Here is a 57,671-nt window from a genome sequence, read left to right on the forward strand (position 1 = left end):
GAAATCGCCGGACTGCTGCTGGGCTTCGAACGTGTCTCACTGCAAGCGGAAGTTGGCGAGGTGCTCGGCTACGGACTCGCCAAGGAGCACTCGAACTCCGACTGGTCCGAACGTCCGCTGACGCCCGAGCTTCTGGCCTATGCCGCACTGGACGTGGAATTACTACTCGAACTGCGCGACCGTCTTATCGAAATGCTGCGGCGGGCCGGGCGCTTGGAATGGCTACATGAAGAATGCGAAGAGGTTCGGTTGCGCGAACCGAAACAGCCCGCCACTCAGCCTTGGCGTCGTGCTGCACGCCAAGAAGGTGTGAAGGATCGCCGCGCCCTTGGCATGTTGGCCGCCCTGTGGGAGGAGCGTGACCGGCTCGCACGCCGTCGAGACCTTGCTCCCGAACGGGTGATTCCCGGCAAAGTGCTCGCCGAACTAGCCCGCCGAAAGCCGCGTTCTCGCGCGGACGTTGTCAACTCTCCGCTTCTGCGCAAGCGCTCGCGTCAGCGCGACGCGGCACGTTACTGGGAAGCAATCGCACCGGTGTGGACACTTTCTGACGAGGAGTTGCCGTTACGCCGTTTCCGTGAACATCCAGCTCCTCATCCGCCGGTGCGGCAGTGGGAAAAGAACCATCCTGAGGCGGCGGCACGATGGTTGATCGTGCGTACATCGGTGCTGGCCACCGCCGACGATCTCGGTATACGTCAGGACATTCTGCTCAAGCCCGCTTACCAGAAACAACTCGCTTGGGATGGTTGGGATACGCCCGATGAGATTCCGATTCTCCTGGCTGCTCTCGGTGCCCGTCCGTGGCAGGTGGAGAATGCCGCCCCCGGCATTGTGAGCGCTGCGTACCGCTCTTAGGCACCCGTGGCCTGCGACGTGCCTTCGGAACCGGAACGACCATCCTCTCCTCCGGTGTGAGCCAGTCGTCTGATCGCCCGTGCGATGGCTTCAGGCGTCAGTCCCTGCTCCGTCAAGATCGCAGATCGTGGCGCGTGGGGAATAAACTCCCTGCTCACGCCGACGTGTTCCACGGGGATATTCGCCTCTAGCCCGGCTAAGGCCACCGCGATTTCACTGCCGACACCGCCGTCAACTACGCCATCTTCGACGGTAACAACACCGTCATAACTCGCCAGCAATACCGCGAGGTCCTTACTCACCGGCAAGACCCAACGCGGATCAAACACCGTAACCACGCAGCCCGACTGCCGTGCTCCTACTATGGCCTCATGTGCCAGCGCACCAACCGAAACCACGGCGATGCGGGGAGACTGTCTCCCATCCGACTTCCCCCCGGCGCCTTCCCCACGCCCTCCGACCGCATCTGAATCGGGCACCCCTCGCACGGGAGCCGACGGGAACGTCTCGTGAATAATATCCACCTGGGGTAACCGATGCAGTGCAGGGATCTCTTCCGGCACCTCCCCTTTCGGATAGCGCAACAACGTCGGACCTTCTACCTGCGTCGCCTCACCGAGCAGTTCTCGCAGGCGTTCTCCGTCACGCGGAGCAGCAACCCGCAGCCCCGGGATCATCGCCCCCAAAGAGAGATCCCACATTCCATTGTGCGAGGCGCCGTCGTTGCCGGTAATCCCCGCCCGGTCGAGGCAGATAGTAATCGGCGCCTTATGCAGAGCGACATCCATCAGCATCTGGTCAAAACCACGGTTGAGAAAAGTGGCGTAGAGCGCAACAACCGGGTGGAAGCCCGAAAAAGCCAGACCCGCCGCCATCGTCAACGCATGTTGTTCGGCGATTCCCACATCAATGACGCGTGAGGGGAACTCATCCTTAAACAGTCCTAGGCCCACCGGACGCAACATTGCGGCGGTAATGCCCACCAAAGAGGCATTCTGCCGCGCCAGCTTCCTGATTTCTCGGGCGAACACGCTGGTCCATCCGAAGCGCTCCGGTACAATCGGCAGCCCCGTCTCTGGATGAATGGCACCGATGGCGTGGAAACGATCCGCCTCGTCTTCCTCGGCGGGTTTGTAACCGCGTCCCTTCTCGGTAATCGCGTGCACAACCACTGGCCCGCCGTAATCACGCGCCAGTGTCAGAGCCTCTTCGAGTTCAGGCATATCATGACCGTCAACCGGACCGATGTATTTCAGACCGAGTGAATCGAATACACCGGCATCGATAAAGATATCCTTGACGCCCTTCTTCAAAGAATGCAATGCGCCATATGCCATCTTGCCGGGGGTACCAGCATCCTGCAGCGCACGCTTGGTCCGATCCATCAGCTGCTCATAGTTGCGATTGATACGCAAGGTATCGAGTCGTCGAACCGGATCGAAGCGCCGGACCATACCGCCAATAGTGGGAGCATATGAACGGCCATTATCGTTGAGGACGATCACCACGGGACGCTCCGGGTCTTCAGCGATATTGTTCAGCGCCTCCCATGCCATACCACCGGTCATCGCACCGTCGCCGATAACCGCGACCACCCTCCGGTCCTCGATCCCACGCAGTTGCAAGCCACGAGCAATACCATCTGCCCAGGACAGCGCCGTCGTGGCATGTGAGTTCTCAACAACATCGTGCCCCGACTCTGCTCGTGAGGGATATCCGGATAGGCCCCCTGCCTGACGCAACGCGGCGAAGTTCGTGCGGCCAGTGAGAATCTTGTGCACATACGACTGGTGCCCAGTGTCGAATATGATCGTGTCACGCGGCGAATCGAACACACGATGCAACGCGATTGTCAGCTCGACCACGCCCAGATTCGGGCCGAGATGACCTCCGGTACGCGAAACACTCTCCACCAGAAAACTTCGGATCTCCTCGGCAAGCGTCGTGAGCTGATGTTGCGACAGCACCTTGAGATCGCGTGGCCCATTCACCTTGGATAGAATCGTCACCCTGTGTACCTCCCGCTCCTTATGCTAGCGCGTCAGACATGACCGCAGCACGGGTACCGGTCAGCTTATGCCACCGGTGAGAGGTGCCGTCTCCCCGCGGCATACCGCCAGCCCAAGGCGTCGCACATCCCAGCCCGAGGCGTTCTCGGACAGCTTGCGCGAAACGCGCGGCCTTAGAAGCTGCACACTCAGTCATCCTCTGGGTTCGCAACGGCTCCGTAATAAAGTACCCATCCGGTCTTCTCATCGATCACTCGGAAAACAAACGGGTGATCGAAGACGACCGGCGGCTGCGCCGTCGTCGCCACACCCGGAGCCGCCCCAGCCTCCAGTGGAACCTGCGTGACGGACGCTGCTTCGATTCCTTCATCGTCCAGGTCGAAAACCGTGCGCTGTTCGATTATCTGGGGCTTGATCGGGTCACCGGTTGTCGTGAAGCCTGTTATGCCATCACCGGAAGTCAACGATCCCAAGCCCAGCGTATCGAGTTCTTCTTCCAGGGAATCTGTCGAGTCAAGTGAAAACTCCGGCACTTTGACGGTGCGAGATAGATCCGCGTCCTGATCCAGAAGCTCCCACGGTACCGACTCCGTCTCCCCCAGTGAACCGTCCGTCGGCATGTACACCTGGAACACCAGATCTCCAGACAGGCTCAGAGCGGCCACTGTGCCTTCTTCCCCTTCATAAGCCTGTCCCTGCAAAACAATGGCGTCAGCGTCTTCCGTGCTGCCGTCTGCACGGGTGAATGCGATTGTTGCCTCCCCGGCATCGTTGGACCAGATTGCTTCCGTGTACAGTGCCGATACGAGAACGAGGGAAGCCTCCGGGTCTATCTGAGTCGGCAGTTTTGGCACGAGATCCTTTGTGGCATCCGAAACCCATGCATCCAGAGCCGTCTGAAGCGCATCCGGAGTACCCTGGGCCACGTAGCTATCGAGTGTCTGCGCGGCAGTGCCGACGACGTCGATATCGATAGGGACGCTACTCCCCTCGACGACGCCCCAAGCCGTTTCAATCCGGACCTCCGTGTCCTCGTCGGATTTAGCTTCCTGATTGTCGATGAGCATGCGGTAACCGGCCGTAGTGTCAGCGATGGGTGTGCCGAGAAATGCCTCCAGCTCCGCGGCTTCGGGGCTTCCCTCTTCCACACCCGGGGCTACCATCGCCATCGTGGTTTGCAGGCCGACCGGGGAGAGAACCACATTGGCATTGGGATTCTCTGCCAACCGTTGAAGAACCACCTGTTGCGTCGCATCGGTGGTAGCGGCGCTGACGGCGTCGGTATCCACGGACGGAGAGGCCGTTGCCCTGCGCCGGTCGTCGCCCGGAGAAGTGCTTGGATCCCTCGCAGGCGTTGAGGCACATGCCGCTAGTAGCATCGAAAGCGCTGCTAGGACTGCGGTCCCGGTACGTTTGGCCATAAGTCATATTCCTTCACCACGCCACGGATGAGTACCTGGCGGGGAACCGCCAGGCATGTGTAGTTACGACCGTCGCACGGCGAGGTGCATCGGTCATCCAGCTAGCATGGCGGGACGCCTCGTTCACACGCCAGCATAACCAGATTACGCGCCCATCATAACGCGAGCCGCACCGCATATGCACGGTTACCGCAAATAATCCGCGAGCACGCCGCCACCAACACCGGCCACCGCCGCAAACCTGAAACAGGCCGCGGCCGGTGGCCAGCAGGTCAGCGTGAGCCTCAGGCGCCGCTATCCCCGCGCCAGATTACGCAGGACGTATTGGAGAATTCCGCCATTGCGGAAGTAATCGGCCTCTCCGGGAGTGTCGATACGCACGACGGCGTCGAAGGTCACGCTGTCACTGCCATCGGGCCGTTCGGCGGTGACACGAACGGTGGACGGAGTTGCCCCCTGGTTCAGTACTGTCATGCCGCTGATAGAAAACACCTCTTCGCCGGTCAGCCCCAGCGCATCAGCGTTCTCCCCCGGTGGGAACTGCAGTGGTAACACGCCCATACCGATCAGATTTGAACGATGGATGCGCTCGAATGACTCCGCGATAACGGCACGCACTCCCAGCAAACGGGTGCCCTTCGCCGCCCAATCGCGCGAGGAGCCGGATCCGTACTCCTTTCCGCCCAGCACAACGAGCGGAATCTGCGCCTGCCGGTAGGCCTGGGCGGCGTCATAAATCGCCTCCGTCTGCCCGGTAAGCAGGTTCTTGGTATATCCGCCTTCCAAGCCGTCCAATAGCTGGTTGCGTAGCCGGATGTTGGCGAAGGTACCGCGAACCATCACTTCGTGATTACCTCGCCGCGAGCCGTAGGAGTTGAAGTCGCGGCGGGCAACACCGTGCTCGGCCAAGTAACGCCCCGCCGGAGAATCCGGCTTGATGGCACCGGCCGGTGAAATGTGGTCGGTTGTCACAGAGTCGCCCAGTTTCGCGAGTACCCGCGCCCCGGTGATATCGGTAATCGGTTCGGGATCGCCTCCCATCCCGTCGAAGAAGGGAGCCTTGCGTACGTAAGTCGAATCAGCATCCCAGTCAAACAGATCACCGCTCGGGGTGGGTAGGCTGGCCCACCGCTGATCGCCTTGGAACACGTCGGCGTAACTGGCCTGGAACATCTCCCGCGTGATGCAGTCCGCGATGACGGCGTCGACCTCTTCCTGGCTGGGCCAGATATCACGCAGGTAGATATCGCCATCTGCGTCTTCGCCAAGTTTCTCGTTCTCGAAGTCGAAATCCATCGTGCCCGCCAGGGCATAGGCAATCACCAGTGGCGGCGAGGCCAGGTAGTTCATCTTCACATCGGGGTTGATGCGTCCCTCGAAGTTGCGGTTGCCGGATAGTACGGACACCACTGCCAGGTCATTCTCGTTAATTGCCTCAGATACGGCCGGGGGCAGTGGGCCAGAGTTGCCGATACATGTGGCGCAACCGTATCCCACCAGGTTGAAGCCCAACGCCTCGAGATCCGGCCACAGGCCTGCCCTCTCGTAGTACTCCGTGACAACCTTCGAACCCGGTGCCATCGATGTCTTCACCCACGGCTTCGAAGTCAGGCCACGCCGCACTGCATTGCGAGCAAGAAGACCCGCCGCAAGCATCACCGATGGGTTGGAGGTGTTTGTGCATGAGGTAATGGAGGCGATAACGACGTCGCCGTCCTTGACCTGCGTTTTCGTTCCGTCTTCGAGTGTCAGAGCAGCCGCATCGCGCCCCGCCGGGGCGTATGCGGGCAATGTGGAGGCGAAGGACTCACGCGCCTGCGACAGCAGAATGCGGTCCTGCGGGCGCTTTGGCCCGGCAATGGAGGGAACAACCGTGGAAAGATCCAGCTCAAGGTACTCCGAATAGGTGGCTTCCCGCTGCGGATCGTGCCAAAGTCCCTGCGCTTTGGTGTAGGACTCCACAAGGGCTATCTGCTCCTCGGAACGCCCGGTCAGTCGCAGATAGTCGAGAGTGACCTGGTCGATGGGGAAGATCGCCGCCGTCGAGCCGAACTCCGGACTCATGTTGCCAATTGTCGCCCGGTTGGCCAGCGGCACATGCGCAACACCAGCACCGTAGAACTCGACGAATTTGCCAACCACTCCGTGCGCACGCAACATTTCCGTGATGGTAAGAACGACGTCGGTGGCTGTGGCGCCAGTAGCAATCTCACCGGTGAGTTTGAAACCAACGACACGCGGAATCAGCATGGAAACCGGCTGGCCGAGCATCGCGGCCTCCGCCTCGATGCCGCCCACGCCCCAACCGAGCACACCGAGTCCACCGACCATCGTCGTGTGTGAATCGGTACCGACGCAGGTATCCGGATAGGCGACGCCGTCCTTCGTCATCACCGTTCGTGTGAGGTACTCGATATTGACCTGGTGCACAATTCCCGTGCCCGGGGGAACCACCTTGAAGTTCTGGAAGGCACCCTGACCCCAGCGCAGGAATTGATAACGCTCGCCGTTTCGCTCATACTCGCGATCCATGTTGCGCGCCAGCGCGTCATTACTGCCGAACACATCAATCTGCACCGAGTGGTCGATCACCATCTCTGCCGGATTCAGCGGGTTGATGAGTTCCGGATCACCTCCCAGTTCGGCAACGGCTTCACGCATGGTGGCCAGATCGACGACGCACGGCACACCCGTGAAATCCTGCATCACCACACGAGCAGGCGTGAACTGAATCTCATCATGAGGCTGCGCTTGCGGATCCCATGTGGCCAGAGCACGGATTTGCTCCGCCGTGACATTCGCTCCGTCCTCGGTGCGCAGCAGATTCTCTGCAAGAACCTTTAAAGAGTACGGCAACTTATCCAGTCCCGGCACGGCGCCGAGCGAGTAGATGTCGTAGCTGCGCTCCCCCACCTGAAGCGCGGTGCGCGCATGGAAGGTATCGAGGCTCATGGCTCTCCTGTTCGCCTGACAACAGAAACTATCTCGGCGTCAAGATACCACGGTCTTGCTCAGGCAGGGTGCCGAGAGCGAGGCGGGTACGTGCCGTTTGCGCCACATTGCCTCGTCTGCGACACCGTTCTCTTGCGGCACGGCTGTGCGAGGACCGCTGTCCGTAACTCACCCGCATGCTCACAGCTACCGCAGCGTCGTCACCACTTCGAAATGGTGAGTGTTGGGGAACATGTCCACGCTTTCCATACCGATCACCTGCCGCCCGGCCGAAACCATCGCAGCAAGATCACGAGCCATTGACGCCGGATCGCAAGAGACCAGCACGATCCTTCGCGCCTTGGAGGAGGCAAGCGCCTGGGCGACGCCGAGGCCTAGACCGTTGCGAGGAGGATCGGCCACCACGACGTCGCCGGTAAAACGCTCGACCAGCGCGGGGGTGACCTTGGCGGTACGCGCCTTCGCCCACTGCATATCCCGCAAGTTGGAGCGTGCATCCTCAACTGCGAGGGCGTTGCCTTCCACCGCTTCGACCGTGCCCGTTGCCCCAGTCGCCACCGCCAGTGGCTGCGTCAGCATTCCCGCCCCCGCATAGAGTTCCAAGACCTCCTGCCCCGGTTCCACGGCAGCGCCCACCAGCACCAGGCGAATCAGCTCGGCAGCAGCCTGCCGATGTGCCTGCCAAAAGCCTGTTGCCCGCACTCGGTAGGAGTACAACTCGCGGTCCACCAACACGTCTTCGCGTACGAATGGCGAAGCAGTGAAACCGGGCGCCCAGAACACCTGCCCACCAATGGCCACCACCGGATCCGAACCCGCCGAAATGACGGCCCGGATTCTCTGGCCAGGCATCCACATGCCGCGCCATGCCCCCGAGAAGAGATCGAGTTCCGCGATCTCCTCGACGGCCAGTGGGACCTCGCCGACCGCGATCAGTTCCCGCGTGCCCTCACGGAACATTGCCGGAGCACCGGCGCTATCAACCGTCATATCCACCCGGGTACGCGTATGCCAGCCGTCGGTGGCGCGATCTTCCGCAAATGAACGCACGCATGGTTCAACTCCCGCTGCTGCCAGATGGGCTTGTAGAGCCTCACCGCCCACTCGGCGAATGGTCGAGGCAAGCACCTGCGTCTTCCACGTCTCTTGATAACCGAAGGTCACATGCCCGAGATCGGCGCCTCCCACGCCGAGAGGCCCGGCCACCGGCCAGCGGTGCGGTACCCGATGCGGAGACGGGTTCGTCAAGACTTCGATGACATCGCCTCGGGCATGCCTAGCCCGCTCATCTGTCAGAGCAACTCGCACCCGTTCGCCCGGCAACCCGAAACGGGCAAAAACCACCCGGCCTGAATCATCGCGCCCCACACATACCCCGCCATGCGTCACATCAGTGAGTTCGATATCCACGGTAGGAGCATCCCAGTTCCCGTCGGATGGCCAACGTGATGATCGTGCCCACTCGCCCCCCATGCCCACCTGCTTATGCTCCGTGGTCACTCCAACTCCTCACCATCTGCGTCATCTTCTACCAACTGGAACGGAACCTCAGCGATTACCACGCCACATTCGAGGCGTAAATCCTTTATGACCTGCGGCGTGGAATGGCTGAGGAAGAAACGCCGCCACAGCCCGGTTGAAACAATCCGCGGTATGTATACCACGACGATATCCGCTGGGTGAAGCGCTCGTTGTGCGCGGATGTAGTCGACGATCGGGCTGACGGCAGCTCCCTGCGGCTGGCCGAGCACGGTCAGCGACACCGGCAGAGATGCGGCCGCCCAGTCGCGCTGCAGGGCACGGGTGGCTTGCGGATCGTAATCGACCGTCAACGCGGTTAGCGTTGTCGGCCGCAACGCGCGCGCAAATGCAACTGCGCGCAATGACGCACGATCTAGCGCACCGATGAGGATCACGCCGTGTACGCGCGTCGGCAATGAGCGTCCGGCCGTGATGTCTGTGGGGGTCAGCCGGGCAACGATTCGGACACGTCCCCGGCGGAAGAACACCAGGATCGACGCCGGCACCGCCAGCGCCACCACCCCTGCTACCAGCCATTTGAGATCCGCTACTGCTATTGCCACAACTCCGGCCATACACACCAGAAAGAGCAGGAAGAACACCAGCCGACTGGCACGAGCCGCATTTCGCGTCTGCCGATCCATCGACTCTTTGAGGATCGACGCCCCGCGCGCCGACATAGCCAAAGCACCGATGGCGGCAATCACCAGTGCCGCAAAAATAAACACCATGGCCCCCGCTTGAGTGGTGGTCAGGAAGCTGGAGAGGCCGGCGGCGAGCACTGCGGCTGCGCCCACAATCGCTAGGCGCGGCGACACCGCGTCCGCCGCCGCTAGCTTACGCGGCAGGACGTGGTCGATGGCGAGTTCCCGCAATAGCCGCGGAAGCTGCATGTAGGCACCCAGCACTGCCACCACACCCGTAATGATGTAACAGACCGCGACGATACGCTGCCCGGTTGTGCCGAGAAACGCGAGCGCCATGGAGAGCGAGGGCACGCCCAAACGCCGTCCCGGCATGTGCAGAGCGACGACGAAGTACATGGTGACGAGAATCGGACCGGCGGTGAACACGGCGAAGAGCCAGCCCAGCGAGCGGGGATTGACACGCCGTTCCTCCGGTCGCTCGGAAACCCTTTCCGAGGTGAGGATGAGGAGGCATGCCGGGAAAGTTGCTCCCAGACAAGCCTCCAGCAACGGATGGAGGTGACCGGTGGTGTAACCGGTGGAGAGCGCGTCGCGTCGGGCAACGATCGCCTGGGCGGCATCAATGCCTCCGGTCGCCTCGACGACCATCCCCACGAGGAGCGTCACCCCCAGTGCTATTGCCCCTGCCAAGGCTCCCGCCACGAGCAGACTCTTGTTCACCGTCCGTCCAAAGAGCACAGGTAGGGCCAGCACAAGAATGGTGGCGACAAGCACAAGCCGCTGCTGAGCGCTGAAATCAACCAGTGCGCCACCCCCCGACACGGCAAGTCCAGCACCTAACACGACGAACAGCGTGTGGCATACGAATCGCGCCGACGCGACGACGATAGCCGCTCCCCCGCCCAGATACACCGATGCAAGTTGGTGAATGGCACGGCGCGGCGCAAGCCGATATATCCAGATATCCGTAAGAAATGCGACGGCCAGTCCCGCCGCCCCCACCAGCGCCGACACCACGATCTCTGTACGCCCACTTCCGGTGGACGCGGCGCGCAGTATGATCTGCGGCACAATAATAGTAGTGACAACCACGGCCGCGAAGACCGGCGCGTTCCTTGTCAACCGCGCGAGGCGGTAGTGCTTGTCGGTTACCATCATGAATTAGGCTACGCCACTGACGCAGGTGCGGTAGCGTCTAGAACGTGCACTTTGTCATCATGGGCTGCGGGCGCGTGGGCGCTGCGCTCGCCATCAATCTTTCGGATATGGGCCACTCCGTGGCCATCATCGATAGCAATCTCGACGCCTTCCGGCGGCTTCCCGAGGATTTTCCCGGCCAGCAAGTCAACGGGATAGGTTTTGATCGCGAGGCGCTTGTACAGGCGGGAATCGAAGACGCGGACGGGTTTGCGGCGGTGTCGTCAGGGGATAACTCCAATATCATCGCCGCCCGTGTGGTGAGAGAAACATACGGCATCACCAATGTTGTTACCCGTATCTATGACCCAACACGGGCGGATGTCTACGAGCGGCTGGGAATAGCTACCGTTCCGACCGTGCGGTGGACGGCGGATCAGGTGCTCCGGCGCCTTATCCCGCTTGGCCCGCATTATGAATTCTCGGATCCGCTCGCCGGTATGAGTCTGGTCTCTGTGGATCTAGACGAGTCGTGGTTTGGGCGCAACGTGTCGCAGATCGAACTCGCAACCGGCGCACGTGTAGCATACATCACCCGCCTAGGGCGTGGTCTCGTGCCGCAACATGATCTGGTCATCCAAGACGGCGATATGCTGCACCTGGCAGTTCCCACCAACGAGGCGGGTGCTGCGCAGCATATTCTGGTTCACGAAGTACGGGAGGAGACGCTGTGAAGGTTGTCATTATTGGCGCCGGATCTGTTGGCCGGACCATTGCGCGCGAGCTCGCCTCCTCCCGGCATGACGTCACCATTATCGATAAGGAACCGGCGGCCATGCGGGTCGCATCAGTCGCCGATGCCGAATGGGAACTGGGCGATGCGTGCGAGATCGGAACATTGGAGGAGGCCGGCGTGGGCGGGGCCGACGTCGTCGTCGCCACAACCGGTGACGATAAGGCGAACCTCGTGGTCTCGTTGCTTTCCAAAACCGAGTTCGGCGTGGAGCGTGTGATCGCTCGTGTGAACAATCCGAAGAACGAGTGGCTCTTCAACGACGCCTGGGGTGTTGATGTCGCAGTTTCCACACCACGGATCATGACCACACTGGTGGAGGACGCCGTCGCCGACGGCGAACTCGTTGCCGTGCTGCGTTTCCAGCGCTCGGGTGCTTCGCTGATGGAAGCAACGCTTCCGGAGGATGCTCCTATCGTGGGTGCCGTAGTCTCTGAGGTCCTATTGCCGCCCAGCATTACCCTGGTGGCGATAGTCCGCGACGGCATGCCTTTTCCCGCTGATCCCGATCTGACCATCGATGCCGGCGACCAGGTGATCCTGCTCTGTGCGGAGACTGACAACGGCGATCTGGCGCTGGTGGAGGAGCTTGTCTCCTCCATTCAAGATGAGGATGGCACGGAAGAGTCCACCGACTGACCTTGTGGTGCGCAATCACCGCCGACGCCCGGATCAGCAACCGGTGGAAGTCCGCGTACCAGCATCCAGGTCAGCCACGCCACCAGAGCGAATAAGAACGGTCCCATAATCAGCCGGGTTACGGCCAATGCCGTTGTTGCGCGGGCGAGGAGGAGGGGCGCCTGAACAAGTAGACGCGCAGCGAAAAGTCCCACCCATAGCCACGTCACCTGCCAGTAGCGTCGCCGTGTTGCACGTTGGTCGGGTTCGTTGCGCCGTGGCCCGTTGCGCCACGCCGTTGCATCGCCTCGAAGAAAACCGATGAGGAGCCCCAGTGCAGGCCAGCGCAGTGCCATTGACAGCAGCAAACCGCCAAGATAGGCACCGTTGGTGACGAGGCCCCACGTGAAATAGTTCGATGCCTCACCACTACGCCATGCCCACACGGCCGAGATAAGGATCCCAAGCAGTCCTCCCAGCGCCGGCATCACGTCGATGCGCTGAACTGCGCGCAGCCCGATAGCAAGAATAGCGACGATCACCGGCGCAACAATGGATGGCACCAGCTGATGCGTCACCAAGAAGACGATGATGAAGATAAGCCCTGGAGCTACAGTCTCCACTAGTCCTCGTATGCCACCAACGGCCTGCCAAACGTCGAAGTCCTCTCCCAGAACGGCTGCCAGACCCGAGGAGGCAACCCGGGATGATGATCCCGGCATGGGAGGTGACTTCCTCGCCGCATCCGCATCGGAGGTCTCGACCGGCACGGACGAGGCCAGAGACTGCCCGCGGCGCGTTGATGCCGCGATCTCGTTGCCTTCGTCTGCTCCTCGCGGTGTCATCATGAATTCATCCAATCAGGTGTAGGTCAAGCCGACGGCTCATTAGCGCAGGGCATCGATATGCGCCGGTAGTACGGTGAACCACGGGTTGAAAACTGTGGGCACTCCGTTGTGACTGGTGAGGGTGCCCTTAACATGCAGGCGACTCCCGATGTCCACGCAGTGTAAATCCGTTCGCCCCAGGAAGGCGAGCAGCAGTGAATTATCCCCCACTTGCAACATGACCTCAAGAGTTGGCGGGGTCACGGAGCCCGGATAGCTGATAGCGCTGACCACGCCTCGCAGGTTGACCCGGCGCGAGGGCGAACCAGTCATCGGATCTCCGTAATCTCCGGACCCCGTTGCGGAAGGGACAGCCGCGGGCGCCCGTCATCCGCCGTAGGACCATCGTCTTTCTTGGTACGCGGAACATGCAACGGGAGGATTTCGCGCGGAGGATGCGGAGTTTGGCCACGCGAAACTACCGTACGATCAAGCACCTCGTGTATCAGTGAGCTTGCCGCTTTGTCGTCCACCGCCCCGCGTCCCGTGACCGTCACGCGCAGAAGCCAACGCGGACCATCGATGCCGAGATAACGCACCGGATTTGCCGAACGCTTTCCGTTCGCGGGCATCTGAGCACGAATCTCCGTTCCGTACTCGCCCTTGGCTTCGCGCGAGGAACCACCCTGCGAAGCAATCGAGGAGATCATTTCCGAGCGAACGTCGTCCCAAATATTCGCCGACTTCGGCGCGGCGAATACCTGCAGTTGCACGGCGGTCTGTGCCTTAACATACACCACGCCCAGAACAACATCGCGACGGCGGTCCACGGAGAATTGGATGGTGGCCCCTTTGACGGCAGGAATCCACAGAGAACCGGCGTCAAGGAGATCTCCGCGTTCCGGATGATCTGCCTCATCAAACGGGCCGACCCTCTCCCCCGCTTCCTCTTCCGATTCTTCGGGCGCTAATTCTTCCACGGCACTCTCAGAGTTCGGGTCCTCCTGCGGATCCCGTGCCTTGCGCCTACGCGAGAATAACCCCACGCTAGCCTCACTTCCCACGGCCAGCGGCCGCCCGCTCGTTCCCGGTCCCTGATTCTCAGGCGCCGGTCATCAGTACCACCTTAGCCCGCGCATTCGGTACACACCGGCAAACCGTCCTCTTCATACGCAAGCTGCGAACGGTGATGTACAAGGAAACACTGCGAACAGGTGAATTCGTCATCCTGCGCCGGAACCACATTGACGGAGAGCTCAACATTTGACAGGTCGGCTCCGGGGAGCTCGAAGCCCTCTGCCGCCTCGACTTCATCCTCATCAACGGATCCTGACTGCTGCTCCGAGCGGCGCGCTTTGAGCTGCTCCAGGGAATCCTCCCGCAACTCCTCATCTTGCTTACGCGGTGCATCGTAGTCGGTCGCCATCGTTCCTCACGTTCAGTAGTCTCATGGCTCTTTCGCCCGTTGCCGGGCCGCCACGTCCGAAACCGGACTGCATAGCATTCCTAACGCCAGCAAACCCGAGATATTCCCCACGGGCTTCGAACGCGTGCGCCCATAATTTACCAGAGATTCGCACAATGTCCATTCGTCTGGCCACACTGCTCGCTCCTGGTGGACAGTGACGAACACACCCGCCCAGAATCCGCCACGTCGTCGTCCACAGATGGCACCCTAGAACACGAGCATATGTAGAAGGGAAGCCATGATTAGACTCGAGCTTCTTGGGCTGCAGCCCGACGGCGAGAACCTCACCCTGAACGACGCCGATGGCAACCGCTATCTTCTGCCCGTTACCGAGCAGTTGCGTGCCGAACTGCGGCGTGACCGGGCCGCTCAGCAGCAGGATTCCGACGGCGAAACGCGGCAAATGGGGCCGCGCGAGATCCAAGCGCGTATTCGTGAGGGCAAAAGCATTGACGAAGTCTCCGACGAGTCGGCGCTTCCCGCCTCACGTGTTTCCGCCCTGGCATATCCCATTCTCGCCGAGCGAGAATACAACGCGCGTTTGGCCCGTTCCTTCTCTCTTGGGCATGAGGTCGGAGCCCTGACTGTTGAAGAGTTGGTCGCCTCACGTCTCGTTGCGCGCGGCGTTGATCCAAGTCAAATTCGATGGGACTCCATTCGTCTTTCCGGTGAGCCGTGGACCTTGGTTGCCAAGTTCTTGTCCGGCGAACGCGAACACCGCGCCTCGTGGCATATTGATTTGGAACGCCGCACGCTAGAGGCCCTGGACGATGAGGCCATCTGGCTTTCTGAAACGCAGATTCCCGCGTCCTCCACTCCCTGGCGGCCCGCCAACACGCCCCCGGCAGACGCCTCCGCGATTGCGGAACTGCCGGTGAACAAACCCTCTGTCCCTTCACCTTACAAGGCAGCGGAGGCGCCGACGGCACCGGCCTCGCGCATTGATGAGGTACTGGCATCCCTGGATTCTCAGCGCGGCAAGTCGCGCCCGATGCCCGACGAGAACAACGATGTCGACACTGAGTTCGCCGGTGCGCATCCCGCCCTGTCACAACCGGAGGAGGTACAGGACGCGACTGTTCTGAGTTTGCGGCCCCGCCCCGTGGAGTCCACCTTGTTCTCCACACCGAGCCCGACTACGCAGACACCGCAGTCCCCAGGGGAGAAAACTCCAGCGGCAGCGGAGGACGTGCAACTTCCCGGCAGCACCTCCTCGCCCCAGAATTCCGCCTCAGGTGATCATGCCGTCGTAACCGAGGACGCACAGGACTCCCCCGCTCCAAAATCCAAAGCGAAAGCGCGTAAACGCAACGCACGCCCGGCCATGCCGAGTTGGGATGAGATCGTCTTCGGTAAGAAAGACTGACCCGAGTTTCGTTCAGGCCCGGCCGAAGTCCAGGACTGGCAGCACAACCGCGCTGGGCAACAGCAATACGGTGCGTCGTGTTGCCGACGTGTCTGGGTCACACCTCGTTCAGCGTGTCCTCCCCCAGGGTCTCGGCGGCCTGTGCCGCCTTTACGCTGGCCGCCGTCATATGCCGCATATGGTGGTATCGGCACAGCACTTCGTACCCTACATCTTGTGCCCCGGTGTCGCCAACCACGACCTGCTCTCCTTCGGTGACCATCATGCCGCCGACGGTACGCGCGTTATGTGTGGCTCGTTTGCCGCACCAGCACAGGGCCTCCACTTGCAGCACCTCGACGCGATCGGCCAGCTCGATCATCCGTGCCGAACCGGGAAACAGCCGGGTACGGAAATCAGATGTGATGCCGAAGCCGTACACCGTAATGCCGATTTCATCCACAACGCGCGCTAGCTGTTCCACCTGCACCGCCGTGTAGAACTGCACTTCGTCGCAGATGACGAAATCAACTCGTCCCGCTGTCCGCTCCCGCGCTATCGCTTGCCACAAGTCGGTGGTTTCTAATACCTCGTATGCCCGTGCTTCCAGGCCCAGCCGAGAGGAGAGCCGCCCGGCTCCCGCTCGGTCATTCCGCGTGAAAATCAGCCCGCGTAAGCCGCGCTGCTCATGGTTGTACGCGGTCTGCAACGCCAACGTGGACTTGCCGCAGTCCATGGTGCCGGAGAAGAAAATAAGTTCGGCCATCACACCACCTCGGTAATCAGCGGCACGAGCATCTCCTCGGCCGTCAGTGAACCGTGAACGCCCCGCATCAAGGAGCGATGCGGATCTCGCCCACGCGAATCCATAATGGAGAAGTCTCCGTGCTGAATGACGAGCACATCACCCATCACCGCGCGTGCCTCGGCGTGTACCTCGCCGAAGATACCCGTGGCGATTGCATCATCACGCAGCAACACCATTGAGCGTTGCCCCAATGCCTCGCGCCAGCGTGCGGCGACGGCGCCCGGTTCTCGGGTGTAGAGATGCAGCAGGCGTTCCTCGCCCGATACCAGGTCGACGTCGCGCTGCAGCTCTGGATAATCGGCAACATCCATACGCTCCGCGACATCAACCATGCCGTGATCGGCGGTCAGCACGATCAGCGTACCGGAAGGCAGACGACGGGCAAGAGCGGCCATGGCGGAGTCAAGTGCCTCTAGCTGGATCGTCCATTGTTCACTTGTCCAGCCGTGGCGATGTCCAGCGTGGTCGAGTTCCTCCCAGTACAGGTAGACGGCACGGCACTGCGTTCGCAGGGCTGCGGCGGCGGCATCTATGCGTTCGTCGATACTGTCGGCAACCAGTGCTTTCGCGCCGCGCAGCGCGCAGAGTGTGAGCCCGGAGTTCACGAACGATGCGGGCTGGATGAGCCGGCACGCATCGGCCGTGCTACCCAGTTGTTCGAAGAGAGTTGGCATTCTCTGCCATGACACGGGATCTAACCCCGGATCATTCCACGAGATAAGCGAGAAACTTCGCCCGCTGGCGGGAGATCGCAGCGCATAACTCATCATCGCGGTGGCACCCGGCGCCTCTCCGGTTCCAACCGCGGTAATGGCCGCCGCCGTCGTCGATGGCGCAACGGTTGTCAGCGGCTCGGTCTGCGTCCACGCGCGAAGTGTTGGCACGTGGCCGGACCGGGCCGCCAGATTGTGAGCACCTAGTCCGTCCACCAGGACGAAACAGACTCTTTCGGCTTTCGGCAATCCCAGTAAGGCGCGGTCGGCTGCGGATATTGTCCCCGCGGATGACGTAGCAAGCCCGACGGCGTCCAGCGCGGCGGAGAGCGTTGCGCGGACGTTACGTGAGATCGGGGGCGTTAGTCCGGCCCCCTCCAGGCCTGCAGCTGCGTTGTTGTTCATCGCTGTGCCAGAATGCCGCTCAGTTCGTTGATGAACTGCAGACCGCGGGCAAAGATATCGTCCGCCAGTGAAGAATCGAGCAGGATCTCGGCGTCGTCACCCCCGCCGACGCTCACCGTCCCGTGGTCGGCATCGCAGGTGGGATCGTCACAAGAGGCCGGGAAGGTGTCGAAGGCCCATCCGCCACCCCAGCGCAAGCGCATGCTCACCATGCTCAGTGCACCCGATTGCGGCCCATCAAGGACGCGCCTGCGCGTCACCTGAAAGTCACGGATCTGGCCCAAGCCCACCGATTGCACCGTTGTGACCAGCTCACCGGCGGGAGATAGCTCGTAGGTGACGCCGGAAACGAGGATGAGCAGCCGCGAGTCCGTGACGCAGAAAATAGAGACCGAATCAAAGACGGAATCCTGGTCGAACACGGTCTCCGGGCGTAGGAAATACGCTTGAACCGGCGCATCACCAAGCGCCGCAAGAACGTCCTGCGCCGCAGATGACTGCTCGGATACGAGCGTGTAGAGGTCAGCCAGGAACTGGTCACGGCGGTTGATCTTCACTCGCTGATTCTCTCACCTCAATGCCGGGTGTGCACGTTTCGGGCATACCCGCGCGTGCGCGATTCCCGCAAGACGCCGAATAGACCGTCAATGCTCGCAGCTTCCGTGCCACCACGCGATCATCCAAGCAAGCATGTGAACTGGAGCCTTGCTGCCCAACACCACTCGCTGCAATTGCGATGTACCGGAGCAACGGCGGGCAAACAAGGCAACCCAGCGTTCAGTCCGCAGCAGCTTCGATACTGACGATATCGCCGCGCCGGGGATCGCCGTTGTCGGTCAGATCGAGTACCACATTGACTGACCCTACGTACCCGCCATTTTCTTTGTCCAATCCTAGCGACTCCGCAGTAACGTCCTGCGGTAGTTCCACTGAGATTGGGAAAGTGCATTGCGGAAGCACTCCGGCCGCCTCTGTGACGGCGAAGCAGACTTCGGCCGATCCCTCAGTCGGCACGATCAATGCTGCTCCTTGCAGTTCGTAGCGTTGCCCGACCGTGAGTTCTCCCTCAAATACGTCATAAGACTCCGAAGTCAACGTAACGACTTCTTTTGGCTCGGCTTGATCGGACGAACATGCAGCCCCACCTGCAACTAACAGCACCGCCGAGAATACGGCTACTATCGAACGTCTCATGCGCACATCTACCTCATATCAATGCCGAACTTTTGTCCGGCTAACCGGTTGCGATAATCGTGAGTCCTCGCCAGGGGCACGGGTAGGTACCGACCGCCCGGGGCGCTCCCCGACTTTCCCATTTCTCGCGTTACCGGGCGCCCGTTACTCCGCTACGTTCTCGTCAGTTCTCACAACCACCACCTTTACGTTGTTCAGACGGGAATCGCTGGTGACGCTAGCGGCAAGTAACGGATCAGGCTCCGTATCCTCCGAGAACGCGGGTATGGAGTCATCCTCCAGATTCAGAACAACCGCATTTCGCTCATCATCGACGGATGCAAAGGCCAACTCCGGCAGATCGGCAGGAGGATGGCTGTTGAGATCATCCGCTACTGCTTGCAGGTCGTCGATTGACTGCTCCGTTCGCTCCATCGTCACGCCGAAGGGCATATCGTCAGCGCGAGCCATCAGTTCGGCATCACATTGCTCATTGAGCGAATAGACCGTCATGGTGGACGTATAGGGGTCGTAGTCAAATCCACCTACACAGTCTGGGATCTCCTCATAAGCAGCCTCGCGGTAGTCCAACCGTTCTAGGGTCCCATCCACATGGGCGATGGCATCCTCTTCGGATAGACCGAGATCGCGCATGATGACATGAACCTGCTCTGCAAACTGCGGATCGGCGTCTGGCATGGAAGCCAGTGTCGGAACCTCGATCTCCTCAAATTGCGTTTCGGCGGCATCGTCACTATCGACATCAAACCCCGCAAGATGAGCAGACTCATTAGTTACATATGGACTTGCATTGAAGTCCCGTGAACCTGTAGCATCCACAGTGACGCTCGTACATAGGATCAGTGCCGCCACACCGCCTAGGGCCGCACCGATCATTCTATGACTTCGCACTATCATTGCACCTTCTCCTTCGCGTGCTTGATGGCGCATCAACTCTCGCAAGTAAGACTATCGTTAGTAGGTACTAGTTACCCGATTTCTCTAGAGTTGCACTGTTTTTCGATTCTAAGACGGGAAAATTCCCGCGCCAGAGTTCGCCCGACGCGGTGTATCGGTACCTCGCAAGGCACTCCTACTGACAAGCGCACGCACTGTCCTCGCACCCTCCCCTCCCAGCAAACAGGACCGCCCTTCCTCCCGTGCTATACCGCGTCGGATATCTCACGGAACACTGCCCGCCACGTTCACCATATTCCCAGCCATGACGCGGAATACTTGAGATCATGCAAAAGACTGCGACACCGCCGACCGATGAGAACATCGTCGATATTGATGTCTCGAAGGAGATGCGCACTTCCTTCCTCGAATACTCATATTCGGTGATCTACTCGCGTGCGCTCCCCGATGCCCGCGATGGCTTCAAGCCCGTGCAGCGTCGCATTCTTTTCCAGATGGATCAGATGGGCCTGCGCCCGGACCGTGGGCATGTGAAGTCCTCCCGCGTGGTCGGCGACGTGATGGGTCGGCTCCACCCGCACGGCGATGTCGCCATCTACGACGCCATGGTGCGCCTCGCCCAACCCTTCACCATGCGTCTGCCGCTTGTCGACGGCCACGGCAATTTCGGTTCCCTGGACGACGGCCCGGCCGCTCCCCGCTACACGGAGGTGCGTCTGGCACCAGCAGCCCTTGCCATGACAGCCTCATTGGATGAGGACGTGGTAGACATGGTGCCGAATTATGACAACACCCTTATGCAGCCCGAGGTGCTTCCCGCCGCCATTCCGAACCTGCTGGTCAACGGTTCCTCCGGGATCGCTGTTGGCATGGCGACGAATATGCCACCGCATAACCTCATCGAGGTCGTCAATGGCGCACGGCACCTGCTCACTCATCCGGATGCCAGCCTTGAGGATCTTATGCGCTTCATCCCCGGGCCGGATCTGCCCGAAGGCGGAAAGATCGTTGGGCTGGACGGTGTGCGGGAGGCCTACGCCACTGGCCGCGGTGTTTTCCGTACCCGGGCCACGGCGCGAATCGAGAACATCACCGCCCGCCGCAAGGGCATCGTGTTCACCGAACTACCCTACCTCGTAGGCCCGGAGAAGGTCATCGACCGGCTGAAAGATGCGATCAGCGCAAAGAAGGTACAGGGCGTCTCCGGCGTACAAAACCTCACCGATCGTCATCACGGCATGCGACTGGTCGTCGAGCTGAAATCTGGTTTCAATCCCGATGTAGTGTTGGGCCAGCTGTACCGGCACACCCCGTTGGAGGATTCCTTCGGCATTAACAATGTCGCCCTGGTCGACGGCCAACCGCGGCTGCTGGGATTGAAGGAGCTATTGCGGGTCTTCCTCGATCATCGCATCTCCGTGACGCGGCGTCGTTCATCTTTCCGCCTTAACAAGGCCCAGCACGACCTGCACCTTGTTGACGGTCTTCTCATCGCGGTTCTCAATATTGACGAAGTCATCGCCGTGATCCGCTCTTCCGATGACACGGCGTCCGCCCGCACTCGCCTCATGCAAGTGTTCGACCTATCCGAACAACAGGCTGAGTACATCCTTGAACTGCGTCTGCGGCGCCTCACGAAGTATTCGCAGATAGAACTGGAACAGCGGCGCGAGGAGCTTCTGGTGCAAATCGCCGAACTAGAAGAAATCCTCGGGTCCGAGGAGCGGCTGCGCGACGTCGTCTCCGGGGAGCTGGCCGATGTCGCCCGCGAGTACGGAACACCGCGCCGCACGGTTCTTCTCGAATCGGATGGGGCGGCGGATCCCGTCGCAGCGGCGAAGAACCAGTCGGCGGAGTTGGCCGACGATCCCTGCTGGGTTATGCTCTCGGGCACCGGTCTTCTCGCCCGAAGCGGTGATGCGGTTCGTCCCAGCCGCGAAGGCGCCCGGGTGGCGCACGATGCCGTGGTTTCCCTCGTTCCCTCCACCGTGCGCGGGCAGGTCGGAGTCGTCACCAGCGCGGGCCGGATCTGCCGGTTGGACGTGGTGGACGCACCGGCGATTCCTCCGACGACGACGGCACCCTCGCTCGCGGGCGGCACCCCGCTGTCGGAACTCCTTACCCTGGGAAGCGACGAGCGCCCACTGGCGCTGGTAGACCTGAGTTCAGATGCTCCACCCCTCGCAATGGCTACCGCTCACGGGCGTATCAAACGGCTCAATGGCGGACACCCCGCCAAGGACGCGTGGGATGTCATTACATTGGGCGACGGCGATTCCGTCGTCGCCGCCGCACACTGCGCTGATTCCGAACAGATCGTCCTGGTGACAACCGATGCGCAACTACTGCGTTTCTCCGCCGAGACCGTTCGCCCGCAAGGTCGCAACGGGCAGGGCATTGCCGGTATTCGTCTTTCCGACGGGGCGCGGGTACTCGCACTCGGCGTAGTGCCCGGCAATGACATTGCCGGTTCGCTTGTGGTCACGGTGGCGGGTGCCTCGGATGCACTTCCGGGAACGGTTGCCGGCAGTGCAAAAGTCACGCCTCTTGACCGCTTCCCCGCCAAGGGCCGTGCAACCGGTGGAGTACGTGCTCAGCGCTTCCTGCGCGGGGAGGATTGCCTGCAGTTGGCATACGTGGGCCCGGCCCCGCTGCGAGCCGTGGGCAGCGGAGGGCAGGCGTTGGAGTTGCCGAAAATCGACGAGCGGCGCGACGCCTCCGGCACAGCGCTTGTCGCGCCCGTTGCCGCCATCGGCTGAATGCTTCAGATGTGGCGGCTGGCACAGAGCAGCCGGGCATAGCACACTACCCGCAGGCCACCCACCGGCTAGGCGTCGATGCGCTCGCGATCGATATCCGCAGCACCGGCAACGATGAAGTCGCGCCGTGGCATGACATCACTGCCCATCAACAGCTCAAAAATCGTCTCGGCCTCCCGCAGAGCATGTTCATCCTCCATGCGAATACGCCGGAGGGTCCGCCGGGCCGGATCCATCGTGGTTTCCGCCAGCTGGTGGGCATCCATCTCCCCCAAGCCCTTGTAGCGTTGGATCGGCTCCTTGTATCGCCGCCCGCTGCGTTCCAAGCGCTTGAGTACCCGGTGAAGCTCGGGTTCGGAATAGGTGTAGATGTACTCACCCTTCTTCCCACCAGAACCTGCCACCTCGACGCGATGCAGCGGCGGCACGGCCGCGAAAACTCGCCCGGCTTCCACCATTGGACGCATATAGCGGAAGAAAAGCGTCAGGAGCAGGGTGCGGATGTGGGCGCCGTCGACGTCGGCGTCAGTCATCATAATGATCTTGCCGTAACGTGCGGCGTTAAGATCGAAGGTGCGGCCGGATCCGGCGCCAACCACCTGGATGATCGATGCCACTTCTGCGTTGCGAAGGATATCGGCCGGAGACGCTTTCTGAACGTTGAGAATCTTTCCGCGGATGGGCAAGAGCGCCTGAAAATCCGAGGAACGCGCCAGCTTGGCCGTTCCGAGGGCGGAGTCGCCCTCAACGATGAACAACTCGGTATGTTCAACGTCCTCGCTGCGGCAGTCCGCGAGTTTGGCGGGCAATGCCGCAGCTTCCAGGGCGTTCTTGCGCCGGGAGATCTCTTTGTGCATGCGCGCCGCAACACGTGCGCGCATCTCGGCGACCACCTTTTCCAACAGGCGAGAGGTCTCCGTTTTCTGGTCGCGTTTTGAGGAAGTGAGGACACGTGTCAGCTCGGTTTCCACCACGTTGGCCACGATTCCCCGCACCGGGGCCGTGCCGAGGATCTCCTTGGTCTGGCCTTCGAACTGTGGCTCGGGTAGCCGCACCGTGACGACGGCGGTCAGCCCAGCAAGCACGTCGTCCTTCTCAATCTTCGGATCACGCGCGGTGATGTGAAGGCGACGTGAATTGGAGTCGATCAGGGCTCGCATCACTTTCATGACGCCCTGCTCGAAGCCGGTCTGATGTGTGCCGCCTCCCGGAGTGCGGATGATATTGACGAAGGATTCCTCCGTGGTGTCGTACCCGGTTCCCCAGCGCAACGCAATATCTACCTGACAGGTGCGTTCCATCTCTTTCGTTTTCAGATGGCCCGTCTTCTTGTCGAACACCTGCACGTTCTCGGTGAAGGCGCCCTCACCGGTCAGATGCATGGTGGCGGTCACCGCCGGATCGGTGGCGAGGAAGTCGACGAAATCGCACGTGCCGCCATGAAAGCAGAAGGTCTCTTCGCTGGTCTCCTCCGCTCCGGGTGTGCCGGCCAGACGACGCTCGTCGATAATCGTGATCGACAGGCCCGGAATGAGGAAGGCCGTCTGCCGCACTCGTTCCACCAGCTCGTCGTAGGAGAATTGAGCCGAGGCGAGGAAGATCTCGGGATCGGCCCAGTACCGCACCCGGGTTCCCGTGCGTTTCTTAGCCACTTTGCCCACCACATCAAGCTCGGAGGCACTGGTAAAAGGTGTGAAATCCGAGTCTGGGGAGGGGCCGCGCCGCGAGTCAGAATATCGGCCCGGTTCGCCACGGCGAAATTGCATCTGGTAGGTCTTCCCCGCCCTATCAACCTGTACGTCCATACGAGCTGATAGTGCATTGACCACCGAGGCTCCGACCCCGTGTAGGCCGCCGGAAGATGTGTAGGAGCTACCACCGAACTTCCCGCCGGCGTGCAGCTTTGTGTACACCACTTCGACGCCGCTCAGCCCAATGCCGGGTACGGTATCAACTGGTACACCGCGTCCGTCGTCGCTCACTTCAACGGAACCATCGGCAAATAGGCGTACGGTGATGTTCTTCGCAACGCCTTCGAGCGCCTCGTCCACCGCATTGTCGATGATCTCCCACAGGCAGTGCATTAAGCCCCTCGAGTCGGTGGAGCCGATATACATTCCGGGGCGTTTCCGAACAGCCTCCAGGCCTTCTAGGACTTGGAGGTGACGTGCGGTATAGGTCTCGACATTCTGTGCCACGATGGCAATGCTACGTTCCGTGTGCACCAAATCGCGTCATTGGCGCACACAGGCGGGAAAAGTCACGTTCTCCGCCAATTCGTTCGCGGGTGCGGGTCTGTGCGGCGAGCCCCCAGGACGGTTGGGTCAAAACCCTGAGGTCCAAGGCCGGGTGTATCTATACGCCTGGCTGGCTGCGCCGGGCAAATCCATACCGGAAGGACCGATGTCGAGCGGGTTTGTGCGCCGAACGCCAAGCTGGAGCGGCTCCACACGCCCAGGGCTACGATCTCCTTTTGGTGCCTCAGGCGGCGGCGCTCACAAGCTGGCGATACGCTCACGCTCATCCTGGATGGAGACGGCGGCTTCGCGTAGCGTGTCCAGATGCTCATTGGCGTGATGCCCGCAGAAGAACAATTCACCGTACGGCAAAACAACGCGCACATACGCTTGCGCCCCGCAGGCGTCGCAACGGTCGTCGGCGGTTAGCGTGACTTCATCAGGCAGTGTTGTACTCACACTGATATCAAAGCACCTTTGGGGCAGAAGATTCCCATCCGTCCATGGCGTTCACCCGTGGCGTACTTCGGTGTTGCGCGACTGCGCGGTAGAGTACCGCCTGTGCCGACAGGACATCGAAAGAAGAGGACCGGGAGGGCGGGTTTCGCCGTCGTCGACTGCGAAACGACCGGCTTGAGTCCAACTCGGGATCGCATCATCGAGATAGGCGTTGTTCTACTCGACGATTCGGGCGCTGCCGAGGGCGAGTGGTCATCGCTTGTAAACCCGGGCCGTCCGGTATCTGCGCAGTTCATTCACGGTCTGAGAGACGACGACGTGGCCGATGCTCCTTCCTTCGCGGAGATTCTCTCAACCCTGGTTCCCCTATTGCGGGGGCGTTCCATTACCGCTCATAACGCGCGCTTTGACATTGCGTTTCTCAATGCCGCCTTCCACCGCTCCTCCTATCCACTCACCTTCCCGCTGGATGCGGCTGTGTGCACGATGGAACTGTCAAAGATCTACTTGCCAGCGGGTCGTCATTCGCTGTTGGAAGCGGCGCAACGAGCCGGGATACGCGCCCACCAGCACCATCGGGCCTTGGCGGACGCCTGGACAGCAGCCGAGCTGTTGCGCGCCTATCTGGCGGCGGAAGAGAACGGAGTGCGTTACCTTCCGCAAGCCGTATCACGCGATGGCCAGGTCATGTTGCCGGCTGCATGGGTCGACGCACAGGAACGGGCGGCACGGGTTGCCTGGCCTGACTCGCTGCTTTAGGGTTACTCCGCTTTGTACTCCTTCGCTTCGGGCGCCTCGAACCTATGACCTCCCCTTTAGAACTGCTCTACTTCAGGACTCCTCCGCTCAGCTACCTGGTGCGATTCTCCGCGTTAATCGCGGAACATGGGGAAGACCCGGAGATTTTGGCCGTGACCTTGGATGTTTCTGCAGTCGCGGCCGCGTCGCGGAAGTGAGTGGTGCAAGGGGCCCTTTCCCACATGCAGCACGCGGCCCTCACCCGCAACCGAGGCCATATGTGCAGCTGACCGCCGCTTAAACAGCGGCGGTCAGTAGCAAAAGACCCGGTCCATCTGAAGGCGCAGCTCGGAAAAGAACCGAGCCGGGTAAAGGCTCAGTCCAGGTAGTCGCGTAGCACTTGCGACCGCGACGGGTGGCGCAGTTTCGACATTGTCTTCGATTCAATCTGCCGGATGCGTTCCCGTGTCACCCCGTATACCTTGCCGATTTCGTCCAAGGTCTTCGGTTGGCCATCGGTCAAGCCGAAGCGCATGGAGACAACACCGGCTTCGCGCTCAGAAAGGGTGTCGAGCACTTGGTGCAACTGCTCCTGCAGCAGGGTGAATCCCACCGCGTCGGCCGGAACAACGGCCTCGGAGTCCTCGATGAGGTCGCCGAACTCACTATCGCCGTCTTCACCTAGAGGCGTATGCAGTGAGATGGGCTCGCGTCCATACTTCTGCACCTCGATGACCTTCTCCTCGGTCATGTCGAGTTCCTTCGCAAGTTCGGTGGTTGTGGGTTCGCGTCCGAGGTCCTGCAGCATCTGCCGTTGCACGCGTGCCAGTTTGTTGATGACTTCGACCATATGCACCGGGATGCGGATGGTTCGCGCCTGATCTGCCATTGCACGTGTGATGGCTTGGCGAATCCACCACGTGGCGTAAGTGGAGAACTTATAGCCCTTGGTGTAGTCGAACTTCTCCACCGCTCGTACCAGGCCGAGATTGCCTTCCTGGATCAGATCGAGGAAGAGCATGCCGCGTCCCGTGTAACGCTTCGCCAGCGACACCACGAGGCGGAGATTGGCCTCCAACAGGTGGTTCTTCGCCTGCTGCCCGTCACGCATAATGGCACGCAATTCGCGGATATAGGTACGGTCCGTCTCTTTGTCCAGTGCACCGGACTGCAGAATATGTGCCGCGTACAGGCCGGCTTCGATCCTCTTGGCCAGCTCTACTTCTTCTTCGGCATTCAGCAGGGAAACCTTGCCGATTTGCTTGAGATAGTCCTTGACCGGATCAGCGGTGGCACCGGCGACGTGCACGCGTACTGCCGGCTCATCCGATTCGTCGGAATCGGTAACCGTGAACGCACCCTTAGAGCTCGTCGCTTCCTTGGCGGGTGCCGATTTAGCGGCCGTCGTTGAGTCTTTCACCGACTTATCGTCGTCGGCGTTATCGTCGTCGGCGTCATCCGAGACATCATCCTCATCCAGATCCGCGTCGTCCCCATCAGCGGCATCAAGATCGAGGTTGTCATCCTCCAGTGCATCCGCCTCTTCCGGTGAAGCCACTGCATCCGCTTCGTCTTCGGCAGGCGAACTCGACTGCACAGCGGACTCGCCCGCATCCTCGGCTACGGTCTGGGCGGATAGAGCCTCCGCCGCCGTCTCGTCCTCGCCTGCCGTATCAGCTGGTGCCGATGCCTTCGCCTTCTTAACGGAGCCCTTCGGCTTGGCACTGGACGCCTTCTTCCCCGTCGTCTTTTGCTCGGCCATCTTCTGCTCTACTACCGCACCATCGGCCTGCACAATCGACTCATCGTTCGTCGCCTCCTGTGCGGCCGACTCGACTTTGGCTGTTTTCGCCGCATCGCGGGCCTGCTTTGCCTTCGACGTCGTTGACTTCTTGCGCGCCGTCGACTTCGTCTTTTCTGTGCTACCTGTGGTAGCCGCCGTCGCAGCGGACGACCGAGTGGTCTTCTTCCGGCCTGCCTTTTTCTCGGGTGCTACCGCAACATCATCAGTGGTAGCAACGGACAAATTGTCGACTTCGGCGGTCTTAGTGGCCACGTGACACCTTTCAACGAAGAACCAGACAGCTGGCGAAAGCACATCATACCGCCGCTGGAGAGAACTCGGTACATACGCCACAACGCGTCTGCCCCGGAAAATGTTCCCGGCGTGTGCTCCAGTTCTCGCTCAGCTGTGGCCTGAATCAGGACAAGAGGCATGCTTTCCGCAGATTCCGACGCCGGAGCACTCCTTCCGTTTCACCCGCGTCTTCCGAAAGAGGTAACTCCGCCACGCACCATCTTTCGCCTAGGACGACTCTCGTCTAGGACGAACACTGGTGGCCGACCAGTTCGGCGCCTCTCCGTCTGAGGCGAGCCGCATCCGGCTGAGGCGAGCCGCGTGTTCCAATCGGCACAGAATCACCGGACGCGCAGTCGGTCTCTCATTCGCAACGAGTCATCCAGGGCGGTAGAACATGGAAGGCCAGCGTCTGCGCGAGGATTCGCACCAGAGAGTGACTCGGATCAATATCCATGGCTGCTTTCACCCGCTCGTGTGCGATGGAGTTGCGCCCCGACCACCAGGCAAGGTATCCGCTGGCCGCCAAGGCGCAGGCATCGTCGGCGGGTGCAACCGCAGCGCAACGCTCCAACAACGCGCGCGTTTTCTCCAATCGCTCGATATCGGGAACACGATGCGCCGCACGTATGAGCCCGAAGGCAAGAGAGTCCTCATCAAGGTCCACCAGCCCGCCATCGTCGTGCGCCACAGCATAAAGAAGTACCCGGTCACGGACACGGAAGTCATGTAGTGCAACATTTGCACACCCGCGTTCGGCGATGGTCTCAGTTCCGTCCTTTTGCAGAATCTCATTCCACAGTTTGCACCCGGCTACGAAGTGGTTCACCTCATCGGCCAGCCACTTCTCGCCGGCCCGAGCGGCCAGTCGCAGTTCCGAGCAGCTCGCGCGAGAGATCGTCTGTACCGGAGGCTCTTCCAAGGGAGCGCTGCCCTGCGCTATAAGTTGCAAAGCAAGCTCTCGGGTCGCAAGTTCATCGCAAGCATGTAGCTCCGGCTCAGGCTCGTCGAATACGCACCACTGGTGGGAATCCGCAACCATCGCCATGAGCAGGCCAGCCTGCGGCGCCGCCTCCCGGATCGCTAAGCAAATGTCGTGAAGAGTCCGTGCCTCGGGACCGTGCAGGAACGACACTACATCGCCGCAATACAGCGCGAGCACACACCGTTGCACACCGTACTCCCGGATAATCTGCGCAAGTTCGAGACCGTATCCCGCCTCTAGGTACGGCGCCTGTGCACCTGCTCCAGCATCCGATACATCCGCGTCTACGCCACAGTCCGTTTCATGCAAGTCCGCACCCCGGCCCATTGACTGTGCAACCGCATCATCAAAGCGTCGACGCCGGTCACCCGCCGCCGTATCGTGTTCTGCCGATTCAGCCGGTGCTAGCGCAGCACTGTCTGATGGCTCCAGGTTTATCGTCACAATTGGCCCCATACAAGCACGTTTCCCGGTTGCATCCACGCCGAGTTCGTCCAATCCAAGTAGCACCAGGTGATGCCGCGGATAGTATCCAAGAAGGTGAGGAATGAGCACAAGGGCATCCTCCGGCCCGTGAATAACAAGAGTTTCCATGCCTCCATCTCAACGGAGAGCCGTATCGGCAGCATAGGTCCCTTCTGCACCGGTGGATTACCTCTGCATTTCGGCGGTTGTGGATACGGCGAGCAGGGACTGTATTCACTACAGTGTTCGCGATGACGTATGGGCAGTCGGCGTGGAAACAGAAGGCCTAGGTGTACCCATCACATGGCACCGACCATCCCGCTAAGCTAACCGCATGAGCTTCGAAGCGGCATCCGCAGACCCGGTAGACCCAAACGATTTTCGTGCAGCAGTCACGGCACGCTGCCTGGCTGTGCTCGACTCGCTGAGCACGCTTTTTGGCAACAGCGACGCCGTCGCGGAACTACAAGCGGTCACGCGCCCCTTCCTCGCCGGAGGAAAGCGTACTCGCGCCACCCTGCTACTCGCTGGATGGTGCTGCGCCACCGATGAACCGACGTCACCCGCCGTGAGTGCAGGGGCAGCGCTGGAACTCTTCCAGGCCTCCGCACTCGTCCACGACGATGTCATCGATGCATCCCCTACTCGCCGCGGTCTGCCCGCCGCACACGCAGCGTTTGCCCAACGCCACCAATCCGCCGATTGGACAGGCGACCCGTCACGCTTCGGTACCGCAGCCGCAATCACACTTGGCGACCTATTACTGTCCGAGGCGGTGAGTGAATTCGCACGCGCCGGAGCCCTTGTTCCCTCGATACGCGCTCAGGCGGCCACGGGAGTTTTTCACGACATGACGCTGGAAGTTGCCTACGGGCAATTCCTCGACATTCGCGCCGAGAATCTGCCGCTGGCCGATCCTTCCACCGAAGGCAGTAATGCGCTGACGATTCTCCGCCATAAGAGCGCGCGTTATTCGGTCGAGCTTCCGCTAATTATCGGTGCCACGTTGGCAGGCGCACCCAGCGACCTCCTTGCCGGTCTTCGCCGAGTGGGTACCCCACTGGGAGAGGCGTTCCAGTTGCGCGATGACGATCTCGGAATATTCGGGGACCCGCAGACAACTGGGAAACCCTCCGGCGCTGATTTCAGCGAAGGAAAACGTACCGTCCTCCTATCCTTATCCCGAGCACTCGCATCGAGTTCCAACCGGGACTGGCTCGAGCAGAATCTCGGTTCGCCCCTGAACCACGACGGCGTGGAGCACCTGCGACGGATCATCATCAAGTGCGGCGCGCGTCAACGGCACGAAGACATGATTAACCAACGGGAAGAGGAAGCACGGTCTGCCCTCAAGGAGTTTCCCGCTCGCTCCGTCGGCACAGCCCTACTGAGTTCTCTATTTGATGAGCTCTCCGCCCGCGCACGCTAACAGACGCTCCATACGGCCGTCGTCGCTCCCGGGAGGGGAGGCAGCGCCTATGAATCCCTGGCGACGCACAGGCGTCGCTCGGACGGGAACTCACCCCGCCGGGCCCGCGCGGCCCGTGACGGCCAACCACCGCGGACCGAGAACACAAATGACTCTCTGCGGGGCTCAGAAAGCCAGCGCCGCTATAACACGGCGTACCGCTTTCACACGGCTTGACCGTAACGCCTCCAGAGGCGTTACGCCGAGCTCGTCATCAACCCTATTGAGCCAATTCATTGCCTCATCATCTGAGAACCCGGCATCCCGCAACGCCGTTACCGTCCCCCGCAGGGAGGCCAAAACAGTGATCTCTCCCTCCTTCTCGGTCAGTTCCCCACGCGGGATCATTAGTGCATTGTTCTCACCGCGGCGCACCGCCAGGAGTCGATTATCCGCCAGCATATTGCGGATTTCACGTTGACGAACACCAAGAAGCTCGGCGATCTCTGGAATGGACAACCACTCAGACGTCTCATTACTCACGCCGAAATCGTACCCGCAATAGAGCAAATAGTTGGAAAGATTCAACTCGACACGCTATTGTCACATATGAAACATGAGCATCAGCTTCATCATAATTCGCATTTATCACGCAATTGGTGCTGCTGACACAGGGAGGCAAAGCGGCTCAGCCGCAACGGAGGTACATCATGTCCAAGGGCTCGCGAACCGTGCGTACGTCAGGTGCCGTTCTCGCGGCAACGACGATGATCGGTTTTGTGGCGCCACCGGCGCACGCCCAGGAACCGACTACCGGTAATCTGGCGCTGGCCCGGCACACGTCCGAGCCCGTCAAGGCAAACGCGATGAGCTATCGCGTATCCAACGCCGATACCTTGGCCTCCATCGCCCAGCGCACCGGAGTACCCGAGGGTGTCATCGCATCAACCAATGGGCTCTCGCCCTCGTCTTCGCTCCGGAGCGGAAGTCTGCTCTCCATTCCGGCCCCGACTGTGCGCACAGCCAATACGGCCACCGTCCACACTGTGACCCGCGGTGAGACACTCTCCGGCATCGCCAAACGCTACAACACGACCGTGGCACAAATCGTCTCCGCCAACTCACTGAAGAATCCGAACCGTATCTACGTCGGCCAGAAACTCACCATTCCAGCCGGGAACGGAGCCGCACTGTCGGCGCAGCAGTCAACTTCGAGCGCAACGTCGTCAACTGGTACCGCTAGCGCCACGCATACGGTGGCCCGCGGTGAGACTCTCTCCGGCATCGCCAAGCGCTACGGCACCACCACCGCCAACCTCGCCGCACTAAACTCACTGGCCAACCCCAACCGCATCTACGTCGGCCAGAAACTCACGATCTCCGGAACCGCAAGCACCTCAACATCGTCATCCACGCGGTCCTCAACTACACAGGCAACAACCGCAACATCAACCGGCACCGCCACCACGCATACGGTGGCCCACGGTGAGACTCTCTCCGGCATCGCCAAGCGCTACGGCACCACCACCGCCAACCTCGCCGCGCTAAACTCACTGGCCAACCCCAACCGCATCTACGTCGGCCAGAAACTCACGATCTCCGGAACCGCAAGCACCTCAACATCGTCATCCACGGTTCCTAACACGTTCCTTGGATACACATACTCGGCGCAAACCAACGCCGCCGCCAACCAGAATAAGAGCACACTGAACGGCATGTCCGTTCCGTCACGGGCACAAATGCAGCAGATGGTCTACGACACGGCAGTTCAGATGGGCGTCGATCCACGACTGGCACTGGCGCACGCATATGTCGAATCCGGGTTCGACGCACGTGCGGTGTCACCGGCGAACGCCGTCGGCGTTATGCAGGTGATTCCTTCCTCCGGCCAGTGGGCCTCCCAGATGGTTGGGCGCCAACTGGACTTACTTGACCCCCAAGACAACGTCATTGCGGGCGTCGCCATCATCCGTTACCTGCAGACACACGCCAGTTCGCTCGACGAAGGAATCGCCGGCTATTACCAGGGTCTGGGTGGGGTGCAGCGCAACGGCATGCGTCCCGACACACAGCAGTACGTGACAAAGGTCAAGAATGCCATGTCTCGTTTCTGAGAGGTTGCTTCCGTTCCTTACGTCCTGCCTACTGCCGCGTTAGCGAGGCTTTTGGAGACTGGCCACCGATAGCCTTCGCAGAGCGCCTAGTTGTAGTCCTCGCGAAGCGGCGGACTGCCTAGCCGTCGGCGATCCTCAAATCCGAGCGCCGACGCGCGGCGTCACGTGGCGGCACGAAAGGGCATTTTGTCTGTAACCTTAAGCCGTGGTGCAAGATGACCCTCTGATTGGCGCTGTCATTGACGGCCGTTATGCCATCACCGCTTCGCTGGGACGCGGCGGCATGGCGACGGTTTATCGTGCCCGCGACAAACGCCTAGAGCGTGATGTGGCCGTCAAGCTCATGCATCCGCATCTCGCTCAGCAATCGGATTTCACCGAGCGGTTCAGCAAAGAGGCGCGTGCAGCGGCGCAACTGTCGAACCCGCACGTTGTTTCGGTATACGACCGGGGCGTATGGGCCTCACCGAACGGCGCGCACGCCTATCTCGTCATGGAGTTCGTTCCCGGCCCGGATCTGCGCTCTGAACTCAATCGGCTCGGCAGCTTCAACCTCGGCACCGCCCTCGCACTGACTGAACAGGTTTTGCGCGCGCTAGCCGCTGCCCACTCCGCCGACATCGTGCATCGTGACGTCAAACCAGAGAACGTTCTTCTCACCGCACCGCTTCCACCCGCCAGTGTCTTCGAGCGGCCCGAAATTCACGCCGAAGTAGCAGATTTTGGCCTCGCGCGTGCCCTTGATGCGACGACGACGGCGTCGGGAGTCATGATGGGCACCATCGCGTACGTGGCGCCGGAAGTGATCACAACCGGACATGCGACCGCCGCAGCAGACGTGTATGCGGCGGGGATTATGCTGTATGAGTTTCTCACGGGCTCCCTTCCCTTTAGCGCGGAAACACCGATCGCGACCGCGTATATGCATGTCAACTCACCCATGCCGCGTGTTGCAACGCAGGCGCCGTGGCTGCCCCCGGCGGTAGATTCGCTGATCGGTCTGTTAACTGCAAAAGATCCCTCCGACCGTCCTTCCGACGGAACTGCAGCGGTCAAGGCGCTGGTGGCTGTCACCGCGTCCATTGCGGATGAGGACCTTATCAGGCGCATTCCTGTTATCCCGCGAATTCCCACACCCGCCGAAGCGCCTTCGTCGCCAGCTGCTGACACGCCTGAACGACCCGTCGGCGGAACGGATCCGCTTCCCCGGCAAGCCACACAGCGGCTCACCGCTGCGGCCACAACACAGCTCGCGACCCACTCTGGCCCAGACCGTGCAAAAAAAGCGCGTCGGGTGAAGGACGACGATGCCGCCATTGACGCAGCGATCTCAGACGCAGCCGCCGAAACACGTACGAGGACGCGACGGCGACGCTGGCCGTGGGCTCTCCTCCTATTGGTCGTGGTGCTTGCCAGCGCCACTGCCTGGTATTTCTTCCTCGGGCCAGGTAAACGCGTCACGGTCCCGAACGTCGTCGGCCAGTCCTACGAGCGGGCCGAGTCTACGCTTGCCCAGCACGAGTTGACCGCCGAACGGCACGAGGCATATTCCGATGAGGTCGAGGCGGGCGTCGTCATTTCCACGGATCCGGAGGCAGGCGAGCGAACTGATCCAGCCGATCCCGTTCGGGTGACGGTATCGCTGGGCGTTGAACAGGTCAAGGTGCCTGATCTTTCTGGCAAGACGGAGGAAGAAGCACAGCAAGAGCTGAGCTCTTCCCGCCTATCCATGGAGCGGGCAGAGGCATATTCCGAAACAGTTCCAGAAGGAAGTGTCATTGCACAGGGCGTGAGCCCGGGAGAACTGGTCAATCATGACAGTACGGTCGCGGTGACGATCTCCCTGGGGCGAGAACCGATCTCGGTGCCCGATGTGGTCGGGTTAAGCGACAGCGCTGCGACGGAACAGATCCAGGCGGCCGGGCTCACAACGCAGGTCGTGCAACAGTACTCCGAGACCGTCGAAGAAGGCGCAGTTATAGCGCAGGACCCTGCCGATGGCACGTTGTATCGTGGTGATACCGTCACGATTACGGTATCGCTGGGCCCCGAGCTGATCGAAGTTCCTAACGTGGTCGGTAAGTCGACGTCTGAGGCTACTCGGATTCTCGAAGAGGCAGGCTTCGAGGTCAACGTCGAAATGATTCTGGGAGGCTACTTCGCAACCGTGCGAGCACAAGATCCGGGTGCAGGTGACAAGGTGCGCCGCGGCACAACTATCACCTTGACCGTCGTCTAGTTGTGCGCCAACCGGCGAACCGCCAACTCCCCTAGCGTCAGACCCCAGAATCGCGCGGCGTTAGATGTGGATGTCGCGCAGCATTTCCGCCAACAGAAACGCCATTTCCAAGGACTGCTGGTGATTCAAACGCGGATCAACCAAGGTCTCATACCGCTCTTCCAGGGTGTCCTCCAGGATCTCTTCCGATCCACCGAGTACCTCCGTCACGTCATCACCAGTCAGTTCCACATGGATGCCGCCCGGATGCGTTCCCAACTCTTGGTGGACAAGGAAGAACCCTTGGATTTCCGCGAGGATATCGGTAAGCCGCCGCGTCTTTAGCCCGTTGGCAGCGGTGATGGTGTTCCCGTGCATAGGATCGGTCACCCAGGTCACGGGGCGGCCGTCGGCGCACACCGCTTCCACGAGAGCGGGAAGACGCTCGGTAATGAGCTGTGCTCCCATACGGGTTATGAAGGTGAGTCGACCATCCTCGCCTGCCGGATTGAGCTTGTCCATCAGCGCGATCACGTCTTCCGGCGTCGTCGTGGGCCCCAGCTTCACTCCGATCGGGTTACGGACGTGGGATAGCATCTCCACATGCGCGCCGTCAATATCTCGGGTACGCTCGCCGATCCATAAGAAATGTGCCGAACAAGCGTAGGGCTCTCGCGTACGCGAGTCCACCCGGATCAACGCTTCTTCGTACGGCAGCAACAGCGCTTCGTGCGAGCTGTAGAAATCCACCGTGCTGAAGGACTCGCTGCTAACGCGCGCGGCCCGCATGAAACGCATCGCCCGGTCGATCTCACCGGCGACCTGCTCGTAGCGAGCGTATGCAGGGTTCCGCACGAACCCCTTGTTCCACTCATGGACTTTAGACAGGTCTGCGAAGCCTCCGGTGGTGAATGCCCTGATCAAATTCAGCGTCGCAACCGACCGCTGGTATGCCTCAATGAGTCGGTACGGATCCGGTGTACGCGCCGCAGCCGTGAATTCATGCCCATTGACTGCATCCCCCATATACGAGGGCAACTCGACGCCGTCGCGCGTCTCGGTTGGCTTGGAGCGCGGCTTCGCGTATTGACCGGCCATGCGACCGATTTTGACCACCGGCACGGACGCCCCGTATGTCAACACAACTGCCATCTGCAGCACGGTGCGGATTTTGGCGCGGATACGGTCGGCCTTCGATTCGGCGAAGGACTCTGCGCAGTCTCCACCCATGAGGACGAAGGCCTGGCCATGCGCGGCACCCGCGATCTCATTCTTCAGCTTGTCCGCCTCACCGGCAAAAGTCAGCGGTGGCAGCGTCCGCAAATACTCGACGGCGCGGTCCAATTCGGCCGCGTCGGGCCAAGCCGGCTGGTGCTTGGCAGGAAAGCTCCGCCAGGCACGGATGGCAGCCAGCGTTTCTTCATCGGCAGCGTCGAACATGAGGAAATCTTACCGGCAATGCCGCGCTTGAAGGCGGCATGTCCACCGCCCCTGCTTACATTCCCTTCACGTCCACAGATTCGCGGTACACGATAGTCTCGGTTGAGGTTCCCGGACGGCTCTATTCGTATCAATCGCCGGAATATCCGGGTTATACGCTGATTCTCCGGGTTATTCGCGGAAAACTGCGGAAAACCCGGAGAATCACCAGCAGGTTGAACAGCGGTTGCGCTGCCGAAACGGGTAATGCTTAGCGTCCGCGGACTTCCTGACCGAGCTCGCTCATCAGATCGGTGAACCACTCCTGCGTAATATCAAAGGGTTTGGCTCCCTTGATGCGCGGGAAGTCGATGGCCGTGAGCACGTTACCGTTCTCCTCATCGTGCCCGATCACGCCGGATGTTCCCTCTAGTGCGCACTGCACGGCAAGATCAACCATCGACTTGATCAGCCGCAGATCATCGGGGTTGGCGTGCCAGGAACGCGAGTAGTATCCGGACTTCTGCACCATAACCTTCTCCGCACCGATACGCTGCGCGAATTGCTTGGCGAACCACTGGCCCGGGTTGATCGTATCCAACTTGACGTGCCCGAAGGGATCACGCTGGATCTCCTCCCCCGCGGCTTCCTTCTCGGCAATGATCTCGTCAATACCCGCACCCTCGGAGAGGAAGATATTGACGTTGCCGATCTCATCCATGATGGCGCGCAGGCGTGTGGCCTCACCGTCCATGTCTAGCGCCATCTCCGGCAGGTACACGGCATGCACATCCCAGCGTTCCTGGCTCAGCCCGAGCGACGGCGCCCACTCCTGCTTGCCGACCCAGTCGTGGTAGTAGGCGGCGCTTTGCGCGGTGAGGTAGCCGCAGTTGCGACCCATGACCTCATGCACGATCAGCATGCGCGGATTGGACCGGTGCTCGGCGATCACATGCTGAGCAAAGCCTGAGGCCTCTTCGGCCGCGGTCCAAGCACCGAGGGACTGCCGGATCGGGATGATGTCATTATCGATAGTCTTCGGCAAGCCGACCACGGTCAGTTCGTAATTGTTCTCGTGCAGGTACGCAGCCAGGTCAGCCGCCGTGGTGTTTGTATCGTCACCGCCGATGGTGTGCAACACGTCGACGCCGTCGGTGCGCAGACGCTCGGCCGCCACCTGCAGTGGGTCCTCACCCTCCTTGACGAGGCCGCGTTCCACCAGATCCTTGGCGTTGGTCAGTTTGACGCGGGAATTACCGATCGGAGAACCTCCAAAGCGGTGCAGAATAGCGGCATCCTTGCGGCCTTCGGCATCGATGGTGACGAAATTGCCGGTTAGCAGGCCGTGGTAGCCGTACTGGTAGGCGATAATCTCCACGTCAGGAGCAATTTCTGAGTAGCGCTCGATCAATCCGCCGACGGCGGAGGACAGGCAGGGGGCGAAACCGCCTGCGGTGAGCAGAGCAACGCGACGGACAGTCATCGTGAACCTTCCCTTGAGTTTTGGGTTGTGCCCGAAGACGGGCGGAGTAATACGCGGCGGCAGCGCCGCCTCGTGCTTAGTCTACCGGTCTGGGCATTGGCATTTCACACACAAGCGTCATGGCCACGGGTGGCGTCAGCTCGCCAAGTCCGAGGAGTAGGGCGGATGTGGGGAAAGTGTCCCGGCCACGGGTGGCATCCGGCGCTGCCCCACGTATAGGCACGGCTTAGCCGTCAGCGAGATACCCCGGCATCGCTCGATGTGCTCGCTATGCTGGAGTTATGCCAGTTACGCCGAGTTCTGAGATGTCCGACGGCGATTTCGACGCCGCCTGGAAGGACATCACCGCTAATCTTTCCGATCTCGACTTTCCCGGCAAGGATACTTCCGATATCCCGACCGGCCGCGGTGCGAAAGACCGTGCAAGCTCTTCTTCCACGCTGTTTTCGGGTGGCGCGTCAGGCTTTGCCAATGCAGGGGAAACCACTGACACAGGCAATGCCAAGAACCTTTCGGACACCGGCTCTACAGAGGAGTCCCCTTCATTCTTCCGCTCGACTGCCCGCCGTCGCGGTACGAATGCGGGCACGGCCTCACCCTCGAACACTGATGCGGCACCGGCCGATGATCGTGCGTCCCCGGCTTTTGGCGGTCCTACGCATCCCACAGGTGAGGCGGACTCGCATCCCTTGGGCGGCCCACGTGACTGGACCCCCGCGAGCGAAGATGACGACGAGTTCTTTTCTTATGAGGACGACGTTCTTGCGCAGATCCCGGAGGCCGATGACACTCCGGTATCCCCTCTTGCCGTCGCGTTGTGGGTTGCTGCGGGCCTTAGTCTCGCCGGTGCCATTGCCATCCTCATCGGCCTCCTACCCGGCAGCGGCGGCCTCGCCGGCACGATGATAGCCGCAAGTTTCATTCTCGGTGCTTTCGCGGCGTTCGCCAGCTCTCCGCGCGATGACGACATTGACCCCTTCGACGACGGCGCCCGGGTGTAGTGGCACAGCGGCCATCTATAGTCGTCGTCTCTCGCGCAGACCAATGACGGCCACATTGCCTATAACGGTCGGGCACATACACGTCGTCCGGTCTATCGACGGCGCCCGAGTGTAGTGGCAGGCCGCCGCTCACCAGCGACACGCACCACGTGAGCCCGAGCAGGCCTGATCGGTGGCACCATCTGGCCGTGTCGGCTCTACTATGTGTCGGAGGCGCGTCTTAAGCTGGCGACGTGAAGGAATCACTGACGGCACCTGCCCCCGGAGCACGGTTGGATCTGGAACCCATCCGGCGGATACGGCTGTCCCAGCACACTGCCGTGCGCTCCGCGGCCTCACAAACGCCGCGATCCGGGCACGCCGAACAGACCACTGCGCCCGCCGAGCCCACCGAAGTGGCTACACAACTCTCCTTCGCCGATCTTGGTCTGCCGCTGGAGAAGGTCACCTTCGTCGTCGTCGACTTGGAAACAACCGGTGGCACGCCGGGGCTACGTTCTATCACCGAATTTGGAGCGGTGAAGGTGTGCGGCGGTGAACTCGTGGGCGAGTTCGCCACCCTGGTAAACCCTCACGAGCCGATCTCTCCGTTCATCACGCGTCTGACGGGGATCACCACCGCCATGGTGATGCGTGCTCCGCAGATCGAGGCTGTGATGCCGAGTTTTCTGGAGTTTCTTGGCACCTCACCGGATACCGTGCTGGTTGCTCACAATGCCCGCTTCGACGTCGGCCACCTCAAAGCGGCAGCAACCGCCCTGGACCTGCCGTGGCCGCGCGTGAAGATCCTCGACACGGTGAAGCTGGCCCGCCGCGTTTTCACCCGCGAGGAGGCGCCGAACGTCAAGCTCGGAACACTGGCGCGCATCTGTCACGCCACCGTCTCTCCCTCACATCGTGCGCTTGACGACGCCCGCGCCACCGTTGATGTTCTTCATGCCATGCTCGGCCGTCTCGGCCCGCTCGGTGTCACGCACCTGGACGATTTGCTGACCGCCTCCGATCCGGTGCCCGCCAAGCGACGGCGAAAAGCCGTTTTAGCCGACGGACTGCCACACTCCCCCGGGGTTTACCGCTTCATAGGTCCGGGGGAAGAAGTGATGTATGTCGGGAAGTCGGTCAACCTCTATCAGCGAGTACGCCAGTACTTCACCGCAGCGGAGCGCCGTAAACGCATGGCGGAAATGATTGATCTGGCCACTCGGGTGGACGTCACCGCTACGGCAACAGCCTTGGAGGCCAGTGTGCTCGAATTGCGTCTGATCGCGGAACTGGATCCGCCCTACAATCGGCGCTCCCGCCGCCCCGATCGACGGCCCTGGTTGGTTCTGACCGATGAACCGCATCCACGCCTCAAAGTCACACGAAACCTTGCTGCAAACGCCATGCCGGATGCGCTTGGCCCGTTCTCCTCCACTAGTCAGGCCCGCAAGGCGGCGACACTACTCGCCGATGTTTCGCGTCTGCGTACCTGCACACGGGTACTTCCGGGCACCCCACGCCCCGGTGCCCAGGCATGCCACTTGCTGGAACTGGGACGTTGTTGCGCACCCTGTGTTTCAGCCGACACCGCCGCCGGGGAGCGTTCCGTGCGGGACGTCAAGCAGATGCTCACCGGCGCCAGTGATTCCTTGTGGGAACGCCAGCTGGAACGCCTGAATCTGCTTGCGGCCCAGGAGCGCTTTGAGCAGGCGGCCGAGGAGCGTGATCGGCTCGCTGCCGTGCTTTCGGCCCAGCGACGTCGCGAGCGGTTGTTTCCGCTGTTGCAGGCATCCGAGGTTATCGCGGCCTCCCGCAGCGAGAACGGCTGGGACGTGGCGGTAATCCGCTACGGCCGCCTGGCGGGAAGCGCACGGGCGTCGAAGCAGGAGAATCCGCCCGATGTGGCACGGCACTTGGCGGAGCACTGCGAAGCCGTTTCCGCTCCTGCCACGGCTGCGAGTGCCGCACCGGTGGAAGAAAGCGAGTTGCTGCTGGCTTGGCTGTGGCAGAAGGAGACACGCCTGCTCAGTTTTACCGGGCCTGTTCCCCTGGCGCTGCCACGGCGCGCTGCAGCACGCCACCGCGTTCCCAGCGCGGAGGAAGACTGCCGCTTTATCGACGGTTGGCAGCCAAGTCTGGTGAGGTAACCGGATGGGCTAACCGGACAGTACGGCGCCGTATCGCGTTCCGAGAGATAGACTTGACCTAGTCCGGTCCGAAGGAGTTCTTATGCCCACGGCAATTGTTCATATTGATGCCGACGTCGCTCGTATCCCCGAGGTGGCCGAGCAGATCGCCTCGACCCCGGGAGTTGCCGAAGTTTATTCGGTGACCGGCGATACCGATATCGTCGCACTGGTGCGTGTAAAGCAGCACGAAGACCTCGCCTCGGTGATCCCCGATGCGATCGGGAAGATTCCCGGTGTGAAACGCCTGCGCACATACTTGGCCTTCCGCGAGTTTTCGCAGGGCGATCTTGATGCAGCCTACAACCTCGGATTGGACTGACCGGTCCGCGGCCACTTCTCAATTCGATTCGATGCCTGCGGCGCAAGGCCCAGCTATGGGCGGTCTCCGGCAGTCGCTGTTGCCCCGACCCTTTGTTACTTCCGCGCGCTTCGCGCCACTTTGTCTAGTGTTACTTCCTATGCCTCGCGTGGGAAGTAATCCGGTTCCGCGACCGGGCGCAAGCCACCGGCAGAACTCCCATTCCTCACGTGGGAGGTAATCCGTGTAACCATTCGGGTTACGTGGTATGCTCCGTTTGAGTTGTGTGGGTACCACATCGTGCGAAGAAACAAAGGAGCACCGCATGCGAGGTCGTCGCCGTCGTCGCCTGACTCTTGTTGCTGCGTGTGTCTTCTTCGTCGGCGCGTGCGGTACGGAAGCGACAGAGCACTCCGACGACGCCGGCCAGTTCTCCGGACCATGGGCGGAGAAATTCGAGTCCGCCTACAACTCCACCGATTCGGAGTTCGCCAAGACAATCCTCTCCGACGGAGAGATCACAGAAGCCGAGATCAAAGAAACCGAACAGGGCATGATCTCGTGCGTAGAAGACAACGGATACACCGGCGTTGGATTCCATGCGGATGGGGGATCGACATCCACACTGCCACCCGAACGACTTGACCAGCTGATCAAGAATCAGGGTCTCACCAGCCCAATCTGCGCCAAGGCACGTCGGGCCCCTCTTCGTCGCAGCTTTACGCTCGTTCACGGTCAACTCCAAATTGATCATGTACAAGGCGCAGATCCCTATGTAACACAACGACACCGCCGACACTGAGACTTAAAACGCGTCACCCCAGCACATTCACACCAGCTATTCTTCCCTATACGCTATATGCGTAACTGTACAGTTACAAAATATCGTTGCTATGACTAGTTACGACCTCTACAAAGGAGAAGAGACAATGCCACTACTCAAGAGAATCTCGGGACTCGCAGCTGCTACCTGCCTTGCAACAGCAGGCTTCACTGCAGTCGCAACAGTCGACGCCCCTGAAGCGTCTGCAGCACCATTGTGCTATACGCGCGTCTTAGCCAACGGCGGTTGGGCGAAGAACAACACCTGCGGAGGTTGGGTGCAATATGTCGATAGAGTCAAAGAGAAGGGTAAGGTCGTCTCGCATTACGCAAAGAAGGTCGGCAAGGGAAAGACTTCCTCTAACTGGGTATGCTGGGGCGACTGGGTGTCCGCTTCTGTACTCGCCTCAAGTTCGTGGTAAAAGTGATTAGCGCGAGCGCGTAATGATACGCGGCTCAGTTGTCCATATTTGTTGAGACGCAACTACTCGGTAGAGGTTGCGTCTCAACAAATGCCAGGGCAGCGAAAAACTACCCTGATTCCGATGTGATAGGGGTTCTGGCGTTATGGGCCTCTGAGTTGATGTCCGTCCCTTCGCGGACCAAACTGCATTATCCTCATGTCCTCTTCGGACCGGAGTGTATACACGACTGTTTAGTCTGGCATACAGAACCAGATAGCCGTTTTCGGTCTCGAAGCTGTTGAGTGAGTCCTTCCTCCTCATGGTTCGCTCTGCCTCTAGTGTGCCAAAATCAAAAGGGCATGGCGGTGCAGAATCAGTAGGCTCTTGAAGACCTCGTGCGGGGCTGCCCCAATGCATGCATGCAGACGAACGATATCCGCAAGGCTCTCTAATGGCAAAGTCGCGACGACCGTACCGGGGATCCCGCAGCGAAAGCAAGATCGGACTGTTGCCAGCGCCCAGAAGGTCGTCTGCCTTGTTGCCGACTCGGATGACAACGAGGGACAAGTTCCACTAGGGTAGGTGTGCCAGCATCATTTAGCATGCGTTTCAAAAATGGGGGAGGAGAACGGAACGTATGACGATTCAGAGTTGACAAAGTCAGCGTTCTCTCCGAGAGATAAACTGCAGAGATCACCAGTCACCAACTCGTTCAGAACGCTAAAAGATTCATGCCTTCCCACGGGCTCTAGGAGAATAAATGCAACACAACCGTTCACGTTTCACCAGCATCATCGCCATATGCGCTTTCGCACTCGGCGCATGCAGCACGAGCCCATCCGAGAGTAGCGGCAATTCCCCGCAGTTCTCCGGGCCATGGGCGGAGGAGTTCGAGTCCGCGTACAACTCCACCGACTCTGAATTCGCCAAGACAATCCTCTCCGACGGAGAGATCACAGAAGCCGAGATCAAAGAAGCCGAACAGGCCATGACATCATGTCTAGAGGAGAAGGGATACACAGACGTCGAGTTTTACTCTGACGGGCGATCGCAAAATGCTGTTCCTCCTGGAAAGGAAGACTCGGAAGAAGGGGATCGGCGCGCGTGCGAGCAATCCACCGGATATGATGCCCTGTGGATTTACTATGAGATCAAGGTCAACCCCAACAATGAGGACTGGGAGCCACTTGTCGTCCAATGCTTGAAGGACAACAATCTAGTCGAAAGCTCATTCACACCTTCCGATCTCGACCGCCTCTACGAGACCGGCGAGATCGAAAACCACAGAGACCAGGAAGAATGGACCAAGTGTGAAACTGATCCACTGGGGTTGGGCTAGATGATGAACAACGGCCACACACGAATTCTCTGGGGTCTTATCGGCCTGGCCTGTGGGATTGGATTGGGCGTCGCCGCGGGGGTGACCTTCCTCTCCCCCGCAGTTCCGACGTCGCTGGCAACGCCCGAACCCGTGACATCCGTTCCGGTGACCGAACGAGAATATGCCGATCAGCACACAGTCGAACTCGCTTTCACGGCCACCACCGGTTCGGAAATCATGGCGCCCGCTGATGGCCGCGTCACCACGAGCACCTGCTCTCCAGGCAACACGCTCGACTCTGGAACCGCAACCTTCTTCATTGACGGAAAGGCCCTCATATCGCTGGCAACATCCCAGCCGTTGTGGCGAGACCTTCACCTGGGAGATTCCGGCGCCGACGTGAGAGCCTTACAAGAAGAACTCGTGCGGCTCGGCTACTCCTCTTCCACATCCGGCGTGCTTGATGCCAATACACTCGCCGGCTTCAACTACATTGTGCGTGGTATCGACCCAACGGAGAAGAACCTCGAATCCATTGAACTCTCTCGTATCCTGTGGATCCCCGCCCCACAGGTCACCGTGGCTTCCTGCGAAGTCAGTGTGGGCGGCAACGCCCGCGCGGGCGAGCCGCTGGCGACTCTCCCCATCAGCGCCCAAGAAGCCCACATTCTCCAACTACCAACCAACGCCTCACCAGGGGCCCGCGTCGTCGTCATTGACGGAAAGGAAATACCGGTGGACGACGAAGGCCGAATCAGCGATCCTGCCGTCCTCCAGCGTTTTGCCGCGACCAGCTCCTTCACCACCGCCGTAAGTTCCGAGACACCCACAATCAGTGCCAGTTATCGTTTGGCGACCCCCACGTCCGTCCTCGTCGTACCACCGGGAGCCCTCTACGACGTCGCCGGAGAACAAGCCTGCGTCGTCGGTGACGGTGAACCCATTGCGGTGGAAATCCGCGGTTCCGAACTGGGCGAGAGCTTCGTGCAGCTTGTGGGCGACGCCCCTACTACCCCTAGCGAGGTCGCAGCCGACCCCAAAGGATCACCCGCATGCAGGTAGACCTCAACGGGGTGGGCCACCGCTTCGGCACGCATCCGTGGCTGTTCCGGCACCTGACGGAACACCTGCTGCCCGGTCACATTTACGCCCTGACCGGCCCCTCCGGGTCGGGCAAATCCACGCTGCTCTCACTGATTGCCGGATGGGAGAAACCAGCCGAAGGCTCCATCACGACTACCGGTATTCAGCGCACGAACTGGGTGTTCCAGAATCCGCATGGAGTAGCCGGCCGCACCGCACGTGACCACGTCGCCTTCCCACTGCTGGCGCGCGGCCTCAGCGGCAAGGAAGCGGATCAAGCGGCCGAGGAGCTGCTAGCGCGTTTCCATCTCGGCGACGTCGCGGGGCAGGCCTTCCGTCATCTCTCCGGCGGCGAGGCGCAACGCCTCATGCTGGCCCGTGGTATCGCCAGCGACCCCGACCTGCTCCTCGTGGACGAGCCGACCGCTCAACTCGACTTACACACCTCGCGGGAGGTGAACGCCGCCTTGCATGAGCTGACCGCATGGCAGGACGTTATCGTCGTCATTGCCACGCATGACGAGCAGACTCGGGCCGCCTGCACCGATGCCATCGACCTGCGCAATTATCAGGACGACGCCGCACGAGTCACCGCCGATGCACAGAGCGTTGAAACACCGGAGGATGCCTCATGACATGGCGAGCAATTTGCCGGGAAGCCTGGCGAAACGTCATCAGCCACACAACGAAGGCAGGGATTCTCGCCATTGTTTTTGCCCTGTTCTCTCTGGGCCTGGCAACAACGGACGCACTGACAACACGCCAACTGTTGGCGGACGCAACCACCTATCGCACAGTCGGTGCGTCAATCATGACAATTGAGGCTCAGGGGCGGATCGATGGCCCCGCCTGCAACGCCCTCGCCACGATACCCGGTGTACGCGCCTCCGGCGCCGTACGCACCACCCGAGAAAACCTCACCACCGCAGTTCTTCCCTCGGCTCCGATTCCCGTATTCGAGACAACCGCCGGTTTTCTCAATGTGATGGGCACCGGTGGAACCAGCGGCCTCGTTCTGTCCGCTGATGCACTTGACGCCGTCAAGCGAAACGTGGGGGACGAACTGAGCCTGCGCGATGGACGCAGCGTCACCATCACCGGCAGCTACGTGTATCCCAGTGATGGACGCAGCCCCGGTTTCGGCTATGCCGCACTCCTACCCGCCGCGCCAATCGAGCCCTTCGACCAATGCTGGGTGGATGTGTGGCCCGTCTCCCCGCAAACGCGCTCGCTGCTCAGTACAACCGTCAACCCCGATTCCTCCGCGCAAGCCGAGAATCCCACTGTTTCGCAACTCAATACCACGCTAGGTACGGGATTTGATGGCAATGCCCGCTTCGCCATGCGCATCACCCGCTTCGTACCGGCACTGGCGGCCGGCCTCGCTCTCGTCCTCGGATTCGTAGCCGTACGACGACGCCGCGTCGAGCTGTCCTCCAGTATGCACGCCGGGGCCACACGCGCCGCGCTTGGACTCATGCTGTTCCTTGAAACACTGGCCTGGGTGCTACCCGCATTGCTGCTGACTCCATTCGTACTTCACCTACTCGGCTCCGGCCTGCCGACGGGAGATACGGCCGCGCTTCTCACCACCAGCATGCGGACAGTGGCCCTCGCAGCATGTTCGGCGTACCTGGGCGTATGTGCAGGCCTCTTATCCACACGGGAGAAACAGCTCTTCGCCTACTTCAAGGACCGTTAGGCCGTCCATGCATGGCTCGCGCGCGGTAGCAGTCATAAGCACCTGACCGGAGCATGGGCAGGGGATCCACGCTCGCGGGCGGCGCCAGTTCGGATCCTCTTCGTGCAACGCGACAACTGGATCCGCGCTCGCGCGAGCGCGGCAGCATGTCATAGCAGAACCCTCCACCCACGCAGCTATGCCACGCCCAGTTCGGTCTATTGCCGTGGCGTCGACCTCTTAGTACCCACACAGCAGCACTGAACGAGGGCACCGCGGTCACATAGACGGTCTACGGCGTGCCCAGCTTCTGTGAGAGAGTCACCCAACGATCCAAAAGATCGGATGCCGCTCCGGAATCGATGGTTTGCCGCGCGATATCAAGCCCGGCCGCCATCCGCTGGGCAAAGGAACCATCCGACACCCGCGTACCGTTTCGCGTACCGTCCGCCACCAGGGCCGCTGCCGCATTCAATGTGACGGCATCACGCACCGCACCCGTTTCACCCGCCAGCACACGCCGCGTCACATCGGCATTGAACGCCGCATCCTCGCCACGCAGATCTTCCACTGTGGCCGGCGCCAGGCCGAGCTCTTCCACGGCATCAAGTTCATGCTCGGTAATATGGCCGTCGCGGATCTCCCACACCTGATTCGAGGTGACTGCTGACAGTTCATCCATGCCGTTCGCACCACGGAACACCAGCGAGGAGGTCCCCCGCTCCGCCAGCACGCCGGCGACGATGGGCGCGTGCCGCGCACTTGATACGCCGATCACGCAACGATCCGGCCGCGCCGGATTGGTCAGCGGCCCCAGCACATTAAAGGCCGTTGCCACACCGAGCTCGCGGCGGGCTTGCGCGGCAAAACGCATAGAGGGATGGAAAACATTCGCGAAGATAAAGGTAATGCCCAGCTCATGGAAACAGCGCTCAACACCCTCCACCGGCAGCATCAAGTTAACACCCAACGCCTCCAGGCAATCCGCCGCGCCCGAAGCCGAAGAACTCGCACGATTGCCGTGCTTGACCAAGGGCACGCCCGCAGCCGCAATGACCATCGCCGCCGTCGTGGAAATATTAACCGTGCGCAGACGGTCACCACCGGTGCCCACAATGTCCAGAACCGGCCCGGAAACGGAAATAGGCAGCGCGTGGGACAGCATGGCATCCGCCAGGCCGCGCAGTTCGGACGGGGTCTCCCCCTTCGCAGCCAGGGCGGTAAGGAATCCCGCCAAGACGACCGGCGACGTCTCACCCGACATCACCTGATCCATCGCCCATGCGGTGTCCTCGCTACTGAGATCTTCGTGGCTAATAAGCCTACTGGTGAGATCGGGCCACGACCGGGTATCACTCATGCCGCGAGCCTCTTCTCCAGAATGGCCGACACTGCGCCGGAAAGATCACGCGGATTAATCGGGTAGGGCAGGATTGCCTCTGCCCCCGACCAGCGGCCCAGCCATTCATCTTGTGGCCGCCCAATCAGAGCGATAAATGGAAGATCGGGGTCAACCTCGTCGTGCACCATCTTGCCGAGCCCCATGCCGCCGAGCTTTGGCGCTTCACCGTCCAGGATCAGCAGGGCGTAATCGCCCTCGCGCACCTCTTGCAGCACAGCGTCAGGAGTGGCCGTCTCCTTCCACACGATAGCGGGCAGACCCGCGCCCGCACGTCGCCCTACGGCGGAAAGAACCTCCTGCCGAGTGGTTGCGTCGTCCGAATACACGAGTATGTGGACCTTCGCCTGCTCCGCCGCCGGGGCGGCATGCTCTTCGGCCATGTGAACCTCCGTGGTTTCAAGGGACGGCCTTTGCCGGTGCAACACTTCTACATCTTAGCGAGTTTCTGTTCTTCGCGTATCCGGCAACAGCACCTGGGCCACCCCATCGTGCAAGGCACTGTGCTCGGCGCACAGCGCCTATGCTCCCAGCGATAACGCCACCGGGAGAATGTGAATGAGTCCATTTACTCACCCCACCCGACTTTCTATACTGGAATCTGTCCAGAGTTCCGGAGAATCGCCGGGACGGCAAATCCCGCAGCGCCGCTGCGGACAACCAACTAACGGAGACAACGTGGCAACCTATACGCTTCCCGAACTTCCCTACGACTATTCGGCCCTCGAACCACATATTTCCGGCAAGATCATGGAACTCCACCACGATAAGCACCATGCCACCTACGTGGCCGGTGCAAATGCCGCACTTGACGCATTAGCCGCCGCCCGCCAGGCCGATGACTTCTCGGCAATCAATCTGGCCGAGAAGAACCTCTCCTTCAATCTTGGTGGGCATATCAATCACTCAATCTTCTGGCACAACCTTTCCCCCAACGGTGGCGGCCGCCCAGAGGGTGAACTCGCCGCTGCCATCGATGACTCCTTCGGCTCCTTCGACGCCTTCCAGAAACAGTTCACGGCGGCGGCTCTCGGCCTGCAAGGCTCGGGGTGGTCGGTTCTGGCTTATGACTCCGTATCCGGAAGGCTCGTCATTTTCCAGCTCTTCGACCAGCAGAACAACGTTCCGGTGGGAACGATCCCCTTGCTCATGCTCGACATGTGGGAGCATGCCTTCTACCTCGACTACCTCAACGTCAAGGCCGACTACGTCAAAGCCTTCTGGAACATCGTGAACTGGGAGGATGCCGCGGCGCGTCTGGCAAGCGCACAAGCACAGGCCGCCGGTCTGATCGTGCGCTAAGTGCGCTAGGAACGTTCGCCCGGCGCCGTGGTCGCGACTGTGCGGCTGGCCGAAACATAACAAGACTCTGCGGCCACATAACAAGACTGTGCGGCTGGCCGACACATAACAGAAAGAGGCGGGGAGATACCCCGCCTCTCTCGTTTTACGTCTTGGACCCTCGCTAACCCTGTGCGGCTGGGACGTACCCCAAGATGTCCACCACGTACGCCATTGCCGGTGTCATGAGGGTAGACCCGGAAGAGTCATCAGACTCCGGTATCAACAGCAAGACCCGCGAGCCGACCGGGATCCCAGCCAAAGAGTCCGTGATTGTTCCCTGGCCCAGAGGCAGGGTCGTCGGACCGGACTCAGCCGACTCCGATTCGTCATCGTCCTGCTTCCAGGTGTTCAGTGATAGTTCTTCATCCCACGAGATCGCGGCATAAGCAACGACGACCGCAGAGCCATCTTTCGCCACCTCTTCGCCGCTGCCGCGCGCAATGATCTGCGTCGACGCCTCCGTGGGAGCAGATTGCCCGTCCTTGACCTCCAGTTCGGTCACCGGCTGGCCAAGGTCTCCGGTGATTTCTACTGGTAGGTCTTCGTCGTTCATCTCAACGGCCGCATCAGCCTGGCCAGCACTCGTCGCATCCCAGGCGTTGACAACCTCGAGATAGAAGACGATGGTGTCGTCAGCCTCGATGCCTGCGGAGGGCTGGCCGCCCTGCGGCCCGTATCCCAGCTCCGGCGGGACAGACAGAATCACCTTGTCGCCGACATGCCTCCCCTCCAGTCCGTACTTCCATCCATCGACGAGGCCGGACAGAGCGAAAACTGCCGGTGCCCCTCGGCTGAACGAGGAGTCAAATGCCTTATCGTTCTGCCACACCTGCCCCTCGTAATTGACCATCACAAGAGAATCCGCAGTTATCTCGGCACCGTCTCCCTCTTCAAGCACTGAGAGTTGTAACTGCTCCGGGGGAGGAGAATCGGGAAACTCCAGCACCGGCAGGCCGTCGCCATCTTCACCCAACGTCGGCATGCCCTTGTCGGAAACGAGCACATCAACGGGTGACGATCCCACGCTGGGGGTTGCGGAAGGGGTAGAAGCCGCGGAGGTAGTCGTGTCGGCGCCACTACTGTTCTCGGAATCATCGGCTGAGCCACAACCGGCGAGGGACGCGGCCAAGGCCATGGCCATCACCGTGGCCAGTACGCGTTTACTCATGAAATGCCTATCGGTTTGCAGGGAAAATCCAGTTCAGGCCAGCGCGATCAGTGGAAGGACTCGCCGCAGGCGCAAGTACCGACGGCGTTGGGATTATCGATCGTAAAGCCCTGCCGTTCAATGGTGTCGGCAAAACCAATCGTCGCACCATCAAGATAAGGCTTTGACATCTTGTCGACGACGACCCCGACGCCGTCGAAATCACGCACGGCGTCGCCATCGAGAAGACGCTCATCAAAGTAAAGTTGATACATCAGGCCGGAGCAGCCACCCGGCTGCACCGCGATACGCAGACGCAAGTCATCACGCCCCTCCTGCTCCAGTAGGGACTTCACCTTGGCGGCCGCATCAGCGGTCAAGGTGACATTGTGAGTTGCCGTATCAAGTGTCTCTGTCATTGCTGTCCTCCAGCATGCAATTGGTGTACCAAGTCAGCCTAACGCGACCAAGCCCCACCATGCCAGAGCCTCGCCGCCGCATTCGGCCACCATTTGTAACGCGGCCGCGGCTTTTCGGCATTCCGGCCCCAGTTTCGCCCGGAGCATTTACTTCGCCACACGTTACCGGCTTCGCTGCACCGGGCAACTGCGTCCCTTGGCTCGTCGTGCGTCTTCGGTTTCATGTACCGTGCGAATGACAGCAAGCGGATGACGCCCCTGCCTGCTTTTTCGGCCGACCGCCGCTATGAGCGAAGTCCGCCGTCAGGCATCCCACCCCCAAGTGCGTGCGACACGCCCCGTCACGCTCCACAACCTCTCCTGCAACTCATCTCCCGGCAGCTTCGCTCGTGTGCCCGTCACCGCGACGTCGTCCCCCGACTCGGCATATTCTCGCTGCCGACCGACGCCCCGCCACGCCTCCTCGGGACGCAACTGGTAGGCGCCGTCCAAGCCCATGCGGGGAAGCTCGCCCCGGCGCAGCGAACCGGAATCGTAGATGACAACGATGGGGATCGCTGCTGCAGATGCAAGTTCAATCGCGGCTTGCAAACCTGAGGGAATACTCTCGTCGATTGCTGCACACGCGTAGACGAACAGATCCGTGAGGCGCGCCTCCTCACGCAAACGCTCGCTGACGGTGGCACATCCGACGGACATGAGGCGGCCCCCTAAGGAGTCAAGTATGAAACCGACTCCGCTAGCCGCACCGCTGAAAGGTCCGCGTTCCGGTCGGTCGGTCTTCTGTTCGCCATGTAACGGCAGCAACGGCCGAGTATTCGCCCTCGCCGCCGCTGCCTCGGATACATCCTGCGCCACGGCGCCCATAGCACGGGAGAATTCCTGGGCACGTTCGGGATCCATCCCCCGATATGCCCATGTTCGTGCGACGCCCGAGAAACCGAGCAAGCGCTGCTCCCCTGACGCCAGTACCACAAGATCGACGTCGGAAAGGACTTCCGCAGCCCGTTCAAGCGCGGGTGCCAGTGCGAACGGAACCGGATCTGTGGCGGTCCACCCGGATGATAACCGCACATCGGCCAAGCTCGCGAGCATCCCCAGCCCCATATCCGTGCAGTAGCCGGGTGCCGGGAGCGCCACCACGATGCGCTTCGCTCCATTCGCGCACGCCCACGCAAGGTCCTCACCCACGGCCATGCTCGACTGCAAAGCGCCGGTGGCGGGCGCGTCGTTCAAGAACTGACTGTAGTCAAGCACCACAGTGTCACCTGCCCGGAAGGCGAAACGCCGACTGTCAGCCCTACCAAGCGGATACTCTGTGGGCTCCTTCAACAAGGCTTCGGGCAGGCCGGAACCCACGAAGGGAACCGAAACACCGTCCGACACGGGGTAGGCGGTTATGCGATCAGCAGGGCGCTGCGCAAGCCATCCCGTTCGTGCCAACTCGGCCACTTCGGTGCCGGTGAGGCCTGGCAGGGGCGAGCATGCCAGTAACACTCTCATGACGCTACGACGCCGACTCGTGCCGTGACAGTGGCCCATGCCGTGACACGGCCTTGGGCGGTAACACTGGCTTGTGCTACTAGGCCGGGCCGTAGTGCCACTCGACCGCCTCGCAGTACCGACCGCGCCGCGAAGTCACTCGGCATCACGATGCCAAATCCCCGCCCAGTCGCGCCAGAAGTGTTGCCTCAGCAACGATGGCGCGACGCCAATCATCCAGGTGCAACGACTCGTTATGTGAATGCGCCCGCGTGTCCGGATCCTCGACTCCCGTGACGAGTATCTCCGCCTTCGGAAACACTTCGGCCAAGTCCGCAATGAAGGGGATGGAACCTCCCACCCCGATATCGACCGGCTCGGTCTGCCATGCGCGCCGCAACGCCTCCCGTGCCGCCGTCGACGTCGGCGTTTCATCAGCCGCCTTGAATGCCGGGCCGGTCTCTGTCACCGTCGCAACGACGCGCGCGCCGAACGGGGCGTGTTTTTCCAGGTGCTCGACCAGTGCACGCCCGGCGCGCTCCGGATCGTCACCGGGGGCGATGCGCAGTGACAACCGCGCCGTGCACGATGGAATCAACGTATTCGATGCTTCCGCGCAGCTGGTGATGTCCATACCGATGAGGCTGATGGCTGGCTGCGTCCACAGCCGGGAAGCTATCGTGCCGTGCCCGGCCAGCTGTACGCCGTCCAGCAGTCCCGCATCGGAACGCAGGGTCTCTTCGGTGTATTCGACGGCGGCCGCGTCATACGAGACCAAACCTGACACCGCCACCGATCCGTCGTCGCCGTGCAGCGTAGCCAACAGGCGTGTCATCAGCGTCGGTGCGTCGAGAATTGGTCCGCCATACGCTCCCGAGTGGAGCGCATGATCCAGAACATCAACGCGAACGGTTACATCGACGACTCCCCGCAGAGATGTCGTCAGCGACGGCACACCGACCTTCCAATTGCTCGAATCGGCCACGACGATGACATCGGCACGGAGGCGATCACGATAGGTTTCGAGAAATGCGCGAAATGTCGGCGAGCCGACCTCTTCTTCACCCTCAACGTAAAGCGTCACGCCCAAACCTGTATCGCCCAGAGCGGCCAAGGCACCCATATGCACCATTACTCCGGCCTTGTCATCTGCCGTTCCCCGGCCGTAGAGCCGACCATCGCGTTCAACCGGCTCAAAGGGATCGTCCTGTGCCCATCCCGCAAGAGATCCCTGTGGCTGAACATCGTGGTGAGCGTAGAGCAGCACCGTGGGTTTACCCGGAGCGGCCTGCCTATGCGCGAGCACCGCGGGGCGCCCCTCTTCACCGGCGGAGGTGACAAGCTCGATGACCTCGGCGTCCAGGCCGCGCTGTCGCGCCAGGGCCGCAACCGCCTCGGCACTGCGACGTACCTGGCTCTGGTCGAATGATGGCGACGAGACGGACGGTATACGCACTAAGCTTTCAAGCTCGGCACGGGTATCGGGCAACTGCGCGTCAACCCTCGACGCGATTTCCTCAAAAGTACTCACTCACCTAGCTTACCGCGCTGCCCAGGGAATACCCGGAGACACCAGGGAGTACGGGGAGACACCAGAGGGTACACGGAGACTGCGGAGGGAAGTCCTCGCCGTGGAGCCATATGCTGTTCCCGCTCGCTCGGCCTCTTCGTGGAAATGGAGCTCGCCGCGCCCTGCACGTACACTGTGAAAGTGGCGGCTACTCTCCACGCGGCGTGGTAGTCTGCCCCGGGGCCAGTCGGGTGCGATTGAACATCCGCCTCGGCTTGGCACCCAGTAATACAACGGCAAAGTAATGGAGTCAGAGTGTTCGGTCGTAAGAAGGAAGAGGAATCGGACCCCACGGAGCAGACGGCGGCGCCCGCAACCAAGCTTCCTCGCGGTTACACGCCGGCGAAAGGAGCGCCCACCCCACGGCGTAAAGACGTGGAGGCACGCAACCGTCGTCCGATCGTGTCCGACCGTTCACGCATGACAAAGCAGGAACGTAAAGCCTTCGATAAAGAAGAACGCGCCAAGTCGCGGGCGGAGAGCAATGCACGCTGGGAGCGGGAACAACGCGCAATGAAAACCGGCGACGAGCGGTTCATGCCCCCGCAACATGCCGGTCCGGTCCGCCGTTTTGGACGGGACTGCATTGATGCGCGCTTCTCCCCCGCTGTGATCTTCATGCCGCTGGCCCTGATTCTGCTCGTCGCCATGTTCACCCAGACCTTGATCGGAAACGTCGCCTTCCAGTACCTCGTACTCGCCATCTACGCGATCTTCATCCTGGTGGCCATTTATTCCGTGCTCATGGTGCGCCGCGTTCGCCTCCTGACGGAACACAAGTTCGGCGACGATAAGGTGCCGCCCCGTTTCTTCTGGCAGATGTTCACGCGGACTTTCTATCCGCGACGCTGGCGCTTGCCCCGCCCACAGGTCAAGCGTGGCCAGTTCCCCGAAGGCGGATCAGGGGCGGACGTACGGGAGGCGAGGTCCGCCCGCCGGGGTCGAAAGTAGCTGCGGTAGCTGCCAGCACCCGCAGTCTTCACCCCTGCCATCTTCCCGTCCGGCAGTTCCTCCACCGCGGCAGCCCGGTGCCTCGCAGTGCGACCGGCAGGCCCTCCTTGTCGCTTCGTCTTCCACCGCGACCGCGCGGAGCCTTGGGCACGGGCACGGATCACTTGCGTTTTGTGCCCTGCCGCAACGTAGCTATGCCGCCGTTGGCCGGGCCAATGCCCGATTGAGCCGCCCAGGGAACGTCGGGCCGCGGTAAACGAAAGACGTGAGGATTTCCAGCAGATCGGCGCCGGCGTTGATCATGCGGTTGGCGTCATCAACGCTGAAGATGCCTCCGACGCCGATAATGATTCGGTCAGGCCCGAGGTCCCGGCGCAGCGCGGAGACAATGCCGACCGCACGCTCGAACAGCGGCGCGCCCGAGAGCCCGCCCTCGCCAAAACCATGCTCAATGGTCGTATTGGCGGCGACGACGCCGTCAAGGTCCTCTATTTGAACTAAGGTCGCGATGGCGGCTATATCGTCGTCCAGCAAATCGGGTGCGAGCTTCACCAGTAGCGGGACGCGCCTACCGGCTGCGGCATCCGCTGCCTGCCGCGCCTCCCGCACAATTGGGCGCAACGCATCAACCGCCTGCAGATCGCGTAGCCCGGGAGTATTGGGAGAAGAGACGTTAATCACCAGGTAGTCGGCCCAGCGTGCCAGTTTCCATGCGCAGGTGGCGTAATCCGCCGGCGCATCGGCAGCGCTGACCCACTTGTTCTTACCGATGTTGACACCGACGACGGCGGCCCGGCCCCGCTTGGTGCCTCGCAGCTCGGCTAGGCGCTGTGCGGCAACATCGGCACCCGGGTTGTTGAATCCCATGCGATTACGGAACGCGTTCTGCTGAGGAATACGCCAGAGCCGCGGCCGATCATTACCGGGCTGCGGCAATGGTGTGATGGTACCAATCTCGGTAAAGGCGAAACCGAGTGCCACCGTGCCGAGAATGGCCGAGGCGTCCTTATCCTGACCTGCCGCCAATCCAACCCGCCCGGGCAGCGGCCGAGCGAGCAAACCCCGCAGCTGTTCACCGCCCCGCCAACCAATCGTTGCCGCCGCGAGCGGTGCCAGCGGGCTTCTGCCGAAAGCACCGATCACTCGCATGGCGCAATGGTGAGCCTGTTCCGGATCGGTATGAACCAGTAGATGGTCGTAAACGGACCGGTACATTTCACCCTCCGTTACGAGTCGCGATTTGCGAGGGCGATGACCAGGCCAACCAGGCAATGGCCGCCACCGCGCCTGGCACGGGAAGATAGAAATACGTTGCACCGGCGTCGAACCAGGGGCTGACCCTGTCAAGGGCAACATTGCCGCTGACCAATGCCACAAAAGGCATCACCACGTTGATCACCCAGGTGGCCCACGCCAGGCGGCGCATTCGCCTACCGTTGTGAATGATGCCGACGGCACCGGCGATCCAACACATGTCGGAAACCAGCGTCAGGCCTGCCTCGGATACGTCGCCGTCACCGAAGGCCACGGTGGATGCCACGACCCCCCGCCAGGAGAATATCAACGCGCCCGCGGCAAGGAGGAAGAGGAGAATACGCGGCCAGCCGTGCGCCGTCGTCCGATCATCGGGTAGAGCTTGATTACCATGTTGAGCGGGAATCGCCGTGCTCTCTCCCATGGGTTCACCCGCGTCGCCCATTCTTCTCCTCTCGCCGATAGGCGCTACCTTCATGCGCCTGAGGGATTGTGCCCCGTTGAAACCTACACCTGCAAATCGCGAATCTCAGCGGCGCTCCTGCCGCCGGTTCCACTGACGCATGGCATCGGGGTACCCCGTCTTCACAACCTCATAGAACGGAATGCCCAATTCCTGGGCGAGCTGCGCTCCCGAGCTTGGATCAGGTATCCGACGACGAGTCCATTCACCGTCGCGAGCCACGAGGAGTAACGCTGACTGTTCTCGCGGTGTCTCCGGTTCGAAGTATGCCTCAACCCCCTGCCGGCTAGCGACGAACTCTTGGAAATGCTTTATTGTCGCGGCCTTGGCAGCATTCTGCTCACGCCGCGAGGAGCCATGCGCAGAAGCGGCGGAACGCCTGCGAGAGAATAAACCCATGTTCTAAGCCTACGCGGCCAACACCCGTACGCCCACTATCGGCCCGCTTGCTGTCCGCAAGATTGTAGGCATCGGATTCGCACCACGCGACGTCGGTGCCTCACTCAGGCGCAAACCCGCAGCCCAAACACGGAGCCGGGCGAATCCGGCGATGTCAGACGAATACGCCCACACGCCCACAGCGTAGGCGATGTAGGTAAAATCACACGTCATGCATGGCACAATGGTGAGGGGTTAATTTTTCTCCGCCCCATGTGGATAATTGGGACTAAGGTACTAGCTGAAGCTGCTAGTCGATTCCTGCTCGAGGGAGAGGGACGTGGCTGAAACCAGGGAATACGACGTAATCGTGCTCGGCGCGGGAAGCGGTGGATACGCCACTGCTTTACGTGTCGGCCAACTCGGATTGAAAGTCGGGCTCATCGAGGCCGACAAGGTGGGTGGCACCTGCCTACATCGCGGCTGCATTCCCACCAAAGCACTTCTG

At 61.1% G+C, this 57,671-nt stretch carries 52 protein-coding genes (2 of these 52 cut by a window edge); 22 read left to right on the forward strand and 30 right to left on the reverse strand.

All coding sequences use genetic code 11. The features are described 5' to 3' along the window. On the forward strand, positions 1-858 hold the 3' portion of the coding sequence (locus tag EKN07_RS08365) for an HRDC domain-containing protein (RefSeq protein WP_108715726.1). Its footprint begins 348 nt before the window's first position; 858 of the gene's 1,206 nt are visible here — the last part of the coding sequence; its start codon lies beyond the left edge, outside the window; it ends in the stop codon at positions 856-858. Here EKN07_RS08365 and dxs read toward each other — a convergent pair. The 5 genes from dxs to EKN07_RS08390 all read right to left on the reverse strand — a co-directional run bounded on the left by dxs (position 855) and on the right by EKN07_RS08390 (position 10,566). Beyond that, entirely contained in the window at positions 855-2,867 is a 2,013-nt protein-coding gene (dxs, locus tag EKN07_RS08370) for a 1-deoxy-D-xylulose-5-phosphate synthase (protein WP_126146152.1), read from the reverse strand. The genes EKN07_RS08365 and dxs overlap by 4 nt on opposite strands. Positions 2,868-3,055: 188 nt before the next feature. After that, on the reverse strand, positions 3,056-4,288 hold the full coding sequence (locus tag EKN07_RS08375) for a serpin family protein (protein ID WP_108715729.1): 1,233 nt from the start codon (positions 4,286-4,288) through the stop codon (positions 3,056-3,058). 294 nt (positions 4,289-4,582) lie between these two features. Beyond that, positions 4,583-7,240 carry an aconitate hydratase AcnA gene (gene acnA, locus EKN07_RS08380; RefSeq protein ID WP_108715730.1) on the reverse strand — a complete coding sequence of 886 codons (2,658 nt, stop codon included), beginning with the start codon at positions 7,238-7,240 and terminating at the stop codon, positions 4,583-4,585. A gap of 186 nt (positions 7,241-7,426) precedes the next feature. Continuing rightward, the gene (locus EKN07_RS08385) at positions 7,427-8,740 is read right to left on the reverse strand and encodes a TRAM domain-containing protein (protein WP_240611196.1); all 1,314 of its coding nucleotides are present in this window, start codon (positions 8,738-8,740) and stop codon (positions 7,427-7,429) included. Further along, complete coding sequence (locus EKN07_RS08390; RefSeq protein ID WP_126146153.1) at positions 8,737-10,566, reverse strand: APC family permease; 1,830 nt, start codon at positions 10,564-10,566, stop codon at positions 8,737-8,739. The genes EKN07_RS08385 and EKN07_RS08390 overlap by 4 nt, the downstream gene beginning before the upstream one ends. A gap of 44 nt (positions 10,567-10,610) precedes the next feature. On the opposite strand from EKN07_RS08390, the gene EKN07_RS08395 reads away from it, so the two are divergent. Together EKN07_RS08395 and EKN07_RS08400 are read left to right on the forward strand one after the other, a co-directional pair. Then, positions 10,611-11,279: a TrkA family potassium uptake protein gene (locus EKN07_RS08395; RefSeq protein ID WP_205647211.1), complete on the forward strand. Its 669-nt coding sequence runs from the start codon at positions 10,611-10,613 to the stop codon at positions 11,277-11,279. Next, the gene (locus EKN07_RS08400; RefSeq protein WP_108715734.1) at positions 11,276-11,977 is read left to right on the forward strand and encodes a TrkA family potassium uptake protein; all 702 of its coding nucleotides are present in this window, start codon (positions 11,276-11,278) and stop codon (positions 11,975-11,977) included. The genes EKN07_RS08395 and EKN07_RS08400 overlap by 4 nt, the downstream gene beginning before the upstream one ends. Here the strand turns inward: EKN07_RS08400 and EKN07_RS08405 are convergent. The 4 genes from EKN07_RS08405 to EKN07_RS08420 form a co-directional block, all read right to left on the reverse strand. Beyond that, positions 11,941-12,804, reverse strand: a complete 864-nt coding sequence (locus EKN07_RS08405) for a DUF3159 domain-containing protein (RefSeq protein ID WP_240611198.1) — start codon at positions 12,802-12,804, stop codon at positions 11,941-11,943. The two genes, EKN07_RS08400 and EKN07_RS08405, sit on opposite strands and share 37 nt — an antisense overlap. A gap of 39 nt (positions 12,805-12,843) precedes the next feature. Beyond that, positions 12,844-13,116, reverse strand: coding sequence for a hypothetical protein (locus EKN07_RS08410; RefSeq protein WP_108715735.1), 273 nt, complete (start codon positions 13,114-13,116; stop codon positions 12,844-12,846). Next, positions 13,113-13,847 (reverse strand): DUF3710 domain-containing protein, encoded by a 735-nt coding sequence (locus EKN07_RS08415; RefSeq protein WP_241228159.1) that lies wholly within the window; start codon positions 13,845-13,847, stop codon positions 13,113-13,115. Before EKN07_RS08415 ends, EKN07_RS08410 begins: the two co-directional genes overlap by 4 nt. A gap of 62 nt (positions 13,848-13,909) precedes the next feature. Continuing rightward, positions 13,910-14,209, reverse strand: a complete 300-nt coding sequence (locus EKN07_RS08420; protein ID WP_108715737.1) for a DUF4193 domain-containing protein — start codon at positions 14,207-14,209, stop codon at positions 13,910-13,912. Between the two features lie 280 nt (positions 14,210-14,489). On the opposite strand from EKN07_RS08420, the gene sepH reads away from it, so the two are divergent. Then, a complete protein-coding gene (sepH, locus tag EKN07_RS08425; protein ID WP_126146155.1) occupies positions 14,490-15,617 on the forward strand; it encodes a septation protein SepH in 1,128 nt (375 codons plus the stop codon). Positions 15,618-15,714: 97 nt separating this feature from the next. On the opposite strand, the gene EKN07_RS08430 is transcribed toward sepH, so the two are convergent. The 5 genes from EKN07_RS08430 to EKN07_RS08450 form a co-directional block, all read right to left on the reverse strand. Continuing rightward, positions 15,715-16,362, reverse strand: coding sequence for a thymidine kinase (locus tag EKN07_RS08430; RefSeq protein ID WP_108715739.1), 648 nt, complete (start codon positions 16,360-16,362; stop codon positions 15,715-15,717). Further along, positions 16,362-17,522 (reverse strand): alkaline phosphatase family protein, encoded by a 1,161-nt coding sequence (locus tag EKN07_RS08435; protein ID WP_241228160.1) that lies wholly within the window; start codon positions 17,520-17,522, stop codon positions 16,362-16,364. The genes EKN07_RS08430 and EKN07_RS08435 overlap by 1 nt, the downstream gene beginning before the upstream one ends. Next, the gene (locus tag EKN07_RS08440; RefSeq protein ID WP_108715740.1) at positions 17,519-18,079 is read right to left on the reverse strand and encodes a DUF5998 family protein; all 561 of its coding nucleotides are present in this window, start codon (positions 18,077-18,079) and stop codon (positions 17,519-17,521) included. Before EKN07_RS08440 ends, EKN07_RS08435 begins: the two co-directional genes overlap by 4 nt. A 220-nt stretch (positions 18,080-18,299) precedes the next feature. Beyond that, the gene (locus EKN07_RS08445; protein WP_125482455.1) at positions 18,300-18,716 is read right to left on the reverse strand and encodes a hypothetical protein; all 417 of its coding nucleotides are present in this window, start codon (positions 18,714-18,716) and stop codon (positions 18,300-18,302) included. Positions 18,717-18,860: 144 nt separating this feature from the next. Then, the gene (locus EKN07_RS08450) at positions 18,861-19,613 is read right to left on the reverse strand and encodes a hypothetical protein (protein WP_126146156.1); all 753 of its coding nucleotides are present in this window, start codon (positions 19,611-19,613) and stop codon (positions 18,861-18,863) included. Positions 19,614-19,939: 326 nt separating this feature from the next. Here EKN07_RS08450 and EKN07_RS08455 point away from each other — a divergent pair, with 326 nt between their 5' ends. Further along, on the forward strand, positions 19,940-22,372 hold the full coding sequence (locus tag EKN07_RS08455) for a DNA topoisomerase IV subunit A (RefSeq protein WP_126146157.1): 2,433 nt from the start codon (positions 19,940-19,942) through the stop codon (positions 22,370-22,372). Between the two features lie 68 nt (positions 22,373-22,440). Here the strand turns inward: EKN07_RS08455 and EKN07_RS08460 are convergent, their stop codons facing one another. After that, positions 22,441-24,570, reverse strand: a complete 2,130-nt coding sequence (locus EKN07_RS08460) for a DNA topoisomerase IV subunit B (RefSeq protein ID WP_126146158.1) — start codon at positions 24,568-24,570, stop codon at positions 22,441-22,443. Between the two features lie 297 nt (positions 24,571-24,867). Next, positions 24,868-25,068 (reverse strand): hypothetical protein, encoded by a 201-nt coding sequence (locus EKN07_RS08465; RefSeq protein ID WP_108715744.1) that lies wholly within the window; start codon positions 25,066-25,068, stop codon positions 24,868-24,870. A gap of 102 nt (positions 25,069-25,170) precedes the next feature. Here EKN07_RS08465 and EKN07_RS08470 point away from each other — a divergent pair, with 102 nt between their 5' ends. Continuing rightward, on the forward strand, positions 25,171-25,827 hold the full coding sequence (locus EKN07_RS08470) for a 3'-5' exonuclease (RefSeq protein ID WP_240611200.1): 657 nt from the start codon (positions 25,171-25,173) through the stop codon (positions 25,825-25,827). Positions 25,828-26,182: 355 nt separating this feature from the next. On the opposite strand, the gene EKN07_RS08475 is transcribed toward EKN07_RS08470, so the two are convergent. Together EKN07_RS08475 and EKN07_RS08480 are read right to left on the reverse strand one after the other, a co-directional pair. Beyond that, positions 26,183-27,862 carry an RNA polymerase sigma factor gene (locus EKN07_RS08475; RefSeq protein WP_108715746.1) on the reverse strand — a complete coding sequence of 560 codons (1,680 nt, stop codon included), beginning with the start codon at positions 27,860-27,862 and terminating at the stop codon, positions 26,183-26,185. A 385-nt stretch (positions 27,863-28,247) separates the two neighbouring features. Continuing rightward, positions 28,248-29,462, reverse strand: a complete 1,215-nt coding sequence (locus tag EKN07_RS08480; protein WP_108715747.1) for a DUF4192 family protein — start codon at positions 29,460-29,462, stop codon at positions 28,248-28,250. Positions 29,463-29,667: 205 nt separating this feature from the next. Between EKN07_RS08480 and EKN07_RS08485 the strand changes: the two genes are divergently transcribed. After that, the gene (locus EKN07_RS08485) at positions 29,668-30,762 is read left to right on the forward strand and encodes a polyprenyl synthetase family protein (protein ID WP_108715748.1); all 1,095 of its coding nucleotides are present in this window, start codon (positions 29,668-29,670) and stop codon (positions 30,760-30,762) included. 165 nt (positions 30,763-30,927) lie between these two features. Here the strand turns inward: EKN07_RS08485 and EKN07_RS08490 are convergent, their stop codons facing one another. Then, the gene (locus EKN07_RS08490; RefSeq protein ID WP_108716683.1) at positions 30,928-31,284 is read right to left on the reverse strand and encodes an Rv2175c family DNA-binding protein; all 357 of its coding nucleotides are present in this window, start codon (positions 31,282-31,284) and stop codon (positions 30,928-30,930) included. 167 nt (positions 31,285-31,451) lie between these two features. Between EKN07_RS08490 and EKN07_RS08495 the strand changes: the two genes are divergently transcribed. Together EKN07_RS08495 and pknB are read left to right on the forward strand one after the other, a co-directional pair. Beyond that, positions 31,452-32,855: a LysM peptidoglycan-binding domain-containing protein gene (locus EKN07_RS08495; protein ID WP_126146159.1), complete on the forward strand. Its 1,404-nt coding sequence runs from the start codon at positions 31,452-31,454 to the stop codon at positions 32,853-32,855. A gap of 205 nt (positions 32,856-33,060) precedes the next feature. Then, positions 33,061-35,094: a Stk1 family PASTA domain-containing Ser/Thr kinase gene (pknB, locus tag EKN07_RS08500; RefSeq protein WP_108715750.1), complete on the forward strand. Its 2,034-nt coding sequence runs from the start codon at positions 33,061-33,063 to the stop codon at positions 35,092-35,094. 60 nt (positions 35,095-35,154) lie between these two features. Here the strand turns inward: pknB and EKN07_RS08505 are convergent, their stop codons facing one another. Beyond that, positions 35,155-36,513 carry a 3-deoxy-7-phosphoheptulonate synthase class II gene (locus EKN07_RS08505; protein ID WP_108715751.1) on the reverse strand — a complete coding sequence of 453 codons (1,359 nt, stop codon included), beginning with the start codon at positions 36,511-36,513 and terminating at the stop codon, positions 35,155-35,157. A 38-nt stretch (positions 36,514-36,551) separates the two neighbouring features. Between EKN07_RS08505 and EKN07_RS08510 the strand changes: the two genes are divergently transcribed. Then, a complete protein-coding gene (locus tag EKN07_RS08510; protein ID WP_126146160.1) occupies positions 36,552-36,767 on the forward strand; it encodes a hypothetical protein in 216 nt (71 codons plus the stop codon). Here EKN07_RS08510 and EKN07_RS08515 read toward each other — a convergent pair. Further along, complete coding sequence (locus tag EKN07_RS08515; protein WP_126146161.1) at positions 36,764-37,975, reverse strand: pyrophosphate--fructose-6-phosphate 1-phosphotransferase; 1,212 nt, start codon at positions 37,973-37,975, stop codon at positions 36,764-36,766. The genes EKN07_RS08510 and EKN07_RS08515 overlap by 4 nt on opposite strands. A 281-nt stretch (positions 37,976-38,256) precedes the next feature. Here EKN07_RS08515 and EKN07_RS08520 point away from each other — a divergent pair, with 281 nt between their 5' ends. The 9 genes from EKN07_RS08520 (at position 38,257) to EKN07_RS08560 (ending at position 46,777) form a co-directional block, all read left to right on the forward strand. After that, positions 38,257-38,976, forward strand: a complete 720-nt coding sequence (locus EKN07_RS08520) for a DoxX family protein (RefSeq protein ID WP_125482457.1) — start codon at positions 38,257-38,259, stop codon at positions 38,974-38,976. Positions 38,977-39,209: 233 nt separating this feature from the next. Next, on the forward strand, positions 39,210-41,105 hold the full coding sequence (locus EKN07_RS08525) for a DEDD exonuclease domain-containing protein (protein WP_240611201.1): 1,896 nt from the start codon (positions 39,210-39,212) through the stop codon (positions 41,103-41,105). 82 nt (positions 41,106-41,187) lie between these two features. Beyond that, positions 41,188-41,466, forward strand: a complete 279-nt coding sequence (locus EKN07_RS08530; RefSeq protein ID WP_126146162.1) for an Lrp/AsnC ligand binding domain-containing protein — start codon at positions 41,188-41,190, stop codon at positions 41,464-41,466. Positions 41,467-41,770: 304 nt separating this feature from the next. Then, complete coding sequence (locus EKN07_RS08535) at positions 41,771-42,247, forward strand: hypothetical protein (protein ID WP_126146163.1); 477 nt, start codon at positions 41,771-41,773, stop codon at positions 42,245-42,247. A gap of 91 nt (positions 42,248-42,338) precedes the next feature. Then, the gene (locus EKN07_RS08540) at positions 42,339-42,689 is read left to right on the forward strand and encodes a hypothetical protein (protein ID WP_125482458.1); all 351 of its coding nucleotides are present in this window, start codon (positions 42,339-42,341) and stop codon (positions 42,687-42,689) included. 742 nt (positions 42,690-43,431) lie between these two features. After that, on the forward strand, positions 43,432-44,010 hold the full coding sequence (locus tag EKN07_RS08545; protein ID WP_108715757.1) for a hypothetical protein: 579 nt from the start codon (positions 43,432-43,434) through the stop codon (positions 44,008-44,010). Beyond that, complete coding sequence (locus EKN07_RS08550; RefSeq protein ID WP_126146164.1) at positions 44,011-45,054, forward strand: hypothetical protein; 1,044 nt, start codon at positions 44,011-44,013, stop codon at positions 45,052-45,054. Beyond that, the gene (locus tag EKN07_RS08555) at positions 45,045-45,710 is read left to right on the forward strand and encodes an ATP-binding cassette domain-containing protein (RefSeq protein ID WP_126146165.1); all 666 of its coding nucleotides are present in this window, start codon (positions 45,045-45,047) and stop codon (positions 45,708-45,710) included. Before EKN07_RS08550 ends, EKN07_RS08555 begins: the two co-directional genes overlap by 10 nt. Beyond that, the gene (locus tag EKN07_RS08560) at positions 45,707-46,777 is read left to right on the forward strand and encodes a hypothetical protein (protein ID WP_126146166.1); all 1,071 of its coding nucleotides are present in this window, start codon (positions 45,707-45,709) and stop codon (positions 46,775-46,777) included. Before EKN07_RS08555 ends, EKN07_RS08560 begins: the two co-directional genes overlap by 4 nt. Before the next feature lie 271 nt (positions 46,778-47,048). Here EKN07_RS08560 and trpD read toward each other — a convergent pair whose 3' ends face one another. Both trpD and EKN07_RS08570 read right to left on the reverse strand, forming a co-directional pair. After that, positions 47,049-48,116, reverse strand: a complete 1,068-nt coding sequence (trpD, locus tag EKN07_RS08565) for an anthranilate phosphoribosyltransferase (RefSeq protein ID WP_126146167.1) — start codon at positions 48,114-48,116, stop codon at positions 47,049-47,051. Further along, positions 48,113-48,538 carry a hypothetical protein gene (locus tag EKN07_RS08570; RefSeq protein WP_108715762.1) on the reverse strand — a complete coding sequence of 142 codons (426 nt, stop codon included), beginning with the start codon at positions 48,536-48,538 and terminating at the stop codon, positions 48,113-48,115. Before EKN07_RS08570 ends, trpD begins: the two co-directional genes overlap by 4 nt. A 295-nt stretch (positions 48,539-48,833) precedes the next feature. On the opposite strand from EKN07_RS08570, the gene EKN07_RS08575 reads away from it, so the two are divergent. Continuing rightward, the gene (locus EKN07_RS08575) at positions 48,834-49,457 is read left to right on the forward strand and encodes a superoxide dismutase (protein WP_108715763.1); all 624 of its coding nucleotides are present in this window, start codon (positions 48,834-48,836) and stop codon (positions 49,455-49,457) included. A gap of 163 nt (positions 49,458-49,620) precedes the next feature. Here the strand turns inward: EKN07_RS08575 and EKN07_RS08580 are convergent, their stop codons facing one another. From EKN07_RS08580 to EKN07_RS08595, 4 genes are all read right to left on the reverse strand, one after another. Then, positions 49,621-50,667: an FKBP-type peptidyl-prolyl cis-trans isomerase gene (locus tag EKN07_RS08580; RefSeq protein ID WP_108715764.1), complete on the reverse strand. Its 1,047-nt coding sequence runs from the start codon at positions 50,665-50,667 to the stop codon at positions 49,621-49,623. A 47-nt stretch (positions 50,668-50,714) separates the two neighbouring features. Then, the gene (locus tag EKN07_RS08585; RefSeq protein ID WP_108715765.1) at positions 50,715-51,065 is read right to left on the reverse strand and encodes an iron-sulfur cluster assembly accessory protein; all 351 of its coding nucleotides are present in this window, start codon (positions 51,063-51,065) and stop codon (positions 50,715-50,717) included. 303 nt (positions 51,066-51,368) lie between these two features. Then, entirely contained in the window at positions 51,369-52,568 is a 1,200-nt protein-coding gene (locus EKN07_RS08590; protein WP_164505485.1) for a glycerate kinase, read from the reverse strand. Between the two features lie 145 nt (positions 52,569-52,713). Further along, on the reverse strand, positions 52,714-54,078 hold the full coding sequence (locus tag EKN07_RS08595; RefSeq protein ID WP_126146168.1) for a dipeptidase: 1,365 nt from the start codon (positions 54,076-54,078) through the stop codon (positions 52,714-52,716). A gap of 294 nt (positions 54,079-54,372) precedes the next feature. Here EKN07_RS08595 and EKN07_RS08600 point away from each other — a divergent pair, with 294 nt between their 5' ends. Beyond that, positions 54,373-55,068: a DUF3043 domain-containing protein gene (locus EKN07_RS08600; protein ID WP_126146169.1), complete on the forward strand. Its 696-nt coding sequence runs from the start codon at positions 54,373-54,375 to the stop codon at positions 55,066-55,068. A gap of 192 nt (positions 55,069-55,260) precedes the next feature. On the opposite strand, the gene EKN07_RS08605 is transcribed toward EKN07_RS08600, so the two are convergent. Genes EKN07_RS08605 through EKN07_RS08615 form a run of 3 tightly spaced genes read right to left on the reverse strand, consistent with a single transcriptional unit; the run spans position 55,261 to position 57,184 of the window. After that, entirely contained in the window at positions 55,261-56,283 is a 1,023-nt protein-coding gene (locus tag EKN07_RS08605; RefSeq protein ID WP_126146170.1) for a quinone-dependent dihydroorotate dehydrogenase, read from the reverse strand. 1 nt (position 56,284) lies between these two features. After that, positions 56,285-56,800, reverse strand: coding sequence for a hypothetical protein (locus tag EKN07_RS08610; RefSeq protein WP_125482459.1), 516 nt, complete (start codon positions 56,798-56,800; stop codon positions 56,285-56,287). Between the two features lie 51 nt (positions 56,801-56,851). Further along, positions 56,852-57,184 carry an oxidoreductase gene (locus tag EKN07_RS08615; RefSeq protein ID WP_108715771.1) on the reverse strand — a complete coding sequence of 111 codons (333 nt, stop codon included), beginning with the start codon at positions 57,182-57,184 and terminating at the stop codon, positions 56,852-56,854. Between the two features lie 319 nt (positions 57,185-57,503). On the opposite strand from EKN07_RS08615, the gene lpdA reads away from it, so the two are divergent. Further along, positions 57,504-57,671, forward strand: partial view of a dihydrolipoyl dehydrogenase gene (lpdA, locus tag EKN07_RS08620; protein WP_126146171.1) — the start only. Its footprint extends 1,209 nt past the window's final position; 168 of the gene's 1,377 nt are visible here — the first part of the coding sequence; it begins with the start codon at positions 57,504-57,506; the stop codon falls past the right edge of the window.

The organism is Actinobaculum sp. 352, from assembly GCF_003957265.1.
Taxonomy (GTDB): Bacteria; Actinomycetota; Actinomycetes; order Actinomycetales; family Actinomycetaceae; genus Asp313.

Excerpts from the sequence above, each read along its gene's own strand:
- EKN07_RS08375 (WP_108715729.1), bottom strand. The coding sequence starts at position 4,288 with ATGGCCAAACGTACCGGGACCGCAGTCCTAGCAGCGCTTTCGATGCTA.
- acnA (WP_108715730.1), bottom strand. The coding sequence starts at position 7,240 with ATGAGCCTCGATACCTTCCATGCGCGCACCGCGCTTCAGGTGGGGGAG.
- EKN07_RS08390 (WP_126146153.1), bottom strand. The coding sequence starts at position 10,566 with ATGATGGTAACCGACAAGCACTACCGCCTCGCGCGGTTGACAAGGAAC.
- EKN07_RS08405 (WP_240611198.1), bottom strand. The coding sequence starts at position 12,804 with ATGATGACACCGCGAGGAGCAGACGAAGGCAACGAGATCGCGGCATCA.
- EKN07_RS08410 (WP_108715735.1), bottom strand. The coding sequence starts at position 13,116 with ATGACTGGTTCGCCCTCGCGCCGGGTCAACCTGCGAGGCGTGGTCAGC.
- EKN07_RS08420 (WP_108715737.1), bottom strand. The coding sequence starts at position 14,209 with ATGGCGACCGACTACGATGCACCGCGTAAGCAAGATGAGGAGTTGCGG.
- sepH (WP_126146155.1), top strand. The coding sequence starts at position 14,490 with ATGATTAGACTCGAGCTTCTTGGGCTGCAGCCCGACGGCGAGAACCTC.
- EKN07_RS08430 (WP_108715739.1), bottom strand. The coding sequence starts at position 16,362 with ATGGCCGAACTTATTTTCTTCTCCGGCACCATGGACTGCGGCAAGTCC.
- EKN07_RS08435 (WP_241228160.1), bottom strand. The coding sequence starts at position 17,522 with ATGAACAACAACGCAGCTGCAGGCCTGGAGGGGGCCGGACTAACGCCC.
- EKN07_RS08445 (WP_125482455.1), bottom strand. The coding sequence starts at position 18,716 with ATGAGACGTTCGATAGTAGCCGTATTCTCGGCGGTGCTGTTAGTTGCA.
- EKN07_RS08450 (WP_126146156.1), bottom strand. The coding sequence starts at position 19,613 with ATGATAGTGCGAAGTCATAGAATGATCGGTGCGGCCCTAGGCGGTGTG.
- EKN07_RS08455 (WP_126146157.1), top strand. The coding sequence starts at position 19,940 with ATGCAAAAGACTGCGACACCGCCGACCGATGAGAACATCGTCGATATT.
- EKN07_RS08480 (WP_108715747.1), bottom strand. The coding sequence starts at position 29,462 with ATGGAAACTCTTGTTATTCACGGGCCGGAGGATGCCCTTGTGCTCATT.
- EKN07_RS08485 (WP_108715748.1), top strand. The coding sequence starts at position 29,668 with ATGAGCTTCGAAGCGGCATCCGCAGACCCGGTAGACCCAAACGATTTT.
- EKN07_RS08495 (WP_126146159.1), top strand. The coding sequence starts at position 31,452 with ATGTCCAAGGGCTCGCGAACCGTGCGTACGTCAGGTGCCGTTCTCGCG.
- EKN07_RS08505 (WP_108715751.1), bottom strand. The coding sequence starts at position 36,513 with ATGTTCGACGCTGCCGATGAAGAAACGCTGGCTGCCATCCGTGCCTGG.
- EKN07_RS08510 (WP_126146160.1), top strand. The coding sequence starts at position 36,552 with ATGTCCACCGCCCCTGCTTACATTCCCTTCACGTCCACAGATTCGCGG.
- EKN07_RS08515 (WP_126146161.1), bottom strand. The coding sequence starts at position 37,975 with ATGACTGTCCGTCGCGTTGCTCTGCTCACCGCAGGCGGTTTCGCCCCC.
- EKN07_RS08520 (WP_125482457.1), top strand. The coding sequence starts at position 38,257 with ATGCCAGTTACGCCGAGTTCTGAGATGTCCGACGGCGATTTCGACGCC.
- EKN07_RS08530 (WP_126146162.1), top strand. The coding sequence starts at position 41,188 with ATGCCCACGGCAATTGTTCATATTGATGCCGACGTCGCTCGTATCCCC.
- EKN07_RS08535 (WP_126146163.1), top strand. The coding sequence starts at position 41,771 with ATGCGAGGTCGTCGCCGTCGTCGCCTGACTCTTGTTGCTGCGTGTGTC.
- EKN07_RS08540 (WP_125482458.1), top strand. The coding sequence starts at position 42,339 with ATGACTAGTTACGACCTCTACAAAGGAGAAGAGACAATGCCACTACTC.
- EKN07_RS08545 (WP_108715757.1), top strand. The coding sequence starts at position 43,432 with ATGCAACACAACCGTTCACGTTTCACCAGCATCATCGCCATATGCGCT.
- EKN07_RS08550 (WP_126146164.1), top strand. The coding sequence starts at position 44,011 with ATGATGAACAACGGCCACACACGAATTCTCTGGGGTCTTATCGGCCTG.
- EKN07_RS08555 (WP_126146165.1), top strand. The coding sequence starts at position 45,045 with ATGCAGGTAGACCTCAACGGGGTGGGCCACCGCTTCGGCACGCATCCG.
- EKN07_RS08560 (WP_126146166.1), top strand. The coding sequence starts at position 45,707 with ATGACATGGCGAGCAATTTGCCGGGAAGCCTGGCGAAACGTCATCAGC.
- trpD (WP_126146167.1), bottom strand. The coding sequence starts at position 48,116 with ATGAGTGATACCCGGTCGTGGCCCGATCTCACCAGTAGGCTTATTAGC.
- EKN07_RS08570 (WP_108715762.1), bottom strand. The coding sequence starts at position 48,538 with ATGGCCGAAGAGCATGCCGCCCCGGCGGCGGAGCAGGCGAAGGTCCAC.
- EKN07_RS08580 (WP_108715764.1), bottom strand. The coding sequence starts at position 50,667 with ATGAGTAAACGCGTACTGGCCACGGTGATGGCCATGGCCTTGGCCGCG.
- EKN07_RS08585 (WP_108715765.1), bottom strand. The coding sequence starts at position 51,065 with ATGACAGAGACACTTGATACGGCAACTCACAATGTCACCTTGACCGCT.
- EKN07_RS08590 (WP_164505485.1), bottom strand. The coding sequence starts at position 52,568 with ATGAGAGTGTTACTGGCATGCTCGCCCCTGCCAGGCCTCACCGGCACC.
- EKN07_RS08605 (WP_126146170.1), bottom strand. The coding sequence starts at position 56,283 with ATGTACCGGTCCGTTTACGACCATCTACTGGTTCATACCGATCCGGAA.
- EKN07_RS08610 (WP_125482459.1), bottom strand. The coding sequence starts at position 56,800 with ATGAAGGTAGCGCCTATCGGCGAGAGGAGAAGAATGGGCGACGCGGGT.
- EKN07_RS08615 (WP_108715771.1), bottom strand. The coding sequence starts at position 57,184 with ATGGGTTTATTCTCTCGCAGGCGTTCCGCCGCTTCTGCGCATGGCTCC.